The sequence below is a fragment of the Modestobacter sp. VKM Ac-2979 genome, assembly GCF_026967995.1.
In the GTDB taxonomy this organism is placed as follows: domain Bacteria; phylum Actinomycetota; class Actinomycetes; order Mycobacteriales; family Geodermatophilaceae; genus Modestobacter.
On record NZ_JAPVBO010000007.1, the window covers coordinates 1 to 56541 of the forward strand.

Below are 56541 nucleotides of genomic sequence, written 5' to 3' on the forward strand. Positions count from 1 at the left end.
GGTGGGAGAGTAGGACGCCGCCGGACATAACTCCCAGGACGGGGTCACAGCTACGGCTGTGGCCCCGTTCCTGCATTCCCGGGCCGGCATCGCGGGCGCCGTTTCATGCGCTGTACGAACGGTCCTCACCGGGCCGGTCCCGGTGTCGGTGGAGCAATGGGACGGCGTCATGGGCCCGGCATCGACCGGCGGGCCGCCCACCGTGGGCGCCACGTCACGTGACGCAACCGGTCAACGACGGCGATCGGCCGGTGTGCTGGTGGCCCCGACGTTCTCGTCGAGCCACCGGTTCAGCGGGGAGAAGGCGCGCCACGCGTCGCGGACCCGCTCGAGCGCCGCGCGGGTGTGCAGCCAGTCCGCCGGCGCCCACTGCTGGGCGCCGTGCAAGGACTTGTGCCGGAGCAACTCGATCCGCGGGTGGTCCGCCGGCCAGCCCCGTGGAGTCCGGATCAGCGTGTCCCCGTCGACCTCGTAGCCCGCGTGGCGCAGCAGGCGCACCACGTCCGCCAGCCGGGCGCCCTGCACGTCGTCGCCGACGGCCCGGCGGTACCGCTCCACCTGGTCGGGCTGCAGACGCCAGGAGCCACCCGCGACGCGCAGACCGTCTGCGGACACCTGCACGTAGACCGAGCCCAGCCCCGCGCCGTCCGGGTGGAACACCGCCCCCTGGTGGGTCTTGTAGGGCGTCTTGTCCTTGCTGAAGCGCACGTCCCGGTACGGCCGGAAGAGCTTGGGCGTACCGAACTCCGGCGCGAGCTCGTCGGCCAGCGCCTGGAGCGGCGCCCGGACGTGTTCGTCGTAGCTCGCCCGGTGCTGGGTCCAGTAGGTCTTGCTGTTGTCCGCCTCGAGGCCCTCGTAGAAGACCAGGGCTTCGTCGGGGAAGCCGGAGAACGTCACGGTGCTGCTCGCTCCTCGTCGTGCTCGTCGTCGTCCAGCCGCGTCGTCCAGCGGAGCTGGGACAGCGGGGCGGCGCCGGTGTCCAGCGTCCGTGTCCACCCGTCCGTTGCCCAGCCCGCCGAGCCGAGGAACCGTCCGGTCACCAGGTCGTCCTCGGGGACCCATGTGTGCAGGGAGCGGACCCTGCGCTCGGTGGCCAGGTCGGCGACCGCAGCGAGCAGTCGGCTCCCGTGACCACGCCGGCCCCAGCGGGGCTCGACGAGCAGAGTGGCGAGGTCGACGACGTCGGGGTCGTCCGTGGGGCCGTAGGCGGCGAACCCGACCACGGTCCCCGACTCCACGGCGACCAGCACGCCGTGTTCGGACGTCGGGGGCGCGGCCACCGCCGTCCGCCAGGTCGTCGTGGCGGCGTCGTCGTCCCACTCGTCGAGCACCTGTGCCGGGAGGAGGGAGCGGTAGGCGGTCCGCCAGGTGACCACCTGGACGCGGGCGATCGCCTCCGCGTCCGCGGCGGCCGCCGGTCGTACGGACACGTCGGCGCGGCCGGTCAGTCCGCGTCCCTTCGGCAGCTCCATCGGGGCAGCGTAGGCGGTGGGTCGGGTGACCGGCCTCGGCGTCCGCGGGGGCCGACTGCCTGGGTCTGCTTGGATCCCGGGCCATGGAGCACGAGGTCGTCCAGCCACCGAAGGCCCGGGCGGGAGACCGGATCGCCGTCCTGTCGCCGTCGTTCGCCGCGCCGGGGGTGTACCCGGCAGTGCACGAGCAGGGGATGCGGCGGCTCGCCGAGGTGACCGGTCTCGTCCCGGTGGAGTACCCGACCACGCGGCAGGTCGGCGCCTCGGCCCAGGCGCGGGCGGCCGACATCAACGCGGCCTTCGCCGATCCCTCGATCCGCGGCATCCTGGCCTCCATCGGCGGCGAGGACCAGATCACGGTCATCTCGCACCTGGACAGCCGGCTGCCGTGCGCCGATCCCAAGCCGTTCCTCGGCACCAGCGACAACACCAACCTCCACCAGTGGTTGTGGGCGAACGGCGTCGCGAGCTTCTACGGCGGGTCCTCCCAGGTGCACCTGGGACCCGGTCCCGGCGTCGACGACGTGCACGCGCGCTCGCTGCGCGCCGCGCTGACGACCGGCGGGTCGCTGGAGGTCACCGACCCGGGGGAGTCGGAGGACGTGGGCGTCGACTGGGACGACCCCCGTGCGCTGGAGTCGTTCGGCGAGCGGGAGGCGACCGAGCCCTGGGCCTGGGACGGCCCCGCTCGCACGGTCACCGGGGGCACCTGGGGTGGCTGTCTGGAGGTCCTCCAGTGGGTCCTCACCGCGGGCAGGTTCCCCTTCGACGCCGCTGTGCTCGAGGGCGGGGTGCTGCTCCTGGAGACCTCGGAGGAGCTGCTGCCGGCGCGCGAGGTCGGCTGGATCGTCCGATCGCTCGGGGGGCGCGGCATCCTCGGTGCGGTCGCTGCCGTCCTGCTCGCCCGACCACCGGTCTCGGACCTCAGCCGTCGCCCGGCTCCGGAGGAGCGCACCCGCCTGCGTGCGGAGCAACGGGACGTCGTCGTCGAACTCGTCGCGCGCTACAACCCGGAGGCGGTGGTCTGCACCGGGGTCCCGTTCGGGCACACCCGGCCGCAGTGGGTCCTGCCGCACGGCGGCAGCGTCACCGTGGACGGCGTCCAGCGGCGGGTCCACGCGGACTACTCCTGAGCCGTCCGGGCGCTGGCCGACCGGAGCGTCGGACCGGCAGGGCAGGATCGGCGGGGTGACGTCCTCCGTCGAGCGGCTGCCCGCCGGGCTGGCCCGCCGCATCGCCCTGGCCGCCCAGGGTTTCGCCGAGCCGCGGCCCACCGGCAGCGTCGGCACCCGGCAGCTGCGCCGGACCGCCGAGCGGCTGGCCGTGGTGCAGATCGACTCGGTCAACGTGCTGTCCCGGTCGCACTACCTCCCCTTCTTCAGTCGGCTGGGTCCCTACCCGCGCAGCGACCTCGACGCCGTCTCCAACCGGCGGCACGACGTCTTCGAGTACTGGGCGCACGAGGCGTCGTTCCTGCCGGCCCGGCTCCACCCGCACCTGCGCTGGCGGATGGCCGCGGCCGACCGGGAGGCGTGGGGCTCGATGACCCGGGTGCAGCAGGAGCGCCCGGAGTACGTGGCGGCACTGCTGGCGCGGGTGCGCACCGACGGGCCGATCCGGGCCAGCCAGCTGCAGGAGGAACGGCCCAACCGGCCGGGCAGCATGTGGAACTGGCACGCCGGCAAGGCCGCGCTGGAGTACCTGTTCTTCACCGGTGCGCTCACCGCGCGCGGGCGCACGGCCGGCTTCGAGCGGGTCTACGACCTCCCGGAGCGGGTCCTGCCGCGCGCCGTGTACCAGGCGCCGACCCCGGAGCGGCCGGACGCCGTCCGGGAGCTGGTCCGCACGGCGGCCCGGGCGCTGGGGGTGGCCACCGAGTTCGACCTGCGCGACTACTTCCGGCTCGCCCCGGTCGACGCCCGGACGGCCATCGCCGAGCTGGCCGACGCCGGCGAGCTGCAACCGGTCGAGGTGGTGGGCTGGAACCGGCCGGCCTGGCTGGACCCGCAGGCACGACGGCCACGCTGGGTCCGGGCCCGTGCGCTGCTCTCCCCGTTCGACTCCCTGGTGTGGGAGCGGCCGCGGGTCGAGCGCATCTTCGGGTTCCGCTACCGGCTGGAGATCTACACGCCGGCCGCGAAGCGGGTGCACGGCTACTACGTGCTGCCGTTCCTGCTCGGCGACCGGCTCGTCGCCCGCGTCGACCTGAAGGCCGACCGGCAGGCCGGCGTGCTGCGGGTGCAGGGCGCTTTCGCCGAGCCGGGTGTCGACACCGCCGAGGTCGCCGCCGCACTGGCCGACGAGCTACGGCTGATGGCCGACTGGATGGCCCTGGACGAGGTGGTGGTGGCCGGCCCGGGTGACCTGGCCCCCGTCCTGGGCTCCGCCCTCGCCGGCGGCGCCGTCCCCAGCTGAACGGCTCCTGGATCAGCGCCCCGGGGCAGCAGCGGCGCGGCGCAGGCGCAGGTCGCCGGAGACCGAGGTGAGCAGGAGGGAGAGAGGTTCTCCCTGCGTCGCGTCCGAGCCGGGGGTGTCGGCGTCGAGGTCGGAGGTCAACCGGCCGGAGATGCTCTGCACGTCGAGCCACACCCGCAGGCCGGGCTCGACGGCGATCGTCGTGTCGCCGGAGACCGTGGTGACCCGGACCGTGCCCGAGACGGCCCGCTCCACCCGGACGTCCCCCGACGCCGTCTTCGCGGACACGTCGGTCGCCACCCGGCCGAGCACCACGTCGCCGGAGGCGGTGCGCACGTCGACCGGGCCACGGACGTCGTCCAGGTGCAGGTCGCTGGAGGCGGTCGTGATCGTGAGCGGACCGTCGACCCGGTTGGTCCGCACGTCCCCGCTGGCCGAGCGGACCCGGAGCTCGGCGGCGTGTTCGACCGTGACGTCACCGCTGGCGGTGGTGACGGTGACGCGGCCGTGAGACCCGCTCAGTTCCGCACCGCCGGACGCGGTCGCGATGGTGACGTCCGCGTCCGGCGGGGTGGTCACCTCGACCCCGTACCGCGGGGTCCGGGCCATGCGTCGTTCGGGCACCGCGACACGCAGCGCGGTGCCGGTGGCCGACACATCGATGCGGTCGAGCAGCTGCGCGCCGGCTCCGTCGAGCGCCTGGACGGTGACCACCACCTCGGTGGCGCCCTCCACCGCGCGGACCGCGACCTGACCGGCAGGGTTGCGCACCTCGATCGTGCGGGGTGGGTCCGCCGGCGGGAAGCGGTGGGTTCGGACGGTCACGGGGACTCCAGGTCTGTCAGCTCCGGGCGAAGCCGGAGTAGCGGCGAGGGCCGCGCGCGGAGCGCGGCGGGTCGGTCGGTTCCCGCAGGCCGTCGGCGACGGAGCGGACGAGCCAGGCGTTGAGCGAGAGGCCGGCCGCGGCGGCGGCCGTCTCGGCGCGGGACTTCAGTGCCTCGGGGAGCCGGAGGCTGATCCGGGCGACGGCCCCGTCGTCGTCGGCCTCGGGCTCGTCGAGCGGAGGACTCGGGGCCGGCTCCGGCTCGTGGCCGGGATCGGGGGCGTGGACGACGACGACCTCGGGGTCGCGGCCGCGGACCCGGATGTCGACCAGCCCGCCGTCCCAGGCGGCGGTGACCTCTGCGGCCATCGCCGAGAGGGCCTCGGTGAGGGTGAGCCGGACGGCGGGTTCCAGCGCATCGGCGAGCAGTCGGGCGGTCTCCTGCGCCTGCTCGGTGCCGGCTGCCGCGGCCGCGGTCAGTGAGCTGCGGAGGGCGTCGACGTAGTCGGTCAGGTCCATGGCCGCCATCGTGACGTCAGCTGCGGCCGTGCGATCGGCGGGGTCGGCTGCGTCGGCGCTGGCTCGGGGGAGGGGTGGCTCACTGCGACCCGCCGCCGAGCCAGCGTGGACGGCGACCGTGGCGGTGCCGGGTGCGCGGCTGTGCGTCGGGCGGCGTCTTCGGCGAACGTGGTGCGACGGCCTTCTGCAGGTCCTCGAGGTGTGTCCAGTTCTCCATGATGTCAGTATGGCACCACTGTGACGTCACATCAAGCGGCACCGTGACGTCGGCGAAGGTCGTGGCCGGGGTGAGGCGGGTGGTGCTGCTGTCGTCCTCCGGGTCCAGCGGCTCCCTGCTGCTGCAGGGGACAGCGGCCTCCCCCCGTACGCTCGACAGGTGCCCGCCATCGCCCCCCTGAAGGTGCAGGTCGTCGCGCAGACGCAGTTCACCCCGCCGGCGGACGTGCCCTGGGAGACCGACGCCGACGGCGGGCAGGCGCTCGCGGAGTTCGCCGGGCGGGCCTGCTACCAGTCCTGGACCAAGCCGAACCCGACCACGGCGACCAACGAGGGTTACCTGCGGCACATCCTCGAGGTCGGCCACCTGTCGGTGCTCGAGCACGGCACCGTGACCATGTACCTCTCCGGCGTCTCGCGGTCGCTGACCCACGAGCTGATCCGGCACCGGCACTTCTCCTACAGCCAGCTGTCCCAGCGCTACGTGCCCGAGCAGGACGCCGCCGTCGTCGAGCCGGCGGTCATCGCCGAGGACCCCGAGCTGCACGAGAAGTTCCTCGCCGCCACCGATGCCGCACTGGCCGCCTACGCCGAGCTGCTCGAGGGGCTGGAGAAGCGCTTCGCCGACGTCCCGAACGCGACGCTGCGCCGCAAGCAGGCCCGGCAGGCAGCCCGTTCGGTGCTGCCGAACGCCACCGAGACCCGCATCGTCGTCACCGGCAACTACCGGGCCTGGCGGCACTTCGTGGCCATGCGGGCCAGCGAGCACGCCGACGTCGAGATCCGCGAGCTGGCCATCGCCTGCCTGCGCGAGCTGCAGGACGCCGCCCCGCACGTCTTCGGTGACTTCCGGATCAGCGAGCTCTCCGACGGCACCGCCGTCGCCGCGAGCCCGCTGGTCGCCGAGGGCTGACCCGCCACCGTTCCATCCCCACCCACGATCGCGACGAGGAGTCGACATGCCCGACGTGGCCGTCCAGCCGGAGGTCGACACGCAGTACGAGGACCTGCTCCGCCGGGTCCTGGAGACCGGGACGCCGAAAGACGACCGCACCGGCACCGGCACGCTGAGCCTGTTCGGGGAGCGGCTGCGCTACGACCTGTCCAGCTCCTTCCCGCTGGTGACGACGAAGTCGGTGCACTTCAAGTCGATCGCCTACGAGCTGCTGTGGTTCCTGCGCGGCGAGGGCAACGTCGGCTGGCTGAAGGAGCACGGCGTCTCGATCTGGGACGAGTGGGCGGCCGAGGACGGCAGCCTGGGCCCGGTCTACGGCGTCCAGTGGCGGTCCTGGCCCACGCCGGACGGCGGGTCGATCGACCAGCTCTCCGCCGTCCTGGACACGCTGCGCACCGATCCGGACTCCCGGCGGATGGTGGTCTCGGCGTGGAACGTGGCCGCTCTGCCGGAGATGGCGCTGGCTCCCTGCCACGCGCTGTTCCAGTTCCACGTCGCCGACGGCAAGCTCTCCTGCCAGCTCTACCAGCGCAGCGCCGACCTGTTCCTCGGCGTCCCGTTCAACATCGCCAGCTACGCGCTGCTGACCCGGATGGTCGCCCAGCAGGTCGGCCTCGAGCCGGGTGACTTCATCTGGGTCGGCGGGGACTGCCACATCTACCGCAACCACCTGCCCCAGGTGCGCGAGCAGCTCTCCCGGGAGGTGCTGCCCTTCCCGCAGCTGGAGATCGACCCGGCGCCGTCGCTGTTCGACCACCGCTACGAGGACTTCCGCGTCGTCGACTACCGGCACCACCCGGCCATCCGGGGTGCGGTGGCGGTGTGACCGAACCGGCGACCCCGCGGCGCTCGGTGCGGATGGTCTGGGCCCAGACCACCGACGGCGTCATCGGCGCGGACGGCGCGCTGCCCTGGCACCTGCCCGAGGACCTGCGGTTGTTCAAGGCGCTGACCGTGGGCGACACCGTGGTCATGGGCCGCCGTACCTGGGAGTCGCTCCCGGCCCGGTTCCGGCCGCTGCCGGGCCGCCGCAACGTGGTGCTCAGCTCGACGCTGGACCCGGCCGAGCCGGGGGCCGAGGTGGTCCGGTCGGTGACCGAGGCGCTCGCGCTGGACGGCGACCTGTGGGTGATCGGCGGCGGGGCGGTCTACGGCGCGTTCCTCCCGTACGCCGACGAGCTGGTGGTGACCGAGGTCGACGTGCAGCTGCCGGGTGACACCTGGGCACCCCGCCCGGGCCCGGACTGGGCGCCGGGTACGCGGGTGCCCGACCGCGGTTGGTCCGAGTCGACGACCGGGCTCCGCTTCCGGGTCACCCAGTGGGGACGGGGGACGGCCGCCGCGGACCCCGTGGCCCGCGTCCTCGCCGAGCACGAACAGGCCTGGGCCGCCGCAGGGCGGTCCGGCGGTGTCGGGGCGGGCCGGTAGATTCCAGGCCATGACCACGGCCACGACCACGGACCCCGCCCGACCGTTCGGGCGCGTGCTCACGGCGATGGTCACCCCGCTCGCCGAGGACGGCACGATCGACCTCGCCGGCGCCCAGGAGCTCGCCTCGCACCTCGTCGACCGGCAGTCGCACGACGGCCTGGTCGTCTTCGGGACCACGGGTGAGTCGCCGACCATCAGCGACGGCGAGCAGCACGCCGTGCTCGAGGCCGTGCTGGACGCCGTCGGTGACCGGGCCATGGTGGTCGCCGGCGTCGGCACGAACGACACCGCGCACTCCATCGAGAAGGCCCAGTCGGCGGCCCGGCTCGGTGTGCACGGCCTGCTCGTCGTCACCCCGTACTACAACAAGCCCCCGCAGGCCGGGCTGCTGCGGCACTTCACCGCGGTCGCCGACTCCACGGACCTGCCGGTGATGCTCTACGACATCCCGCCGCGCTCGGTGGTCCCCATCGAGGTGGAGACGCTGGTCCGCGCCGCGGAGCACCCGAACATCGTCGCGGTCAAGGACGCCAAGGGCGACTTCGGCGCCCTCATGCAGACCCTGGCCCGCACCGACCTCGCCTACTACTCCGGCGAGGACATGCTGAACCTGCCGCTGCTCGCCGTCGGCGCCGTCGGCGTGGTGAGCGTCGTCGGGCACCTGGTCGGCACCCGGCTGGCCGAGCTGATCGCCGCCGTCGAGGCCGGCGACCTGGCCCGGGCGCGGGAGGTCAACGACGAGCTGCTGCCGGTGTACACCGGCATCTTCCGCACCCAGGGCACGATCATGGTCAAGGCGGCGCTGCGCGAGCTCGGGCTCCCGTCCGGCCCGGTGCGCCCGCCGCTCGTGGACGCCACCGAGGAACAGGTGGCGCAGCTGCGCGTGGACCTCGCCGCCGGAGGTGTCGTGCTGTGACGACGTCGAACTCCCCGCAGCCCCACCTGGACCTGAAGGCCCCGCCGCCCCTCCCGGCCGGCGGCCTGCGGGTGATGGCGCTGGGCGGGCTGGGGGAGATCGGCCGGAACATGGCCGTGCTCGAGTTCGACGGCCAGCTGCTGATCATCGACTGCGGGGTGCTCTTCCCCGAGGCGGAGCAGCCCGGCGTCGACCTGATCCTGCCCGACTTCGGGGTCATCGAGCACCGGATGGACGACATCGCCGCCGTCGTCCTCACCCACGGGCACGAGGACCACATCGGCGCCGTCCCCTACCTGCTCCGGCTGCGCGCCGACATCCCCCTGGTCGGCTCCCGGTTCACCCTCGCGCTGGTCAAGGCCAAGCTGCGCGAGCACCGGATCGACCCGGTGCTGGTCGAGGTGGCGGCCGGGGACGACCACCTGGCCGGGCCGTTCCACTGCGAGTACATCAGCGTCAACCACTCCATCCCCGACGCACTCGCCGTCGCGGTGCACACCCCGGCGGGCACCCTCGTGCACACCGGCGACTTCAAGATGGACCAGCTGCCCCTCGACGGCGTGCTGACCGACCTCGGCGCCTTCGCCCGGCTCGGGGTCGAGGGCATCGACCTGCTGCTGAGTGACTCCACCAACGCCGAGGTGCCCGGGTTCGTCACCTCCGAGCGCAGCATCGGCCCGGTGCTGGGCTCGGTGTTCGAGCGCGCCTCCCAGCGGCTGATCGTCTCCAGCTTCGCCAGCCACGTGCACCGCATCCAGCAGGTGCTCGACTGCGCGGCCGAGCACGGGCGCAAGGTCGCGCTGGTGGGCCGTTCGATGGTCCGCAACATGGGGGTCGCCCAGGACCTCGGCCTGCTCCGGGTGCCTCCCGGGCTGATGGTCAAGCTCGACGAGGCCACCGCGATGCCCCCGGAGCAGGTGGTGCTGGTCAGCACCGGCTCGCAGGGGGAGCCGCTGTCCGCGCTCGGCCGGATGGCCCGCGGTGACCACCACCAGGTCACCATCGAGGCCGGCGACACGATCATCCTGGCGTCCTCGCTGGTGCCCGGGAACGAGACCGCCGTCTACAAGGTGATCAACGGCCTGGCCCGGCTCGGCGCCACCGTCGTGCACAAGGAGACGGCCCGGGTGCACGTCTCCGGGCACGCCCCGGCCGGGGAGCTGCGCACCCTGCTCAACGTGGCCAAGCCGAAGTACCTGATGCCGGTGCACGGGGAGTGGCGGCACCTGCGGGCGCACGCCGCGCTGGCTCAGGAGACCGGGATGAGCCGCGACCGCATCCTGCTGGCCGAGGACGGCGTCGTCGTCGACCTGGTCGACGGCAAGGCGTCGATCGTGGGCAGCGTGCCGATCGGCAACGTCTACGTCGACGGGCTCAACGTCGGCGACGTCGGCGAGGAGTCCCTGCAGGCGCGGCGGATCCTCGGGGACGAGGGCTTCGTCGCGCTGACCGTGGTCATCGAGCCCTCGACCCGCACCATCGTCCGGCCGGTGCACCTGTCGACCCGGGGCTTCTCCGACGACCCGGCCGCCTTCACCGAGGTGCTCGCCCTGGTGGAGGAGGAGCTGAAGCGGGCCCTGGCGGCCGACGAGCAGGTCGACGCCCACCGGCTGTCCCAGGTGATCCGCCGGACGGTCGGCAAGTGGGTGTCGGACGCCTACCGCCGCCGCCCGATGATCATCCCGACCGTCCTCGAGGTCTAGCCGGGAGCGGATCGGGACGACGACGTCGCCGGGTCAGCTGACGCGCTCGGCGGTGACCACCAGGTTGTCGACGTAGCTGCGCGCGCCGCGGTCGAAGTCGCCGGTGCAGGTGACCAGCCTCAGCACGTCCTCCGTCGTCGCGCCGAACACCGCCGCCGTCGGGAACTCGTCCTTGGCCACCTGCTCGCTGCCGGTCACCTCGTACCGGGCGACGGCGCCGCCGGCGACGGTCACCTCGACGACGTCGCCCGGCACGAGGTCCCGCAGGTCGGCGAAGACCGCCGGACCGGCCGTGGAGTCGACGTGACCGAGGAGGACGGTCGGGCCCCGTGACCCCGGCCGGCCTCCGCCGGTGAACCACCCCACGTCGTCGAAGTCCGCCGGCGCCTCGGCCGTGCCGTCAGCGGCCAGGCCCAGGTCGACCAGGTCGCGCCGGACCCCGATGGCCGGGATCGAGAGCGACTCCGGTCCCGGCACCGCGGCCGGGTCGAGCACCGTGGCGCCGACCGCCGCCGGTGCGGATGCCGCCGGCGGCGAGCTGGTCACCGGCGCGACGGCACCGGCCGGTGCCCCGGCCGCGGGACCGCTCACCGGGCCGCCGCACCCGCTGAGGGCGAGGGCCGCGCAGCCGGCCAGCAGGGTCCCGCGTCCGGGGCGCACGGGTCAGCCCCGGACCGCGCGGCGGTGCAGCCCGAACGCCGCTGCCCCGACCAGGGCGAGGGAGCCGCCGAGCGCGGCCAGCGGTGCGCCGGACGTCCCGTCCTCCGCCGTCCCGCCGGCGCCGGTCTCGATGCCGCCGATCGGCACCTGGGCCAGCTGCCCGCGCACCGCGCCCGCGACGAAGGCCGCGGTGTGGTTGTCGGTGGCGAACGCCGACGGGTCGGCCTCGATCTCGGCGAGGGAGAACCCGCTGCCGGTGTCGGTGCCGTCGGGGGCGACGCCGGTGGTGAACGGGCCCTGCAGGCAGCCGCTGCTCACCAGCTCGCCGCTGCCGTCGTCGACCGGGTCCGGCAGCGCGATCCGCGGCGGACCGGACTCGCCGGCCGCTGCCTCGTGGATGTGCGTCGAGGTCTTCGCCGCGCTCTGGTACGGCGGGGTCACCCCGCTGAGGGTGATGTCGTAGCAGAGGACCTCGAGGTCGGAGTTGATCCGGTACATGAAGGTGCCGGAGGCGCCGGGCTCGCCCGGGGTGGGCACCCCGTCGGTGTCGACGACCGCGTCGGGCGTGGCCATCGCGGTGAAGGCACTGGTGAACGTCGACGGCTCGGCCACCTCCGTCTCGGCGGAGGCGGTGCCGGTTCCGGTGAGGACGACGACGCCCATCGCTCCGACGACGACGGCGGCGCGGGCTGTGCGGGTGCGGGTCATGGCTGGCTCCTGGTCTCGGGATCGGACAACGGGGTCTACGGACCCCGGGGCCGTCCCGTTCACCGGCTCAGGAACTCGTCCTCAGAAGGTCGAGCGGAGCACGACCGCGCCGCTGGCGTCGACCACCTGGAAGCCCTCGGCGTCGGCGCGCAGGACCGCGGAGTTGAGGTTGCAGAACAGCTCCGCCGGGCCGGTGCCGAGGAAGGCCCCGGCGGGGGCCGCGTCCCCGTCGTCCTCGAGGACGGCGACCCGGTAGACCTCCCCGGCGGTGAAGCCGGCTCCGGCGAGCTTCACCTCCACCCCCCAGGTGTGCGGCACCACGTCGGCGGTCGCGGTGATGTCCGGGTCGGTGACCTCGACGGCCACGTTCTCCAGCGGCGGTGGGGGCGGGACCGGCCGGACCAGCCAGCCGACGGCGAAGGCCGCGGCAGCCGTGGCCAGCACCAGCGAACCGGCGGCGAGCCGGGTCCGTCGGCGGCGCCGGGCCGGATCGGCCCGGGGGAGTGCGCCCTCGGCGGCGATCCGGGCCAGGACGGCGTCGGCCAGCCCGGGCGGGGGCGCCGGGTCCTCGTCGAGTCGGTCCGGGTCGGCGTCGGCGAGCCGGGCGGCGATCGGGGCCAGCTCGGCCAGCTCGGCGCGGCAGGCCGCACACCCTTCCAGGTGTGCCCGCACCACGGCGCGCTCGTCGGGGCTGCCCGCACCCAGGGCGTACACGCCGAGCTCCTCGCGCAGTGCACGGTGCGCCTGTTCCTCGTTCACGGTTCCACCCCCATCTCCTCCATCGCCAGCCGCAGTGCCTTCAGGCCGTAGAACACCCTGCTGCGCAGTGTGCCCACCGGTACGCCGAGCTCCGCCGCGACCTCGGCGTGCGGCCGGCCACGCAGGTGGGTCTCCACGATCGCGGCCCGGTGTTCGACCCCGATCCGACGCAGCGCCTCCTCGACCACCCAGGCGTCGACCAGCCGCTCGTCCAGGGCAGGCCCGGGTGGGCCGGGGTCGTCGTGCCGGGTGCCGTCGGTGAGCTGGCGCTGCCACGGGCGGGCCGCGCCGCGTCGCGCCTCGTCGACCAGCAGGTTGCGGGCGATGGCGAACAGCCAGGTGCGCAAGCTGGCCAGCCCGGGGTCGAAGGACCCCGCGGACCGCCAGGCCCGCAGGAACACCTCCTGCACGACGTCCTGGGCAGCACCCTGGTCACCGAGGTGACGCAGGGCGAAGCGGTAGAGCTCCGGCCCGTGCGCGGCGTAGGCGGCCGGGACGTCGAGGTGGCCGGTCCCGGCCGGTCGCAGCTGCCGCACCATGTCCCACCTCCCGATCGCCGGATGCCCTACCGGTGTGTACGGCGCTGGGACCGGATCGGTTCACCGGGCGTCGTGCCCGCGTTACGGACGCACGACCTCGATCGGGGTGATCCCCTCTGCCTCGGGCAGGCCGAAGCCGAGCACCTGGGCGTAGAAGGACAGCTCGCCGTCCAGGGCGGTGCGGATGTTCTCCGCCTTGCGGAAGCCGTGCTGCTCGCCGGCGAAGAGCACGTAGGCGTGCGGCACGCCCTTCGCGCGGAGGGCCGCGACCATCAACTCCGCCTGCTCGGGCGGCACCACCCGGTCCTCGTCGCCCTGGAACACCGCCAGCGGGGTGTCCAGTGCGTCGGTCGCGTTGATCGGCGAGCGCGCGGCGTAGACGTCGGCGCCGGCGGGCCACGGTGCGATCAGCCCGTCGAGATAGCGGGACTCGAACTTGTGCGTGTCGGCGGCCAGCGCGGCCAGGTCGGCGACGCCGTAGTGGCTGGCTCCGGCGGCGAAGACGCCCGGGCGGAAGGTCAGCGCGGCCAGCGTGGTGTACCCGCCGGCGGAGCCGCCGCGGATCGCCAGCCGCGCCTGGTCGACGCGCAGCCCGGCGGGGCCGTCGCCGGAGGAGAGGTACCGGGCGCAGGCGACGACGTCGTCCAGGTCGGCGACGCCCCACTGCCCCTTCAACGCCTCGCGGTAGCGCCGGCCGTAGCCGGTGGAGCCGCGGTAGTCGACGTCGGCGACGGCGAACCCGCGGGAGGTCCAGTACTGGACGCCGAGGTCCAGCACCGACCGGGCGGCGGCGGTGGGCCCGCCGTGCACGAGGACCAGGAGTGGCGGCAGCTCGTCGTCCGGGCCGGTGACCTGCGGGTTGGTCGGCGGGTACACCAGCGCGTGGGCCTCGGCGACCCCGCTGGGCCCGGGCTCGGTGGGGAAGGTGACGTGCTGGGGGCGGGAGAACCAGGCCGGGTCCAGGCCGAGGTCGCGGGCCGGGCGGAGCACCTCGGGTGCACCGTCGACGCCGACCCGGAGGACGACCGCCTCGGACGCCGGGCCGCCGGCGACGCAGACCAGGCCGTCGGAGGCGCCGTGATCCTGGCCGGAGGCACGGCGCACCTGACCGAAGGCCGAGTACGGCAGGTCGAACTCGCGCGCCGTGCCGTCGGTGTCGAGCACGGCGAGCCGGTCGGCGCCGTCCCGGCCGTAGGCGAGCACCACCCGGCCGTCGTCCAGCAGGTCGAACCGGCTCTGCCCGAAGACCCACTGCGGCCCGGCGATGTCGCTGCCGGCGTCGAACACCAGCTCGACCTCGCCGTGCGGCCGGCGCCGGTACAGCGACCAGACGTCGGTGCGGTCGGAGAGCCACCACAGCGCGGCGTCCGTTCCCCAGACCGGCTGGACGACCGACTCGCCGTTCCCGCCGGCGATGACGTGCTCATCGCCCGCGCCATCCCGGACCACCAGCTGGGCACCGTCCCACGGCATGTCCGGGTGGTCCCACCGCAGGAAGGCCAGCGCGGGGCCGTCGGGTTCCCGGCGCGGGTCGGAGACGAAGTCCGGCCCGCTGACCAGCACCTCCACGGTGCCGTCGGCGGCGACCCGGACCACCTCGTTGACGACCTCGGTGGCCAGGCCGGAGGCGGTGTGGGTCTCCCGGACCGCCAGGACGCCGTCGCCGTCGGCGTGCAGGTCGGCGAACCGGACGCCGGCGGGGACCTCGGGCTCGGGGGTGACCGCCACTGGTTCGCTGCTGCCCGGCGCCACCCGGTACAGCCGCTGGTCGGCGAAGTCGGTGAACCACACGGTGCCGGCGGCCACGGTCCAGGCGCCACCGCCGTACTCGTGCACCCGGGTGCGGGCGTTCCAGGGGGAGGGGAGCAGGTCGGTCGTCGTCCCGTCCGGCGCGCGGCGGACCAGCACGGTGCGGCCGCCCTCGCTGGGCCGGCCCTCGGCCCACCAGACGTCCTCGCCGTCCACGACGACCTCGCCGAGCCTGGCCGAGGCGCGCACCACCAGCTCGGAGGTGATCGGCGTCGGCCAGCTGCCGTGGGGGAGGGTCTGCTCGGGGGCGGTCACCCGGTCACGCTAGCCAGCCGGGCGGCTGGGTGTCAGCTGAGCCCGAGCCGGACACGCGGCGCTGAATGGACCCCGGCCACCGGCATCCCGATTACCGTCTGACGCATGCCTGCTCGCGCGTCGACGTCGAACCGGGCGCCTGCACGCGGCAGCGCCCCCGCACGCCCGCGCTCGGGCAGCACCGCAGCCAAGAAGCGCCCCCCGGCCAAGCGCGGGTCCACCGCGGCCCGCCGGCCGCCGCCGAAGAAGAAGCAGGGCACGCTCGCCGGCAGTCTCTGGCGCGGCGCGTCGGGCGCCTGGGGCCTGCTGGCCCGCGGCGCCGGCGGCGTGGCCCGCTCGGTCGCCCGGCCGGAGGAGGCCGAGCCGCTGGGCCCCGAGCACCGCCGGGACGGCGTCGGCCTCGCCGTGCTGGGCCTGGCGATCGTGCTGGGCGCGGCGGTCTGGACCGGCGGGATCGGTCCGGTCGGCGCCGGCCTGGCCACCGGTGTCGAGTGGACGATCGGCGCGCTCACCGTCGCACTGCCGGTGGTGCTGTTGCTGGTCGCGCTGCGGCTGCTGCGGCACCCCCCGCACCCGGAGTCGCGCGGGCGGCTGATGATCGGCTGGCTCAGCGTGATCGCCGCCGTCGTCGGCGTCGCCCACGTCGTCGGACCGGACGCCGACCCGGCGGACCGGACCGGCGCCGGCGGCCTGCTCGGCTGGGCGGTCGGCATGCCGCTGACCGCGGGCGTCGGCCCGATCGTCACCGTGCTGCTGCTGGTCCTGCTCGCGTTCTTCGGCGTGCTCGTCGTCACCGCCACGCCGGTGCACCAGGTGCCCGAACGCCTGCGGGAGTGGGCCGACCGGCAGCTGGGCCGGGACGGCGACGAGGAGTACGACGACTACGACGAGTACCAGGACGAGGAGCCGGCGACCGAGCCGGTCCCGCGGGTCCGCAGAGGGCGCAAGGCCGCGGCCCCGGCGGTCGAGGACACCCTGGACACCGGGATCATCGACACCGCCGCGCTGGACGACGCCCCGGAGGCGGTCGTCCACGAGCCGGCCCCCGAGCCCGTGCCGGTCCGCCGTCCGGCGATCATCGACCGCACGGCCCCGCCGGAGGACCTGCCGCCGATCGAGGAGCCCGAGCAGCTCCGGATCCAGCCGGTCGAGGGCGCCTACACGCTGCCCTCGGTCAGCGTGCTGCGCCCGGGCACCCCGCCGCGGGCGAAGTCCAAGGCCAACGACGTCGCCATCGAGGCGATCACCGGGGTGCTCGAGCAGTTCAACATCGACGCCGCCGTCACCAGCTACACCCGCGGTCCGACGGTGACCCGCTACGAGATCGAGCTGGGCAACGCGGTCAAGGTCGAGAAGATCACCGCGCTGACCAAGAACCTCGCCTACGCCGTCGCCAACGACAACATCCGGATCCTGGCGCCCATCCCGGGCAAGTCCGCGGTGGGCGTCGAGGTGCCCAACACCGACCGCGAGACCGTCAGCCTCGGCGACGTCATGCGCTCGCAGGTGGCCAAGCAGGACCCGCACCCGATGCTGGTCGGCCTGGGCAAGGACATCGAGGGCGGCTTCGTCTGCGCGAACCTCGCGAAGATGCCGCACCTGCTGGTGGCCGGCGCCACCGGCGCCGGCAAGTCCAGCTGCATCAACTCGCTGCTGACCTCGCTGCTGCTGCGGGCCACCCCGGACCAGCTGCGGATGATCCTGGTCGACCCGAAGATGGTCGAGCTCACGCCCTACGACGGCATCCCGCACCTGATCACGCCGATCATCACCGACCCCAAGAAGGCCGCGACCGCGCTGGCCTGGCTGGTCGAGGAGATGGAGCAGCGCTACCAGGACATGCGGTCCACCGGCGTCCGGCACATCGACGACTTCAACAAGAAGGTCGAGCGCGGGGAGATCACCACCCCGCCCGGCAGCGAGCGGGTCTACCAGCCCTACCCCTACATCCTCACGATCGTCGACGAGCTCGCCGACCTGATGATGGTGGCCCCGCGGGACGTCGAGGAGTCGATCGTCCGGATCACCCAGAAGGCCCGCGCCGCCGGCATCCACCTGGTGCTGGCCACCCAGCGCCCCTCGGTCGACGTCGTCACCGGCCTGATCAAGGCCAACGTGCCCTCCCGGCTGGCCTTCTCCACCTCCAGCCTCACCGACAGTCGGGTCATCCTCGACCAGCCCGGCGCGGAGAAGCTGATCGGCATGGGCGACGCCCTCTTCCTGCCGATCGGCGCCGGCAAGCCGATCCGCGTCCAGGGCGCCTACGTCTCGGACGCCGAGATCGAGGCGGTCGTCGAGTTCACCAAGCGGCAGGCCGAGCCGGAGTACCGCGAGGAGGTCTTCACCGCCGCGGCGGGGGAGAAGAAGGAGATCGACGAGGACATCGGCAGCGACCTGGAGCTGCTGGTCCAGGCGGTCGAGCTGGTGGTCACCAGCCAGTTCGGGTCCACCTCGATGCTGCAGCGCAAGCTGCGGGTGGGCTTCGCCAAGGCGGGCCGGCTGATGGACCTGATGGAGAGCCGCGGCATCGTCGGGCCGTCGGAGGGCTCCAAGGCCCGGGACGTGCTCATCAAGCCCGACGAGCTGGAGTCGGTCATGTTCACGCTGCGCGGGAGCGAGTAGCTGGGGGATCCGGTGGCGCCGGGCGGGATGTGGGACGGCGCCTACGATGGTGCGGTGCCAGCCCTGCCCAGACCCATGACATCCCCCGAAGGGCAGCCCGCCGGTCCCGCTCCCCGGCGCGTCGCCGTCGTCACCCTCGGCTGCGCCCGCAACGAGGTCGACTCCGAGGAGCTCGCCGGCCGGCTGGCCGGCGACGGGTACGAGCTGGTCGCCGACGGCGAGGCCGCCGACGCCGTGCTGGTGAACACCTGCGGCTTCATCGAGAGCGCGAAGAAGGACTCGGTCGACGCGATCCTGGCCGCCACCGACTCCGGCGCCGAGGTGATCGCCGTCGGCTGCATGGCCGAGCGGTACGGCGCCGAGCTGGCCGGGGCGCTGCCGGAGGCCACCGTGCTGGGCTTCGACGACTACGGCGCCATCGGCGACCGGCTGGACGACGTCCTCACCGGCCGGCCGCTGGTCCCGCACACGCCGCAGGACCGGCGCACCCTGCTGCCGATCAGCCCGGTGCAGCGCAGCGCGGCGGTGCAGGCCCCGGACGCCCCGGCCATCCCCGGCCACGACTGGCTGCGGCGCAAGCGGCTGGCCAGCGGCCCGTCCGCGGCGTTGAAGATCGCCTCCGGCTGCGACCGGCGCTGCTCCTTCTGCGCGATCCCCACCTTCCGCGGGTCGTTCGTCTCCCGGCCGGCCGGTGAGGTGCTCGGCGAGGCGCAGTGGCTGGCCTCCCAGGGCGTCACCGAGATCGTCCTGGTCAGCGAGAACTCGACCTCCTACGGCAAGGACACCGGCGACCTCCGCTCGCTGGAGAAGCTGCTGCCCCAGCTGGCCGCGATCGACGGCGTCGTCCGGGTGCGGGTGGCCTACTTGCAGCCGGCGGAGCTGCGGCCGGGCCTGCTCGAGGTGATCGCCGCGACCCCGGGCATCGCCCCCTACTTCGACCTGTCGTTCCAGCACTCCTCACCGACGCTGCTGCGCCGGATGCGGCGCTTCGGCGGCACCGAGGACTTCCTCGGCATCATCGAGCGGGCCCGGGCGCTGGCGCCCGGGGCGGGCTTCCGGACCAACGTCATCCTCGGGTTCCCGGGGGAGACCGAGGACGACGTCGTCGAGCTCGAGCGGTTCCTGACCGAGGGGCGGCTGGACGCCGTCGGCGTGTTCGGCTACTCCGACGAGGACGGCACGGAGGCGCTCGGCCTGCCCGGCAAGCTGGACCAGGACGAGATCGACGCCCGGGTGCGGCGGATCACCGACCTGGTCGAGGAGCTCACCGCCCAGCGTGCGGAGGAGCGGATCGGCAGCACCGTGGAGGTGCTGCTGACCGAGGACCTGTCGGTCGACGACGAGCCCGGCACCTGGGCCGGCCACGCCGCCCACCAGGACCCGGACGCCGACGGCACGACGACGGTCTCCGGGGTGCCCGCCGATGCGGTCGCCGGACAGGTGGTGCGGGCCGAGGTGGTCGACACCGAGGGCGTCGACCTGGTCGCCCGCGCGCTGCTGCCCGTGCCTGCCGCGTCAGCTGTCGCCGAGACGGCCGGGGTCTGACCGGATGAGCACGGGTGTACCGGCCGACCCGGCGGCGACGCCGCCGGAGAGCACCCGCCTGCTCAACCTGCCCAATGCGCTGACCATGCTGCGGCTGGCGGTCGTGCCGCTGTTCGCGGTGCTGCTGCTGTCCGACGGCGGGGCGGACGACGGGCGCCGTGCCTGGGCCACCCTCTTCTTCGTCGTCGCGATCATCACCGACCAGCTGGACGGCATGATCGCCCGCCGCACCAACCAGGTGACCGAGTTCGGGAAGCTCGCCGACCCGATCGCCGACAAGGCGCTCACCGGGACGGCGCTCATCGGCCTGTCGGTGCTGGACCTGCTGCCGTGGTGGGTGACGCTCATCATCCTGGCCCGCGAGCTGGGGGTCACCCTGCTGCGGTTCTGGGTCATCCGGCACGGGGTGATCGCCGCCAGCCGCGGCGGCAAGGCCAAGACCGTGCTCCAGTCGCTGGCCATCGGGATGTACATCCTGCCGATCGACGGGCTGTTCGGGTCGGCCCGCTGGTGGGTGATGGCGGCGGCCTTCGTGCTGACCGTCGTCACCGGCATCGACTACGTCTACCGGGCGGTGAAGCTGCGCCGCACCAGCGCCCGGGCCATGCGGGCCGCCGCGACCAGGCGGGCAGGCGCAGGCGACGAGCCCGGCGCCGGTGGGGGCCGCCGGGGCACCGTGGCGTGAGCTCGCCCGACGCTGCCGAGACCGCGCAGCGGGTGCACGCAGCCCTGCTGGCCCGCGGTGAGACGGTCGCGGCCGCCGAGTCGCTGACCGCCGGCCTGTTCTGCGCGACCCTCGCCGCGGTGCCCGGCGCCAGCGCCACCCTCCGCGGGGGAGCCGTCGTGTACGCCACCGACCTGAAGACGACGCTGGCCGGGGTCGCCCCGGAGCTGCTGGCCGCCTCCGGCCCGGTGAGCGAGCCCACCGCGGCCGCGCTCGCCGAGGGCATCCGCAGCCGCTGTGCCGCCACCTGGGGCGTCGGGATCACCGGGGTGGCCGGCCCCGACCCGGTCGACCAGCACGGGCCGGGGCGGGTCTACCTCGGTCTCAGCGACGGGCTGGTCACCGTCGTCCACGAGCTGGACCTCCCCGGGGACCGGGCCGCGGTGCGCGCCGGGGCGGTGCAGGAGGCGATGGCGCGGCTGCTGGGCCGGCTCGCCGAGCACGCGCTCCCCGGGAAGGCGGAGGACGACGGGGGTGTTACGCCATGAGCGGACGGACCTCCACCGGCACGGTGACCCGGGTCATGGCCGCGTACGGTGAGCACACGGCGTCTCCCGGTCGACCCGGTCGGTGGCGCTGCTCGTTCGACCTGCTCGTCAGAGTGGACAGGAGACGGCCATGACGCTGCTGCGCACCCAGCTGGGGAACACACTGCGGGGTCACCGGCTGCGCCAGCGGCGGACGCTGCGCGACGTCTCCGGCGTGGCCCGGGTGAGCCTCGGGTACCTCTCGGAGGTCGAGCGTGGCCAGAAGGAGGCGTCCTCGGAGCTGCTGGCCTCCATCTGTGACGCCCTGGACGTGGAGCTGGCCGACCTGCTGGCCGAGGTGAGCCTGGAGATGCGGCTCGCCGACCCGGCCGGGCACCCGGTCCGCCCGGTCGCGGTCGCCCGTCCGGGAGCCGGCGACGACGACGCTGCCGCGGCGGCTGCAGCGGACGGGCCCGCCGAGCAGGAGGCTGCCGCGGCGCCGGTCGCCGAGCCGGCCCTGGCCCTCGTGGGCAGTGGCCAGTCGGCCCGTTCGGCCGCCCGGGCCCGTGGGGCCGTCTCGCTCGCTGCCTGAGGAAGGACCCCGCTGCCCCCCGCCCTTCGCGAGCTCAGGGCGGGCCCCTGCACCGGGGCCGGGGTCGCGGCCCCGTGCACCGGGCCAGTCGGTCTGGGCCGGGTTCGTCCAGCGCGGGCGGGTGGGCGCGACACGAACTGCGCTCAGGGTCCACCTCCTTGACCCAGTGCGACGGAACGGGCACAAAGTGTCCATGTCTTCCCCAGGATCCCGCCCCCCGCTGTCGCAGCACCCCTCGCTCCCGGTGCCGACCGTCACCGGTCGTGGCGGGGTCACCGTGCTGGAGGCCGACGCCGCCGAGTCCGCGGCCGCCGAGGCCGCGGCTGCGGGCGGGCAGCACCTGACGACCCCGGTGCCGGTCGGCGCCGCGTTCCTGCAGCCGCCGGCACCCGGCCACCACGTGACCGCGCCGGTGCCCTCGCTGACCGTCGCCGTCCCGGCCCCGCGGCCCACCGCCCCGCGTCCGGACGCCCGACGTCCCGGGCGGGCCGGTGTGCCGATGAGCCGCACCCGGCGCGGCCTGCTCACCGGGGCCCGCACGGCCTTCGCCGAGCGCGGGGTCCGCAAGACCACGATGCAGCACGTCGCCGCCGCCGCCGGCGTCGCCAAGGCCACCCTGTACAACCACTTCCGGACCAAGGACGACGTGGCGCACGCGCTGATCGCCTTCGAGCTGGACCGGCTGGCCGCGCTCGCCGCCGAGCTGCCGCTGACCGTCGCCGTCCCCGCGCTGGCCGAGGAGGTCGGCGGCCACCCGGTGCTGCGTCGGCTGGCCGAGACCGAGCCGGAGACCCTCGTGCAGATGATGGGGCTGGACGCCGACCGCTGGGGCGACGTCGTCGTCACCCTCGGCTCGGCGCTGCGGATCTCCCGCCCGGAGGCCGAGCTGGTGTGCCGCTGGCTGCTCGGCCTGGTGCTGCAGCCGGGCACGGTGCAGGAGCGGGCCGCGCAGGCCGCCGTCGTCACCGGGCAGCTCGTCGGCTGACCCACCCGCGCCGCACCCCGGGCCGTCCCGGTCCCCGCGGACCGGGACGGCCGCGCGCCGTCCAGCCGGCACAGCGGTCCGTCGACCCGGCGACGTGACATCGTGTCGGGCGGCGCCCAGAGCCGGACCCCGTGCCAGACCACGAGCGGAGCGCGTGATGCGGTACCTGTTCCGGCCCCCGGCCACCGAGGCCGCCGGGCTGCTGTCCCTGCCGTGGCACCAGCCGCTGGAGGAGTGGGACGAGGACCTGCTGCTCGAGGTGCCGCAGCGGGGCATCTCGCGGCACGTCGTCCGCTTCACCGCCGCCGAGGGGCGGGTCTTCGCGCTCAAGGAGATCGCCGAGCCGCTGGCCCGGCACGAGTACGCACTGCTGGCCGAGTTCGAGGGCGAGGGGCTGCCCTCGGTGTCGGTGCTGGGGATCTGCATCGACCGGCCCGACGACCAGCAGGCCATCCTGGTCACCCGGTACCTCGAGTACTCGATGTCCTACCGGTACCTGTTCTCCGGTCCGCGCGCCGCGGACGACCCGATGAAGCTGCTGGACACGCTGGTGGAGCTGCTGGTGCGGCTCCACCTGGCCGGCGTCTACTGGGGTGACTGCTCCCTGTCGAACACGCTCTTCCGGCTGGACGCCGGCACCTTCACCGCCTACATGGTCGACGCGGAGACCGCGGAGCGGCACCCCACGCTGTCGGCCCGCAAGCGCGCCTACGACGTCGACCTGGCGCGGGAGCGGGTCGGGGCCGAGCTGATGGACCTGCAGGCCGGCGAGCTGCTGGCACCGGAGATCGACCCGATCGAGATCGCCGAGAACCTGCCGATCCGGTACGACGCGCTGTGGGAGGAGGTGACCCGGGAGGAGGTCTTCCGCGCCGACGAGCAGGCGATCCGGGTCGCCGAGCGACTCCAGCGGATCAACGACCTGGGCTTCGACGTCGGCGAGATCGAGCTGGTGACCTCGGGGGACGGCGCGCGGCTGCGGGTGGAGACCCGGGTCGCCGAGCCCGGACAGCACCGGCGTGAGCTGCTCCGGCTGACCGGCCTGGAGGTGCAGGAGAACCAGGCGCAGCGGCTGCTCAACGACCTGCGGTCCTACCGGGCCTACCTGGAGCAGCGCGGCGGCAGCCCGGTGCCGGAGACCGTCGCCGGCCACCGCTGGCTGACCGAGGTGTACCTGCCGGTGGTGGGCGCGGTCCCCGATGAGCTGGCCGGCCGGCTGGAGCCCGCGGAGGTGTTCCACGAGGTGCTGGAGCACCGCTGGTTCCTCTCCGAGCAGGCCGGGTTCGACGTCGGCACCTGGGTCGCGGTGCGCTCCTACGTCCAGAACGTGCTGCCCCGGATGCCCGCTCAGCTCACCACGCCGTCGGTGATCGCGCACCGCTCCGAAGCCCGCTGAGGGCATTCGCCGAGGCCGCTCGGCGAGAGGAGACGACTGGGTCTCGCTCCGGTTGACAGCCGATGTGAGCCAGGCCACTCTCCGAGTTCCACGGTGACACGAGGTCACGTGGCGCCAACGGAGGCGGTGGTTCGGTGCCGGACGTCAGCAAGGTCGGAAGCGACAGCGTGCAGACCGGTCGGGCCGGTCCGTTCCACTCCCGCAGGTGGCGCAGGGCGTTGTCCGGTGCCGCGGCAGCTGGTCTCCTGAGCTCCGCGCTCGCGGCCTGTGGCAGCGACGAGGGGGGTGTGCCGACCCTCACCTGGTACACCAACCCCGACTCCGGGGGGCAGGCCGAGATCGCCGCCCGGTGCACGGAAGCTGCGGACGGCCAGTACGCGATCGAGACCGCCGTGCTGCCCCGGGAGGCCTCCCAGCAGCGGGAGCAGCTGATCCGGCGGCTGGCCGCGAACGACGCGTCGATCGACATCATGAGCCTCGACCCGCCGTTCATCCCGGAGTTCGCGGAGGCGGGCTTCCTCGCGCCGGTGCCCTCCGACGTCGCCGAGCGGGTCACCGAGGACGTGGTGGAGAGCGCGATCGAGGGGTCGACCTGGAACGAGGAACTGGTCGCCGTCCCGTTCTGGGCGAACACCCAGCTGCTCTGGTACCGCGAGTCGGTCGCGGAGGCGGCCGGGCTGGACATGAGCCAGCCGGTCACCTGGGACCAGATCGTGGAGGCAGCCCAGGCGCAGGACGTCCAGGTCGGTGTGCAGGGCATCCGGGCGGAGGCGCTGACCGTCTGGTTCAACGCGCTGATCGAGTCCGCCGGCGGGTCGATCATCGAGCAGAACTCCACGGACCCGTCGGAGATCGAGCTGGGGCTCACGTCCGAGGCCGGCATCCGTGCCGCTGAGGTGATGAGGATGATCGCCACCAGCGGGACGGCCGGCCCGGCGCTGTCGACGGCGAACGAGGACTCGACCGCCACGGCCTTCGAGGGCCCCAACGGCGGGTTCAACGTGAACTACCCGTTCGTCTACCCCCGGGCGCTGTCCGCCGTGGAGGCCGGGACCATGGACGCCGCGGTGCCCGAGGACTACGGCTGGGCGATCTACCCGCGGGTGGACGCCGACACCCCGGCCGCACCGCCGTACGGCGGGATCAACCTCGGCGTCGGCGCCTTCAGCCAGTACCCCGACCTCGCCTACGCGGCGACCGAGTGCATCACCTCGACGGAGAACCAGGCCTACTACTTCGTGACCAACGGCAACCCGGCCTCCGACACCGCGGTCTACGACGACCCGGAGGTGCTCGAGCAGTTCCCGATGGCGCCCACCATCCGGGACTCCCTGGAGCTGGCGGCGCCCCGGCCGCAGACCCCGTACTACAGCGAGGTCTCCGGGGGGATCCAGCGGGTCTACCACCCGCCGTCGTCCGTCGAGCCGGAGCAGACGCCCGAGGCGGCCACCGAGCTGATCAACGCCGTGCTGCGGAAGGAGCAGTTGCTGTGACCGAGCGCGCGACGCGGGTGCCCGCGTCTTCCTCGACCTCCGGAGGGGTGATCCGGTGAGCACCACGACGCTCCCCCCGGCGGAGAAGACCCAGCCGGTCTCCGCCCCGGACGCGAAGACCAGCGACCGGGCCAAGAGCGAGCGGAAGCTGGGCTGGCTGCTGGCCGGCCCCGCCCTGTTCGTCATGCTGATGGTGACCGCCTACCCGATCGCCCAGGCGATCTACGACTCGCTGTTCGACTTCCGGCTGACCGACCCGGACAACCGGTCGTTCACCGGGTTGTCGAACTACGCGGTGATCCTCACCGACTGGCTGTGGTGGCGGTCCCTGCTGGTCACCGGGTTCATCACCCTGGTGACCGTGGCCGTGGAGCTGGTCCTGGGCTTCGCCCTCGCGATGGTGATGGCGAAGGCGTTGAGCACGATCCGGCCGGTGCTGCGGGCCGCGATCCTCATCCCGTACGCGGTCATCACCGTGGTGTCGGCGTTCGCCTGGCAGTTCGCGTTCGACATCCAGACCGGCTTCGTCAACAGCTGGTTCGGCTGGGTGCCGGGCATCGGCGCGGACACCGACTGGTTCGGTGGCACCTGGACCTCGCTGCTGGTCATCTGTCTCGCCGAGATCTGGAAGACCACGCCGTTCATCTCGCTGCTCCTGCTGGCCGGGCTCGCCCAGGTGCCGGAGGTGCTGCAGGAGGCGGCGAAGGTCGACGGTGCGAGTTGGTGGCAGCGGATGCGCAAGGTCACCCTGCCGAACATGAAGGCCGCGATCATGGTGGCCCTGCTGTTCCGCACCCTGGACGCGTTCCGGGTCTTCGACAGCATCTTCATCATGACCGGCGGGGCGAACGCGACCGAGTCGGTCTCCTTCCTCGCCTACCGGCAGACCATCTCGCGGCTGGAGATCGGGCTGGGGTCGGCGGTCTCGGTGCTGCTGTTCCTGGCGGTCGTGTTCATCGCGATGAGCTTCATCAAGGGCTTCAAGGTCGACCTGTCCCAGTCGAGGGGGGAGGGCTGATGTCCACCAAGGAGAAGACCTGGTGGGGCGTCGCCGGGGTGGCGATCGTCATCTACGCGTTGTTCCCGATCGCCTGGATCGTGTCGCTGTCGTTCAAGGCGCCCAGCGCCCTGAACAACGGCAACTTCCTCCCCGGCGCCCCGACGTGGGAGAACTACTCCCTGATCCTCACCGGTGGGGCCAGCGACCTGTTCCTGCCGGCGCTGCGCAACTCGTTCGGCATCTGCCTGATCGCCACGGCGATCTCGTGCCTGCTGGCCATGTTCGCCGCCTACGCGATCGCCCGGCTGGACTTCCCGGGGAAGAAGTTCATCCTCGGGACGGCGCTGGCCGTGGCGATCTTCCCGGTGATCTCGATCGTCACGCCGCTGTTCAACCTGTGGCGCAACATCGGGCTGTACGACACCTGGCCCGGCCTGATCATCCCGTACCTGTCCCTCACGCTGCCGATCTCGATCTGGACGATGTCGGCGTTCTTCCGGGAGATCCCCTGGGAGATGGAGCAGGCCGCGCAGGTCGACGGCGCGACCACCTGGCAGGCGTTCCGCAAGGTGATCGTCCCGCTGGCCGCGCCGGGTGTGTTCACCACGGCGATCATCGCCTTCTTCATCGCCTGGAACGACTTCGTCTACGGCATCTCGCTCACCTCCACCGAGGCGGCGCGACCCGTGCCCGCGGCGCTGGGCCTGTTCTCCGGCGCCTCCCAGTTCGAGGACCCGACCGGTGCGATCGCGGCTGCCGCGGTCATCGTCACCATCCCGGTCATCGTCCTGGTCCTGCTGTTCCAGCGGCGCATCGTCGCCGGTCTCACCAACGGCGCCGTCAAGGGCTGACGCCCTCCCGCCGACCCATGCTGATCGTGAAAGGGACGAACTGATGGCCTCGATCGAGATGAAGAACATCGTCAAGAAGTACGGCGACGGCTTCCCGGCGGTGAACGACGTGAGCCTGGACATCGACGAGGGGGAGTTCATGATCCTCGTCGGCCCGTCCGGCTGCGGGAAGTCCACGCTGCTGCGGATGATCGTCGGGCTGGAGGACATCACCAGCGGCGACATGGTGATCGGCGGCACCCGGGTCAACGACAAGGCACCGCGGGAGCGCAACCTGTCGATGGTCTTCCAGAACTACGCGCTGTACCCGCACCTGAGCGTGTTCGAGAACATCGCCTTCCCGTTGCGGCTGGCCAAGGTGGACGACGCGGAGGTGACACGCCGGGTGAACGAGGCTGCCGACGTCCTGGAGCTGCACGAGCACCTGGAGCGCAAGCCGGCCAACCTCTCCGGTGGTCAGCGGCAACGGGTGGCGATGGGCCGGGCGATCGTGCGCCAGGCCGAGGCGTTCCTCTTCGACGAGCCGCTGTCGAACCTGGACGCCAAGCTCCGCGGGCAGATGCGCACCGAGATCTCCCGGCTGCAGCGCCGGCTGGGCATCACCACCGTCTACGTCACCCACGACCAGACGGAGGCGATGACGCTCGGCGACCGGGTCTGCGTCCTGCGCAAGGGGAAGATCCAGCAGGTGGCCTCCCCGCGGGAGCTGTACGAGCAGCCGGTCAACCTCTTCGTCGCCGGGTTCATCGGCTCACCGCCGATGAACTTCCTCCCCGCCCAGCTCGAGGGCTCCCGGCTGACCACGCCCTTCGGGGACATCGAGCTCGACGAGCGCCGGGCGGCCGCGGTCGCCGGCCGCGACCTGCTGCTGGTCGGCATCCGGCCGGAGTACTTCGAGGACGCCTCCCTGGTCGACGAGGCGAAGCGGCCGCTCGGGTCGGTCTTCACCGCTCGCGTGGACGTCACCGAGTGGCTCGGTGACTCCCAGTTCGCGTACATCCCCTACGAGGCGCCCGACGAGATCCGCACCCAGCTGCGCGAGCTGTCCAAGGAGCTGGACTCCGAGGAGCTGCGCACCCAGGCGATCGTGTCCATCGATGCCACGAGCCGGATCCGGGAGGGCCGGGACGCGGAGTTCTGGCTGGACAGCCGCAAGGTGCACGTCTTCGACCCGACCACGGGGGACAACCTGACCCGGGACGCCGATGCTGGTGCCGAGCTGACCCGGCTGGCGGCCGAGGACCGGGTCGAGCAGGTCCAGTCGGCGGAGGGCGAGGGGATCAGCGCCGCCTGACGGCGTCCCGGGGGTGGGCCACGGGTGGCTGCCACCCACGCTGCCCGGTGCAGGAGGGCCTGCGCCGGGCAGCGGTCCGGCGCAGGCATGATCATGCCCGGGGTTTGTGCTGCGGCGTCGCTGCGCACCTGTCCCCGCAGAGACCCTGGCCGGACACTGGAGGCACCGCAGCATGGACATCACCGCGACCGACGAGTGGGCAGCCCTTGCCGAACACCACCGCGCGGTCGGCGCCCGGACGCTGCGCGAGCTGTTCGCCGAGGACCCCGAGCGCGGCACCCGGCTGACCGGCACCGCCGGCGACCTCCACGTCGACCTCGCCAAGCACCGGGTCACCGACGAGACGCTGCAGCTGCTGGTGGCGCTGGCCGAGCGGGCCGGCGTGCCGGAGCGGATCGCGGCGATGTTCCGCGGCGAGCACATCAACACCACCGAGGACCGCGCCGTCCTGCACGTGGCTCTGCGCGCACCGGAGTCGGTGCCGCTCACCGTCGACGGTCAGGACGTCAGCGCCGATGTGCACGCGGTGCTGGCCAAGATGCGGGCCTTCGCCGACCGGGTGCGGTCGGGGGAGTGGACGGGGCACACGGGCGAGCGCATCCGGGCCGTGGTGAACATCGGCATCGGCGGCTCCGACCTCGGCCCGGCGATGGCCTACACCGCCCTGGCCGACTACAGCGACCGCGACCTCACCGCTCGGTTCGTCTCCAACATCGACCCGACCGACTTCGCCGAGAAGACCCGCGACCTCGACCCGGCGACCACCCTCTTCGTCGTCTGCTCCAAGACCTTCACCACCCTGGAGACGCTGACCAACGCGACCGTCGCCCGGGACTGGCTGCTGGCGTCGGGCGCCGACGAGTCGGCGGTGGCCGAGCACTTCGTCGCGGTCTCCACCAACACCGACGCGGTGGCCGAGTTCGGCATCGACACCGCCAACATGTTCGAGTTCTGGGACTGGGTGGGCGGCCGCTACTCCTTCACCTCCGCGATCGGGCTCTCGCTCATGGTCGCGATCGGGCCGGACGCCTACGACGAGATGCTCGCCGGCTTCCACGCCGTCGACGAGCACTTCCGCACCGCGCCCCTCGCGGAGAACATGCCGTTGGTCCAGGGCCTGCTGAACGTCTGGTACACCGACTTCTTCGGTGCCCAGAGCCACGCCGTCCTGCCCTACAGCCAGTACCTGTCCCGGCTGCCGGCCTACCTGCAGCAGCTGACGATGGAGAGCAACGGCAAGTCCGTGCAGGCCGACGGGCAGCCGGTGACGACGGCGACCGGCGAGGTCTACTGGGGTGAGCCGGGCACCAACGGCCAGCACGCCTTCCACCAGCTGCTGCACCAGGGCACCTCGCTCATCCCGGCCGACTTCATCGGGTTCGGGGAGCCCAACCACGACATCGGCGAGATGCACGACCTGCTGATGGCCAACATGTTCGCGCAGAGCGCCGCGCTCGCGTTCGGCAAGACCGCGGAGGAGGTCGCCGCCGACGGCACGCCGGCCGACGTCGTCCCGCACAAGGTGATGCCGGGCAACCGGCCCTCGACCACGATCCTGGCGCCGAAGCTGACCCCGGGCACGCTCGGGCAGCTGATCGCCTTCTACGAGCACACCGTCTTCACCCAGGGCGCGATCTGGCAGATCGACTCCTTCGACCAGTGGGGGGTCGAGCTCGGCAAGGTGATGGCCCGGCAGCTGGCCCCGGCGCTGACCAGCGAGACCGCGCCGGACATGGACAGCCCCGAGATCGCCGCGGACGCCTCCACCGCCGCCCTCGTCGCGCACTACCGGCGGCTGCGCGGTCGCCCGGTCTGACGAAGGCCCCTGCCCCCACCGCTCGCCGGCTCGCGGCGGGTCCCTCCAGGGGGCCGCCGCGAGTCCGGGAGGGGGAGGGGGACGTGCGGTGGCTGGCCGGGGGCGCCGCCTGGGACGATGATCGGGACAGTGTCATCCGTGTCGCACCGCCCGCCGCCCGGCGGGGCTGGAGCACCGGACCAGGAGGAGCCATGCCGAACCCGTTCGTGAAGCTGTGGAAGTACCTGACGGCCTCGGCCAACAACCAGATCGACCAGCGGGCTGACCCGAAGATCCAGATCCAGCAGGCGATCGAGGCGGAGCAGCAGCGGCACCAGGCCCTGGCCAACCAGGCCGCCGCGGTGCTGGGCAACCAGCGGCAGCTGGAGATGCGGCTCAGCCGGCAGCTGGGTGAGATCGAGAAGCTCCAGGCCTCGGCCCGGCAGGCGCTGACCCTCGCCGACCAGACCCGCGCCGCCGGCGACGCCGCCAAGGCCGCTGACTACGAGCAGGCTGCGCAGGCCTTCGCCACCCAGCTGGTCGGCGCCGAGCAGTCGGTCGAGGACCTCAAGCGCAGCCACGACGAGGCGCTGCAGGCCGCCGAGCAGGCCAAGGGCGCGGTCGAGACGAGCCGGATGCGGCTGCAGTCGACGCTGGCCGAGCGCACCAAGCTGATGTCCCAGCTGGAGCAGGCCAAGATGCAGGAGCAGGTCTCGGCCTCGCTGCGGTCGGTCAACGAGCTGTCCGCGCCGGGCAACACCCCGAACCTCGGTGAGGTGCGGGACAAGATCGAGGCCCGCTACGCCACCGCACTGGGCCAGGCCGAGCTCGCGCAGGACTCGGTCGAGGGCCGGATGCTCGAGGTGGAGAAGGCGACCATCGACGTCGCCGGCGCCTCCCGGCTGGCCGAGCTCCGCGCGTCGATGGGCGGTGGCACCCAGGCCATCAGCGGCACCCAGGCGGCCGGCGCGATCGAGCAGGGCACCCCGCCGGTGACCGGGCTCGGCGCCGAGACCCCGGCTGCCCAGCCGGCGGAGCGGCCCGAGCAGTAGGAGCACTGCTGCCTCGCTCGTCTGAGGCGAGCCCCCGGAGCCCCGTCGTCCTGCTGGACGGCGGGGCTCCGTCGGTCAGGTGGCGGCGATCGACGCCGGATGGCCGGGCTCCCCGGTGCGGGCCAGCGGGTCGATGGGGCTGCGTGCGGCCTGGCACGCCGGGCACCAGTAGGTCACCCGCTCCTGGGTGTCCGGCCCTTGGTCGCCCAGCAGGATCGCGGTGCGGCAGCGGCGGCACGGCCGGCCGCGGCGGCCGAACACCCAGTGGTCCTCCCCGCGCCGGGTGGAGCCGGTGGTGCTCTGCTCGGGGTGGTCGCGATTGGCGAGCATCAACGTGCGGGCCCGTTCGACCAGCCCGGGCAGGTCGGGGACGTCGGCGACCCGCGTCCACGGGTGGGTGCGGGTCATGAACAGCGTCTCGACCTTGTAGAGGTTGCCGATGCCGGCGAGGTTGCGCTGGTCCAGGATCGCGACGCCGATCTGCTCGTCCGGGTGGGAGCGGAGCCGGCGCAGCGCCTCGTCGAGGTCCCAGTCGGGGCCGAGCACGTCGGGGCCGAGATGGCCGACCAGCTCGCCCTCACCGCTGGTCGGCACGATCCGCAGGTCGTGCAGCCGGTAGCCGACGCAGTCCCACTCGTCGGTGGCCAGGATCGCCCGGATGCTGTGCGCGGGCCCGCCCTTCCACGGGGTGCCCTTCCGGTAGATGCGCCAGCTGCCGTCCATCCGGTAGTGCGTGCGCAGCGTGCGGCCGTCGGCGAAACGGGTGAGCATGTGCTTCCCGCGGGGGACGACCTCGGTGACGGTGGCGCCGGCGAGGTCGACGGTGGCCAGCTGGGGCACGCGCAGCTCGCCCTTCGTGAGCGTGGCCCCGGCCAGCGCGGTGTTCATCCGCTGGGCGGCCAGCCAGACTGTGTCTCCCTCGGGCATCCCGCCATGATCCCCGCCCGCACGCGCTCCCGCCGGACCTGGCAGCCGCCGAGTCGGGCGTTGCTGGCGGCTCCGGCGTGGCTAGTAGCGGGCGCGACGCGCCTCGGTGCCGGGCTCCCCGGTGCGCGCCCGCGGATCCACCGGTGCGGGCGTGGCCTGGCACTGCGGGCACCACCAGGTGACCCGCTCCTGCAGGTCGGGGCCCTGGTCGCCGAGCAGGATCGGCGTCCGGCAGCGGCGGCAGGGCCGGCCCTTGCGACCGGCGACCCAGTGGTCCTGCCCGCGGCGGGTCTCGCCGGTGGTGCTCTGCTCGGGGTGGTGCCGGTTGGCCAGCATCAGCGTGCGGGCCCGTTCGACCAGCCCGCGGAGGTCGGGGACGTCGGCGACCCGGGCCCAGGGGTGCACGCCGGTCAGGAACAGGGACTCGACCTTGTAGAGGTTGCCGATGCCGGCGAGGTTGCGCTGGTCCAGGATCGCCACGCCGATCTGCTCGTCCGGCTGCGAGCGGAGCCGGCGCAGGACCTCCCCGACGTCCCAGTCCGGGCCCAGCACGTCGGGTCCCAGGTGCCCGACCAGCTCGGCCTCCTGGCTGGTGGGGACGATCCGCATGTCGTGCAGCCGGTACCCGACGCACTCCCACTCGTCGGTGGCGAGCACCGCGCGGATGCTGTGCCCGGGGCCGCCCCGCCACCGGGAGCCCGGCCGGTAGATGTGCCAGCTGCCGTCCATCCGGTAGTGCGTGCGCAGCGTGCGGCCGTCGGCCAGCCGGGTGAGCATGTGCTTGCCGCGGGGGACGACCTCGGTGACGGTCGCACCGGCGAGGTCGACCGCAGCCAGCTGCGGCACCCGGAGCTCGCCGCGGCGGAGCGTGGCGCCGGCCAGCGCCGTGTCCATCCGCTGGGCAGCCAGCCAGACGGTGTCTCCCTCGGGCACGCTGCCCATGGTCCCCGGCGGACGGGTCTGGTGCTCGGTATCGCTGGGGGTGCCGGCGCGGGCGCCGGACCGCACGGGTGGACCCCGTCGCCGCTGACGGTGTGCACCCTCCCTCGGTCGGGTGGCCTCGTGTGAGGGGGGCGACAGGCGGGAACAGCCTGCGTTCCTTCAGCGCTGAGAGATCCTGTGACCGTGTCGACCCGCCTGCGCAGCCTGCCGGACCGCCTGACCGGCGGCATCGCGACCCGGCAGCCGACCCCGGCGCCGGAGCCGGTCACCGTCACCGTCGCCCGGGTGGTGCGCCCGGACCAGCAGAACGCCTTCGAGCGCTGGGCGGCCGAGGTGCAGGAGCTGGCGGCGACCTTCCCCGGTCACCTGGGTTCCTCCCTGCTGCGCCCCGGTGCGGGCAGCGACGAGTACCACCTGGTCTACCGCTTCAGGGACGACGAGTCCCTCGCCGCCTGGGAGCGCTCGCCGGAGCGGCGCGAGGCGCTGGACCGGGTGCACCAGCTGGTGGAGGACGAGCGGGTGGCCCGGGCCGTGGGCCTGCAGACCTTCTTCGCGGTGCCGGCCCGGCCGGGGCCGGCGTGGCGCAGCTGGCTGCTCACCGTCGCCGTCGTGCTGCTGTTCACCTCGACGTTCCAGCTCCTCGCCGTGCCCTTCGTCGGCGACTGGCCCTGGCCGGCGCGGCTGCTGCTGTCGGCGGCCTACGTGGTGACGGCGCTGCGGTGGTCCATGCCGCGGCTCAGCCGCTGGCTCGGCCCCTGGCTGCAGGGCTCCCGCCGCCGCTGACCCCCTGCGTGCGCCCGGCGCGCTCAGGGGCGCCCCGCGCGCCCGTTGTGCGCTCAGCGGCGCTCCGCGCGGCAGAGAACGCCAGTGAGCGCACAACGGTGGGGTCGCGGGGCTAGTTGCGCAGGCGCAGGCCGCGCGGGGTGGCGGCGAAGCCGGCTGCCTGCAGCGCCGCGGTGAGCGGGCCGGACTCGTGCACCGACGCGCCATCGGCCTTCTGCACGATCATCCGGCCCAGTGCCCCGGAGGCGACCGCGCCGGACAGCGCGGTGGCGGCCTCCTTGAGCACGGTCTCCTCCTCGGTCCAGGACAGCAGCGTCTTCCCGCCGCGCTCGACGTAGAGCACCAGCTCGCCGTCGACCAGCACGACCAGGGCACCTGCCTTCCGCCCGGCCCGGTGTCCGGTCTTCCGGCTGCCGGTGCCCTCACCGAGGTCGACGGCGGGGCCGTCGACCTGGCCGTCGGCGGAGGCGACCGCGCGCTCCGGCCAGGGGAGTGCGGCGCCGTAGACGTTGGCCGGGTCGGTGGCGGCGAGCACGACCGGACCGGCGGGTGTGCGGTCGGGGCTGGCGAAGCTGCGCAGCCGGTCGACCGAACCGGGGGTGCCGAACTGGGCCGCGCCGAGGGTCTCGACGAAGTAGCCCCGGCGGGCTCGGCCGTTCTCCTCGAACGCCCGCAGAACCGGGTAGACGGCGGAGAAGCCCCCGGTCACCTGCTCGGCCTGCACCGCGCCGCGGGTCAGCACGCCGTGCCGCTCCAGCAGTGCCTCCGCCCGCGCGGTGGTGCGCTTGGTGGCGTTGCCCTCCAGCTCGGGCAGGCGCGACCAGCGCCCGGCCATCGACGGGGGACCGGTGCGGCTGGGCATCGCCGGGCGGCCGAGCCTCGTGCGGCCGTACCGGCTGCGGTCCAGCCGGGCGCGGGGAGCGGCCGCCTGCTTCTTGTGCGTCCCGCCGCCGGACAACCGGGTGCGGAGCGGGGCCAGGGTGTCGTTGGTGAGGGCCCCGGCCCAGACCAGGTCCCAGACCTCCTCGGCCAGCGCGGTGTCGTCGGTGGCGCCCACCCGGTCGGACAGCGCCCGGAAGAAGAGCGCCTGGCCACCGGCGAGCTCGTCGAGCAGGAGCTGCCCGACGCCGCCCTCGGTCGCCGCACCCCCGGGCGGCTCGGGCAGCAGCAGCGGGGCCAGGTCGGCCGGCACCAGGGTCACCCAGCCGTCACCACCGGAGAGCCCGCCCGCGCCGGCCCACAGCACCTCGCCGGCGCTGGTCAGCTCGTCGAGCATCGCGGGCGAGTAGTCATGCACCCGAGACGGCAGCACCAGCGACTCCAGCGCCGAGGCGGGCACCAGCGCGCCGGCCAGCTGCTCGACCACCGCCAGGACGCCGTCGACCCCGCGCATCCGGCCGCCGACCGACTGCCAGGACGGCGTGAACCGGGCCAGCGTGTCGATCGGGACCGGCTCGACCTCCTGGCGCAGCTTGGCCAGCGACCGGCGCCGGATCGAGCGCAGCACCTCGGCGTCGCACCACTCCTGGCCGATGCCGCCCGGGCGGAACTCGCCGGTGACCAGCCGGCCGGTGCCGACCAGCCGTTGCACCGTGGCAGTGACGACGGCGACGCCGAGGCCCAGCCGGGCCGCGACCTCCGGCGGGGCGAAGGGGCCGTGGGTGCGGGCGTAGCGGCCGATCAGGTCACCGAGCGGATCGGCCACCGGTTCGGTGAACACCTCCGGCACCCCGACCGGCAGTGCGGTGCCCAGGGCGTCGCGGAGCCGGCCGGCGTCCTCGATGGCGACGTACCGCTCCTCCCCGGCGATCCGCACCACGAGCGCCCGCCGGGCGACGACGAGCTCCGAGAGCCAGTCGGCCGGCACGCCGCGGGCCCCCGCCTCGGCCACGGTGAGGTCGCCGACGCCGCGGAGGAGGTCGCTGGCGCCGTCGACGTCGCGCGGGTGCCGCTGCTCGGGCAGTCGCTGCAGCTCCGCCTCGACCTCGGCCATCGCGTCGCCGTCGAGTAGTTCGCGCAGCTCGGAGCGGCCCAGCAGCTCGGCCAGCAGCCCGGTGTCCAGGGCGAGCGCCTGGGCGCGGCGCTCGGCCAGCGGGGCGTCGCCCTCGTAGATGAACTGGCCGACGTAGCCGAACAGCAGCGACTGGGCGAACGGCGAGGCCGTCTGGGTCTGCACGTCGACCAGCCGCACCCGGCGGGCGCGGACGTCGCTCATCAGCTCGACCAGCCCGGGCACGTCGTAGACGTCCTGCAGCACCTCCCGGACCGCCTCCAGGGTGATCGGGAACGAGGAGAACTCGCTGGCCACCGAGAGCAGCTGGGCCGCTCGCTGCCGCTGCTGCCACAGCGGGGTGCGCCGCCGCGGGTCGCGGCGGGGGAGCAGCAGTGCCCGGGCGGCGCACTCGCGGAACCGGCTGGCGAACAGCGCGGAGTTGCCGACCTCGGCGGTGACCTCCCGCTCGACGTCGTCCGGGTCCAGCAGGGCGAGGTCGGCCTCCGGTGCCTCGCCGGTGGTGTCCGGGAGCCGCAGCACGATGCCGTCGTCGGAGTGCATGGACGCGACGTCGACGCCGTAGCGCTCGCGGAGCCGGGCGGCGAGCACCAACGCCCAGGGGGCGTTGACCTGGGCGCCGAAGGGGGAGTGGACGACCAGCCGCCAGTCGCCGAGCTCGTCGCGGAACCGCTCGACCAGCAGCGTGCGGTCGTCGGGGAGGTGGCCGGTGGCCGCCTTCTGCTCGGCCAGGTAGGCGAACAGGTTGCTCGCACCCCAGGCGTCCAGGCCGGCGGCGCGGGCCCGGTCCATGCCCGCCTCCGGCGTGGCCGAGCCGACCTCGCGCAGGAACGCGCCGAGCGCCCGACCCAGCTCCAGCGGGCGGCCCAGGGTGTCGCCGTGCCAGAACGGCATCTTGCCGGGCTGGCCGGGCGCCGGGCTGACCAGGACCCGGTCGTGGGTGATCTCCTCGATCCGCCACGAGGAGGACCCGAGCAGGAAGACGTCGCCCACGCGGGACTCGTAGACCATCTCCTCGTCCAGCTCACCGACCCGGCGACCACCGTTCGCACCCGCACCGGAGACGAGGAAGACGCCGAACAGCCCGCGGTCGGGGATGGTGCCGCCGCTGGTGACCGCCAGCCGCTGGGCGCCGGCGCGGGCGGTGAGCGTGTCGGTGACCCGGTCCCAGGTCAGCCGGGGCCGCAGCTCGGCGAAGGCGTCGGAGGGGTAGCGGCCGGCCAGCATGTCCAGCACCGCGTGCAGGGCGGAGTCGGGCAGCGAGGCGAAGGCGGCCGAGCGGCGGAGCACGGCGGCGACCTCGTCGACGGTGCGCGGCCGCTCGGAGACCATCGCGACGATCTGCTGGGCCAGCACGTCGAGCGGGTTGCGCAGGTAGCGGGTCGACTCGATGGCGCCGGCCCGCATCCGCTCGGCGACGACGGCGCTCTGCACCAGGTCGCCGCGGAACTTCGGGAAGATGACGCCCTCGCTGACGGCGCCCACCTGGTGGCCGGCCCGGCCCACCCGCTGCAGCCCGGCCGCCACGTTCGGCGGCGACTCGACCTGGACGACCAGGTCGACCGCGCCCATGTCGATGCCGAGCTCCAGGGAAGAGGTGGCGACGACGGCCGGCAGCTGCCCGGACTTGAGCGCCTCCTCGACCACCGCGCGCTGTTCCCGGGAGACCGAGCCGTGGTGTGCGGAGGCGACCGGCTTCACGTCCGCGGGCAGCCCCCCGCCGGCGCCGGCCTGGGCCATCAGCTCGGCGGGGTTGGCGCCGTGCGGCATCGGCTCACCGGTGGCGCGCTCGTAGGCCAGCTCGTTCAGCCGGCTGGTCAGCCGCTCGGCCAGGCGGCGGGAGTTGGCGAACACGATGGTGCTGCGATGGCTCTCGATCAGGTCGAGCACCCGTTCCTCGACCGCCGGCCAGATCGACGTCCGCGGCTGGTTGCCGGCGGCGGACCCCTCGAGCTCCCCGGTGGGCTGCCCGAGCTGGCTCATGTCCTCGACCGGGACGACGACCGACAGGTCCCACTGCTTGGTCGACGGCGGGGCGACCACCTGGACCGGGCGGCCGCCGGCGAGGAAGGTCGACACCTCCTCGATCGGGCGGACCGTCGCCGACAACCCGATCCGCTGGGCCGGCCGCTCCAGCAGCTCGTCGAGCCGGTCGAGGGAGACCGCCAGGTGCGCGCCGCGCTTACTGCCGCAGACGGCGTGCACCTCGTCGAGGATCACCGTCTCCACCCCGCGCAGCGACTCCCGGGCCTGGCTGGTGAGCAGCAGGAACAGCGACTCCGGGGTGGTGATCAGGATGTCCGGCGGGCGCTTGGCGAACAGCCGTCGCTCGTCGGCCGGGGTGTCACCGGAGCGGATGCCGACGCTGATCTCCGGTCGTTCCTGACCCAGCCGGGCGGCGGCCTGACCGATCCCGGTCAGCGGTGCGCGCAGGTTGCGCTCGACGTCGACGGCCAGCGCCTTGAGCGGGGAGACGTAGAGGACCCGGCAGCGGGCCAGCGGGTCCTCCGGCGGGGGCGTGGCGGCCAGCCGGTCGAGCGACCAGAGGAAGGCCGCCAGCGTCTTGCCCGACCCGGTGGGGGCGACGACCAGGGCGTGCTCGCCGCTGCTGATCGCCGTCCAGGCGCCCTCCTGTGCTGCGGTCGGCTGCTCGAACGCACCGGTGAACCACGCCTGGGTGGGCGCCGAGAAACGCTCGAGAGCGGACACGCGACCAGTGTCCACGCGGGTACGACAGTTCGCCCTGGGCAGCCGGTGCCACTGGCCAGCGGTTCACCGCGGGCGGCGGGCCTCGATCAGGTAGCGCTGCGACCACGACACGAAGGCGCCGTCCCGCTCGATCCGGCGGTGCACCTCGGCGAGCTGCGGGCGGTACCGCTCCACCGAGAAGTCCGGCACCGTCCAGACCACCTTGCGCAGGAAGTGCACGACCGCGCCGACGTCGCGGAACTCCACCCGGCAGCGCCAGGCCCGCAGGTCGACCACCTGCAGGCCGGCCGCCCGGGCGGCCTCGGCGGCCAGGTCGCCGGTGGGCTCGTCGGCGCCGGGCAGGGCCCCCAGCAGCGCTTCGGCCAGCACCCGGTGGGTGCCCGCCCCGACGCCCTGGCAGAGGTACGTCCCGCCGGGGGAGAGGACCCGGGTGATCTCGTCCCAGCGCTGGACGGTGGGGTGCCGGCTGCTCACCAGGTCGAAAGCGGCGTCGGGGAACGGGAGCGGGCCGTCGTCCGCCACCTCGGCCACCTCGCCGCCCCACTCCGCCAGGCGCCGCCGGGCGAGGGCGAGGTTCGGCGGCCACGACTCGGTGGCGGCCACCCGCCCGGGCCGCCGCGCGGCCCGGGCCAGTGCCTCGGCGTACACCTCGCCGCCGCCGGTCTGCAGGTCCAGCGACCCGAGGGCACTCCCGAGCCGGTCGGCCAGCAGCCCGCGCCAGCCCCAGGGAGGCCGTTCCTCGGTCGCCCGGCCGACGAACCAGGAGAAGTCCCAGCCCTCGGTCGGCACGGCTGCGCCCTCGGCGACGAGCTCCTCGAACGTGCGCACCGCGGCAGCCTGTCGATCCGCCGCCCAGTCGACAAGCGGATTCGTCGACATGCGGACCCGGGCGGATCACACTGGTGTCATTCAGCCGTCGTCCCCCAGGGGGCAGCCATGCAGCGAGCAGCGGTGCAGTCCTCCAGCATCGCGACCGTCGGCTACGACGAGGAGCAGCAGGTCCTCGAGATCGTGTTCACCGACGGACGCGTCTACCACTTCCTCGAGGTGCCGGCGGAGCGCGTGCTGTCCCTGCTCCGCGCGGAGAGCAAGGGCCGCTTCCTCAACACCGAGATCAAGCCCGACTTCGGCTACCGGGCTGTCGGCCGGCGCTGGGGCTGAGCCACACTTCGTGGCATGCGTCACAGCCTGTACGAGGCCGACCACGAGGACTTCCGGAGCAGCGTCCGGGCCTTCTGCGAGAAGGAGGTCGCGCCGTTCCACGACGACTGGGAACGCGCCGGCATCGTGCCGCGGGAGCTGTGGACGGCGGCCGGTGCGCAGGGGCTGCTGGGCATCGGGGTGGACGAGCGGTACGGCGGCGGCGGGGTGCGGGACTTCCGCTGGTCCTGCGTGCTGAGCGAGGAGCTCGTCCGGATCGGCGCCAGCGGCGTGGGCTTCGGGCTGCACAACGACGTCGTCGGGCCCTACCTGCAGGACCTCGCCACCGAGGAGCAGAAGCAGCGCTGGCTGCCCGGCTTCTGCGCCGGTGAGCTGATCACCGCGATCGCGATGACCGAGCCGGCCGCAGGCAGCGACCTGCAGGGCATCGGCACCACCGCCCGCCGGGACGGTGAGCACTGGGTGCTCAACGGCTCGAAGACCTTCATCACCAACGGCATCAACGCCGACCTGGTCATCGTCGTGGCGCGCACCGACCCCGACGCGCCGGGGTCCAAGGGCCTCAGCCTGCTCGTCGTCGAGCGCGACATGGCCGGCTTCTCCCGGGGCCGGAACCTGGACAAGGTCGGGCTGAAGGCGCAGGACACCGCCGAGCTGTTCTTCGACGACGTCCACGTGCCCGCCGCCAACCTGCTGGGCACCGAGGGGCGCGGCTTCGCCCACCTGATGCAGAACCTGCCGCAGGAGCGGCTGCACATCGCGGTCTCCGCGGTGGCCGCCGCCGAGACCGTGCTCGCGCTGACCGTCGAGTACGTCACCACCCGGACGGCGTTCGGCCGGCCCGTCGGGTCCTTCCAGAACTCCCGCTTTGTCCTCGCCGAGCTGCAGACCGAGGTGACGATCGCGCGGACCTTCGTCGACGAGTGCGTGCGCCAGCTCGACAGCGGCGACCTCACCGCGACCGATGCCGCGATGGCCAAGTGGTGGACGACGGAGCTGCAGAACAAGGTCGCCGACCGGTGCCTGCAGCTGCACGGCGGCTACGGCTACATGAGCGAGTACCGGGTCTCCAAGGCCTGGCGGGACGCCCGGGTGCAGTCGATCTACGGCGGGACCAACGAGATCATGAAGGAGATCGTGGGGCGTTCGATGGGTCTCTGACGACGTTGCCACCCACCGGAACCCTGGTTGTGTGGCGGCTCAGCCGGTCCCTAGGTTCGGCCCCGTCTCGGGGGACATCGGGGTCACCCCGGGCGCGACACAGGAGTCGCACATGAGACCGCACCGCACTCGACGCTTGCGTGCCGGCGTCGCCCTCGTCGCCGCGGCGGCGGTCGTCACCGGCGGGGCCACCCCGGCGCTCGCCTCGCCGGGCACCGACCGGCACGCCGACGGCAACGGACACCGCAACGGCAACGGGCACGGCCACGATCGTGGCCACCACGACCGGATCGCGCGGCAGGTGGCCGCCCTGGTGGCCCAGCTGACCGTCCCGGAGAAGTTCGGGCTGCTCGGGGGGACCACCGGCAGCAACGGTGCCGCCGGCGCCCTGGGCGGGGTCCCGCGACTGGGCATCCCGACCCTCGACATGGCCGACGGGCCCTCGGGCGTCCGCGCCGCGGAGCCGGCCACCGCGCTGCCGGCCCCGGTCGCGCTTGGGGCGACGTTCTCCCCGGAGCTGGCCGCCGCGTACGGCGGGGTGCTCGGTCAGGAGGCCGATGCGCTGGGCATGGAGGTGCTGCTCGGCCCGATGATGAACCTGGTCCGCACCCCCTACGCCGGCCGGAACTTCGAGACGCTGAGCGAGGACCCGCTCCTCACCGCCTCCCTCGCGGCCCCGCAGGTCTCCGGCATCCAGGACCACGGCGTCATCGCCACGGCCAAGCACTTCGCGGCGAACAACCAGGAACTGGGCCGCGCCGGCCTGGACGTCCTGGTCGACGAGAAGACCCTGCACGAGACGGAGCTGGCCGGCTTCGAGGCGGTCGTCGACGCCGGGATCGGCGCGGTCATGTGCGCCTACAACCAGGTCGAGTCCGTCCAGGCGTGCCAGAACTCCGAGCTCCTCACCGACGTGCTGCGCGAGCAGTGGGGCTTCGACGGCTTCGTCATGACCGACTGGTTCGCCATCCACGGGCCCGAGGCCCTGGTGGCCGGGCTGGACGTGGAGATGCCCCGGCCGATGGCCTTCCCCGAGCTGGCCCAGGACGTCGACGGCGACGGGCGGGTGACCGAGCGCGACCTGTCCGAGCCGGTCGCGGCCGCGCTGGACCGGGCGGTCACCGGCGTGCTGACCGCGATGGCCGAGGTCGGGCTGCTCGACGGCGTGGGGGAGGACCCCGAGCGTGCGGTCGAGGAGAACGCCGCGGTGGCCCGGCAGGTGGCGACGGAGGGCGCCGTCCTGCTGCGCAACGAGCAGGGCGCGCTCCCGTTGTCCGACGAGGCGCTGGGCGGTCTCGCGGTGGTCGGGCCCACGGCGGCCACCCCGTTGATCGGCGGCGGTGGCAGCGCCCGGGTCAACCCCGATGCCGGCGCGGTCGACAGCACCGTCGAGGTGCTCGAGGCCGGCGGCGCCAACGTCACCTGGGCGACCGGTGAGGACCTGGAGGGCGAGCTGGTGCCCGGCGCGGTGCTGGGCAGTGGCAGCCCGCTGGAACTCACCGGCGAGGCCGCTCTCACCGGGGAGTTCAGCGAGGACGTCACCGTCACCGCCCCCGAGGCCGGCACGTACACGTTCCACCTGCAGACCACCGGGCCGGGCGCCGAGGTGACCCTGGGCGAGGAGCAGGTGGCCTCCACCCAGAACCGGTTCGGTGCGCTGGGCGGCAGCCTCATCCCCACCGCTGACGGCTTCATCAACGACAGCTGGACCGTCGAGCTGGCGGCCGGCGAGCAGGTCGCCTTCACAGTGAGCGGCACCGGGACGGTCGAGGCGCCGGTGCAGCTCCGCCTGCACTGGACGACCCCGCAGCTGCGTCAGCAGCGGATCGACGAGGCCGTCTCCGCGGCGGAGGCGGCGCACACCGCGGTGGTCTTCGGCTACAACGAGGGCACCGAGGGGGAGGACCGGGCGTCGCTGGCGCTGCCCGGGTTCCAGGACGAGGTCATCGCCGCCGTGGCGGCGGCGAACCCGCGCACGGTGGTCGTGCTGAACACCGGCGACCCGGTGCTCATGCCGTGGCTGGACGACGTCTCGGCGGTGCTGCAGATGTGGTACCCGGGTCAGGAGGGCGCCGAGGCGACCGTCGACCTGCTCACCGGTGTGGCCGGTCCGGCCGGCAAGCTCCCGCAGACGTACCCGGCCGACCCGGCCCGGACGCCGGTCAGCGACCCGGCGAACTACCCGGGCGTCGACCTCGACGGGGACGGGGTGCCCGACCAGCAGACCTACACCGAGGGCACGGACGTCGGGTACCGCTGGTACGCCGCCACCGGGACCGACCCGTTGTTCGCCTTCGGGCACGGGCTGTCGTACACGTCGTTCGACTACTCCCGGCTGCGCACCCGCACCGGCCGGGACGGCGTGGAGGTGTCCTTCGTGCTCACCAACACCGGGTCGCGGACCGGCACCGAGGTGCCGCAGGTCTACCTGGGCGCCGGCACCGCGGCCGGCACGCCGACGCTCCAGCTGGCCGGCTTCGACCGGGTGACGCTGGAGCCGGGCGAGCGGCAGCGGGTGACGATCGAGGTCGACGAACGCCAGCTCTCGGTGTGGGACGCCGAGGACGACCGGTGGGAGCGCGCCTGCGGCGTTCGTCCGGTGCTCGTCGGCTCGGCCTCGGACGACGTGCGCCTGACGGACTCGGTGCGCGTCCGCTGAGCCGATCGGCCCGCCGGTGACCCCACACCGGCGGGCCGTCGACCGGTCGATCAGCGGCGACGGTCGGGCACACTCACCCGGTGACCCGACCGTCGCTGTCCCTCCCCGACCAGGCCGTCGTCCAGCGCCGCACGCTGGGGGTGCTCTCGGCGGGGGTGGCCCTCGGCGGGCTCGGCGTGACGATCGGCATCACGGTCGGGGGGCTGCTCGCCCGGGACGTCGCCGGGAGCGACGCCGCCGCCGGGCTGGGGCAGACGGCGAGCGTCCTGGGTGCTGCGCTGATCGCCGTCCCGCTGGCCCAGGTCAGCGACCGGTACGGCCGGCGCGTCGGGCTGTCCCTGGGCTACGGGGTCGCGGGCGTCGGCTCCCTGGTCGTCGTCGCGGCCGCGGCGTGGTCCTCCCTGCTCCTCCTGCTCGTCGGCCTCTTCCTGTTCGGGGCCGCCACCACCAGCGGGCTGCAGGCCCGCTACGCCGCGGCCGACCTGGCTGAGCCGGAACACCGTGGCCGCTCGCTGTCCCTGGTCGTGTGGGCCACCACGATCGGCTCGGTGCTCGGGCCGAACCTCGCCGGCCCGGCCGACGACCTGGGACGCGCGCTCGGGCTGCCGGCGCTGGGTGGGGCGTTCGTGCTGTCCATCGCGGTGTTCGCGGTCGTCGTCCTCGGGGTGCTCGCGCTGCTCCGCCCCGACCCGCTGCTGCTGGCCCGGGAGCTCACCGCAGCCACCCGCCCGGCCGGGCCGCCGGCCCTGCGGTCGGGTTCGGCAGCGGCGCTGCGCGCGGTGTGGGCGACCCCCGGTGGGCGGCTCGGGCTGACCGCCGTCGTCGTTTCGCACGCGGTGATGGTCGGGCTGATGGTGATGACCCCGGTGCACATGGGCGCCGGACACTCCGGGGCCGACGGGACGACGCTGCGGGTGATCGGCCTGGTCATCAGCGTGCACGTGGCCGGGATGTACCTGTTCTCCCCGGTGGTCGGCTGGCTCGCCGACCGAGCCGGGCGGGCGGCGACGGTCGCGCTGGGTGGGGTGCTGCTCCTGCTGGCCGCCGTGGTCGCGGGCACGGCGCCCCCGGGGGCCGCCCTCCAGCTCGGCGTCGGGTTGTTCCTGCTCGGGCTGGGCTGGTCCTGCGGGCTGGTGGCCGGGTCGACCCTGGTCACCGAGTCCGTGTCCGCCGAGGTCCGCCCGTCGGCGCAGGGCGCGACCGACCTGCTCATGGGCCTGGGGGCAGCCGTGGCCGGCGCGGTGGGTGGCCCGTTGCTCGCGCTCGGCGGCTTCGGACTGGTGGCGGCGGTGTCCGCAGCGCTCATCGGCCCGCTGCTGGTGGTCTGGGTGCGGGCCCGCCCTCGGCTCAGCGCCGGTTGAGGTAGTCGCGGCCCAGCAGGACCAGGAGCGCGACCAAGGCGCCGACGATGGCGATCTGCAGGATCACGTCCCAGGTGGGGGAGCCGGTGCTGGGGACCATGCGACGAGGGTAGAGGCCACGGCCCGGGGCCGGTGGTGCCCGGCGCACGGGCTCCCGGCGGGTGGGTACCGTCGTGGCGTGCGGCTGCAGGAGTTCCGGTCCCGGATGGAGCGCCAGTTCGGTGCGATCCGTGCGCAGAGCGTCGCCAGCGACCACGTCTTCGGTCCGCTGGGCGGGCGCACCGCCGCTGAGGCGATCGAGGCGGGCGTGCCGGTGCGCACGGTCTGGCTGGAGATCTGCAAGGAGTACGACGTCCCGCCGAAGGAACGCTGAGCCGTCCCGTCGGAGGGAGGTGGGGCCTCCGGCGGGACGAGCCCTCAGTCCGCGAGGACCGAGCGGACGTGCTCGGCGAGCGAGGTGGTCGGCCGGCCGATGAGCGCCGACAGTGCGGTGCTCCCGGTCTCCAGGGCGCCCTGGGCGATCGACTGGTCGAGGTCGACGACGAACTCGGCGGTCTCCTGCGACAGACCCTGCCCGAGCAGGAACTGCACGTGCTCCTCGGCGGACAGGTCGCGGTAGGTGACCTCCCGGCCCGTCTCGGCGGCGACGGCGTCGGCCAGGTCGGCGAGCGTGAACGGCTGGTCCCCGCCCAGCTCCACGACGCCCGGCTCCGGCTCCGCCGCGGTCAGGACGGCGACCGCGCCGGCTGCGAAGTCGGCGCGCGTCGCCGCGGCGATCCGACCCGCCCCCGAGCTGCCGACGACCTCGCCGGTCGCAGCGGCCGTCGTGATCGGCTGGTCGTAGTTCTCCAGGTACCAGTTGTTGCGCAACACCACCGCCGGGAGCCCGGCCTCGGCGATCAGCTGCTCGGTGGCGGCGTGCTCGGGGGCCAGGGGGAGCGGGGTGTCGTCGACCTTCGGCGCGCTGGTGTAGACCACCAGCGCGACGCCCGCGGCCCGGGCCGCCTGCAGCACGTTGCCGTGCTGGGTCACCCGCTGGCCCACCTCGCTGCCGGAGACCAGCAGCAGCCGGTCGGTGCCCTGCAGGGCGGTCTGCAGGCTCGCCGGGTCGCCGTACTCGGCCTGGCGGACCTGCACGCCACGGGCGGCCAGGTCGCTGGCCTTCCCGGGGGTGCGGACGACGGCGACGACCTCGCCGGCGGGCACCCCGGCGTCGAGCAGTCCGGTGACGACGAGCCGGCCGAGGTGGCCGCTGGCTCCGGTGACGGTGATCAAGGGGACTCCTCCGAGTGCTTCCTGCGCGGTAGGCACTTACGAAAAGTGAGTGCCAGCCCGTCGGACGGTACTCTGGCGGCGTGCGCGAGGTGGCTGGGGGTGCGGTGGAGCAGACGGTCGAGCAGCTGGTGGCCGACGTCTTTCGGCGCGCCTGCACCTCCCGCGAGGCGCTGGAGCACGTGACCGGCAAGTGGTCGTTGCTGGCACTGTCGGCCCTGGCCGAGTCCCCGCACCGGTTCGGCGAGCTGCGCCGCCGGGTCGAGGGGGTGAGCGAGCGGATGCTGGCGCAGAGCCTGCAGACCCTCGAGCGGGACGGCTGGGTGCACCGCGAGGTGCGGTCGACGATCCCCCCGCACGTGGAGTACCGGCTGACCGAGGACGGCGTCGCCCTCGTGCCCCACCTGCTGGCGGTCATCTCCTTCGTCGAGGGGCGGATGCCGGCCGTGCACGCGGCCCGGGCCCTCGCCGACGAGGTCCGTCCGCCGCGCTGACCGGGCTGTCCCGGTGGACGCCGAGGGTGCTGGACGGCACGACGCGCCGATCTGGCGTGTCACTGGATTCGAACAGGTGTTCGGCCTACGGTGGCGTCCACAGGTCCGGTGTCCGTCCACAGATGCACCCGGTCCGCGGAAAGTGTCAGACCCCCGCCCTAGCGTCGGCGACGACCCGCTACAGCGACATCCGAAGGTGGCCACCATGGCAACGCTCGACCGCGACAAGGCCCTCGACATGGCCCTCGCCCAGATCGACAAGCAGTTCGGCAAGGGCTCCGTCATGCGCCTGGGCGACTCGCCCGAGGTCGCCATGAAGGTCATCCCGACCGGCTCGATCGCCCTCGACATCGCCCTCGGCGTCGGTGGCCTGCCCCGTGGCCGTGTGGTCGAGGTGTACGGCCCCGAGGCGTCCGGCAAGACGACGGTCGCCCTGCACGCGGTGGCCAACGCCCAGGCGGCGGGCGGCATCGTCGCCTTCATCGATGCCGAGCACGCCCTCGACCCCGACTACGCCCGGGCGATCGGCGTCGACACCGACGCACTGCTGATCAGCCAGCCCGACACCGGTGAGCAGGCGCTGGAGATCGCCGACATGCTGATCCGCTCCGGCGCGCTCGACCTGATCGTCGTCGACTCGGTGGCGGCGCTGGTGCCCCGGGCCGAGATCGAGGGCGAGATGGGCGACAGCCACGTCGGCCTGCAGGCCCGGCTGATGAGCCAGGCGCTGCGCAAGATCACCGGCGCGCTCAGCAACTCCGGCACCACCTGCATCTTCATCAACCAGCTGCGGGAGAAGGTCGGCGTCGTCTACGGCTCGCCCGAGGTGACCACCGGTGGCCGTGCGCTGAAGTTCTACGCCTCGGTCCGTCTCGACATCCGCCGGATCGAGACCCTGAAGCAGGGCACCGACGCGGTCGGCAGCCGGGTCCGCGTGAAGGTGGTCAAGAACAAGGTGGCGGCCCCCTTCAAGCAGGCCGAGCTCGACCTGATCTGGGGCACCGGCTTCAGCCGCGAGGGCGGGCTCATCGACATCGGTGTGGAGCAGGGCTTCGTCCGCAAGTCCGGCGCTTGGTACACCTACGAGGGCGACCAGCTCGGTCAGGGCAAGGAGAACGCCCGCACCTTCCTGCGGGACAACCCCGACCTCGCCGACGAGATCGAGAAGAAGATCAAGGAGAAGCTCGGCATCGGGGTCGTCGCCGTCGAGGCCCCGGCGGCCGCTCCGGCCGACTTCTGATCCCGCCGGTGTCGGACGCCCCGTTCGACGACGGGCCGGGCGGCGAGGGCTCCGGGGACGACGTCGTACCGGCCGGTGACAGAGGTCGCCGGTCCGGTCGGCGTCGGCCCGGGGCCGGCAGTGCCCGCCGCGGTCCCGACTCCTCCGATCCGACCGGGTCGGGCGGGCGCCGGGAGCGCAGCGGTCGCAGCTCGGGGCCCCAGTGGAGTCGCCGTTCGGCTGACCCGGAAGAGTCCGGTGACCCGGCCGAGATGGAGGACCCCGAGGCGGTCGCCCGGGGGATCTGTCTGCGGGCGCTGACCGGCACGCCGAAGACCCGCAAGCAACTGGCCGACCTGCTGGCCAAGAAGGACGTGCCCGACGAGGCCGCGGCCGCGGTGCTCGACCGGTTCACCGAGGTCGGCCTCATCGACGACGCCGCCTTCGCAGCCGCCTGGGTCTCCACCCGGCAGTCCGGTCGTGGGCTGGCCCGGCGGGCACTCAGCGCCGAGCTGCGGGCCAAGGGGGTCGACGGGGAGGTGGCCGCGGCTGCCGTCGCGGAGGTCGACCCGCAGGACGAGTGGGACTCCGCCCGGCGGCTGGTCGAGCGGAAGCTCCCCTCGATGCGCCGGCTCGACCGGGTCACCGCGGAGCGGCGTCTGATCGGCATGCTCGCCCGCAAGGGCTACGGCGGCGGGCTGGCCGGCTACGTGGTGCGCGAGGCCCTCGACGGCCGCGACGACGACGAGCTGTCCGACGGCCCGGCCGGTACAGCGGCGTCAGCGCCCGCTGGGCCGGGAGACCGGTCCGAGTTCATCGAGGCGTCCAGTGACCCGGACCCGGACCTCGCCGCACCGGTGCCGTGGTCACGCGAGCGCTCGGCGGCCCGTGCTGCTGCCCGCGCTCGCGCCGCCGGTGGCGAGGAAGCGGACATGGGCGGCGAGGTGGGGGAGGGGCTGGCCCGGCCGATCGGCCGGTTGCGACCGCCACCCGGCTCCGTGCCGGTCGACGATCTGCCCTGAGGGGCTGGGCGGGGCGTCCACCCGCCCGCTCTCCCGAACGCAGATCAGCCGATGCGAGGAGCCTCGCATCGGCTGATCTGCGTTCTTCGACCCTCGGTCCCGCCGGGGCCGGGGTGGACCGGCCGGCGACCCGCGTGCAGGGCAGCCGGACGATCAGTGGCCCGGGCGGCCGCTCAGCGGTTCAACCAGGCGGAGATGTCGATGGCCACGCCGTCGGCGGCCTCCTCGTCCGGCATCAGCCAACGCCGGCTGCGCTCCTGCCCGGCCCGCAGCCACAGCTCGATCGCGGTGTCGAACTGGGACATGGTGACCTCCTTGCCCGCCACCGAGCTGGACGGCCCCAGGAAGGTCACGTCGGACTCCTGGCCACCGGCGTACAGCAGCACCACCCGGCAGCGAGAGCGACGGTGCCGGGCCGGTGGCACGGCCTCTCGGACGATCGCCGAGTCCGCTCCGGAGGCGGCGGCGAACCGGCGTGCGCTGGCACGCAGCTTGCTCACGAAGATCTGGGTGGTGGTGGCCAGGTCGTCGTCCTCGTCGAGGTCCAGGTGCATGTGGCGCGGAGCGGCGGCAGTCGAGGTCACACCCCCACTCTCGGCAGTGAGCGACGGCACCGTCACCGGCTGAAAGTGCCAAGACGCGCCCCGGACTCCGGCAGTCGGCCAGCCAGCCGGGGGCGATGGGTCGGATGTGACGGCTTGGGGCGGGCGGGGTCTCGCCCGCCCCACAGGACCGAGGTCCCGGGCACACGCGGACCGGCTGCAGCGGGTGCCCTCAGCACTCGGCCCCGGCGTCCAGGGTGGACGCCGGGGCCGAGTGCGGACCATCGGGCTGCGCGGTCACTCGTCGTGCCGCCTCGGTCAGGTCGCGCCGCCTCCGCCGCCCATCTGGTCGGCGGGCGCAGCGGTCACCGCCTTGCGGCCGGCGCGGTTGGTACGGCGCTCGGTGTACCGGGCCAGCATGGAGAGGAGCACGTTGATCAGGATGTAGATCAGCCCGGCCGCCACGTAGAGCTGGAAGGTGTACCGGTCGCCGAAGAGGGAGTTGAAGTACTCGACGAGCCCACGCGCCTGCCGGAGCAGCTCCAGGTAGCTGATGATGAAGCCCAGCGACGTGTCCTTCAGCAGCACCACGAGCTGGGCGACCAGCACGGGGAGCATCCGCCGGGTCGCCTGCGGCAAGAGGATCAGGGTCATGACCTGCGACTTGCGCAGCCCGAGGCCGAACCCGGCCTCGCGCTGGCCCCTGTCGATGGACAGGATGCCGGCCCGGAAGATCTCGGCCAGCACGGCCATGTTGTAGAGGACGAGGCCGCCGGTCAGTGCGGTGAACGTGCTCAGCCGCACGCCGTACTTCGGGAGGACGAAGTACAGCGCGAAGATCACGACCAGCAGCGGGATCGCGCGGAAGAACTCGATGACCGCGGACACCGGGACGCGGATGAAGCGGTGGTCGGACAACCGCCCCACCGCCAGCAGCAGCCCCAGCAGCGTGGCGAGGACCATGGCGACCGCCGCGACCTGCAGGGTGCGCAGCAGGGCGCGGCCCAGCGCTTGCGGGACCCCGCTGGAGGGGTCGAACAGGATCGCCCAGCGCTCGGGCTCCAGCTGGCCGTTCCCACCCAGCCGGAGCAGGACGAAGCCGATGATCGCGAGGACGAGCACTGCGCCGATCGCGGTGCCGACCCGTGCGCGGGCGCGGGCGCGGGGCCCCTGGACGTCGAAGAGCACTGGTGTGGTCATCGGAGGATCGCCACCCGTCGTTCGATGCGGTGCACGGCCAGCGCCGACGGCAGCGTGATCAGCATGTAGCCCACCACGACCCCGACGAGGATGGCAGTCAGGTCACCGGCGCTGGCGTTCACGAGCCGTGGGAGCAGGGAGCTCAGTTCGCTCACCGAGAAGCCGGCCGCGATCGAGGTGTTCTTCACCATCGCGATCAGCACGTTGCCCAACGGCGGGACGACGGTGCGGAACGCCTGCGGGAGGACCACCTCGCGCAGTGACTGACCGAAGGTCAGGCCCAGGGCGCGGGCCGCCTCGGCCTGGCCGGGCGAGACGGAGTTGATCCCCGAGCGCAGCGCCTCGCAGACGAAGGCAGCGGTGTAGAGCCCGACCGAGAGCACCGCGCCCGTGAAGAAGTCGATCACGAAGTCGATCTGCGGCAGCCCGAAGATCATGAAGAAGAAGACCACCGTGAGCGGGGTGTTGCGGAAGGTCTCCACGTAGAACGTGGCCAGCCCGCGCAGCGGAGCGATCGGGCTGACCCGCATCGCGGCCAGCACCGTGCCGAGGACCAGGGCCACCAGGCAGGCGAGCAAGGACAGGCTCAGCGTCGTGAGGAAGGCGTCCCAGAACAGGTCGAAGTTGTCGATCAGGAACTGCACCACGCCTCCTCTCAGGGCGAGCGGCGGCGAGGCGCCGGCGAGCGGGGTCGACCCGCCGCCGGCGCCTCGCCGGGGTCAACAGGGTCAGTAGCGGTCGACCGAGGGCGGCTCGGGAGCGTCCGTGCCGGTGATGGCGCCGGCGGTGCGGTCCCAGGCCTCGGCCCACGAGCCGTCCTCGAAGGACGCCTCGAGGGTGTCGTTGATGAAGCTCCGGAACTCGTCGTCGCCCTTGGTGATGCCGATGCCGTAGGGCTCCTCGGTGAACGGGTTGCCCACCAGCTCGAACGCGTCGGGCGCGCCGGCGACCAGGCCGGTGAGGATGACGTTGTCGGTGGTGACCGCGTCGACCTGACCGTTGCGCAGCGCGTCGGCGCACTTGGAGTACACGTCGAACAGCGTCAGCGTCGCCTCGGGGTAGTTGGTGCGGATCTCCTCCGCGGGCGTCGAGCCCTCGACCGAGCAGACGTTCTGTCCGGCGAGGTCGTCCGGGCCCTCGATGCCGAGCGGGTTGCCGGCGGCGACCATGATGTCCTGGCCGGCCTCGTAGTACGGGCCGGCGAAGTCGATGAGCTCCTTGCGCGAGTCGTTGATCGTGTAGGTGGCCACGACCATGTCGACGTCCTCGTTCTGGATGAACGACTCGCGGTTGGCCGAGACCGTCTCCACCCACTCGATGTCGTCGGTGGCGATGCCCAGCTCGGCGGCGATCAGCTCGGCGATCTCGACGTCGAAGCCCTCAGGGACGCCGTCGGGCCCGGCCAGTCCGAACCCGGGCTGGTCGAACTTCGTGCCGACGGTGATCGTCCCGGACTCCGCGAGCTCGGCCATCGTCGTGCCCTCGTCGAAGGAGACGTCGTCGGCGACCTCGGCGTTGCCGCCGGCGGCGCCTTCGGTGGTCTCGCCGGCGTCGCTGGAGCAGCCGGCGAGGACGACGCCGGTGGCCGCGAGGGCGGCGGCGTAGCGGGTGATGCGCATGGAGGGTCCTCTCGTGGATGTGCGGGTGGTCAGTGGTTCAAGATCTTGGAGAGGAAGTCCTTGGCCCGGTCGGAGCTCGGGTTGGTGAAGAACTCCTCCGGCGTCGCGGACTCGACGATGCGGCCGCCGTCCATGAAGACGACACGGTTGGCCGCCCGGCGGGCGAAGCCCATCTCGTGGGTGACCACGATCATGGTCATCCCGTCCTGGGCGAGCCCGACCATCACCTCGAGGACCTCGTTGATCATCTCCGGGTCCAGGGCCGAGGTCGGCTCGTCGAAGAGCATCACCTTCGGGTCCATCGCCAGCGCCCGGGCGATCGCCACGCGCTGCTGCTGGCCGCCGGAGAGCTGAGCGGGCACCTTGTCGGCCTGGGCTCCGACGCCGACCCGGTCGAGCAGCTCGCGGGCCCGCTTCTCGGCGTCGGCCTTGGACTGCTTGCGGACCTTGATCGGCCCCAGCGTCACGTTCTCCAGCACCGACTTGTGCGCGAAGAGGTTGAAGCTCTGGAACACCATGCCGACGTCGGCGCGCAGCCGGGCCAGCTCCTTGCCCTCCTCGGGCAGGCGCTCGCCGTCGATGGTGATCTCACCGTTCTCGATGGACTCGAGGCGGTTGATCGTGCGGCACAGCGTCGACTTGCCCGAACCCGACGGTCCGATGACGACGACCACCTCGCCGCGGTCGACCGTCAGGTCGATGTCCTGCAGGACGTGCAGTTCGCCGAACCACTTGTCGACGCCGGACATGCGGACGAGAGGGTCTCCGGTCGGGCGTTCGGTCACAGCGGGTGACCCTAGGTGGCTTGCACCCCAGGAACGTCGCGAAGGCATCACGAAGCTGTAACGAAGCTCCGGAGGAGCCCGGAGTTCACCCGGTCGTGGTCCTGCCGGTCACCAACCGGAGTCGTCGACGTGCACCGGGTACCCCTCGCACCCCCGTACGATCCCGGTGGTGAACGGCAAGACCTACCTCGTGCGCACCTACGGCTGCCAGATGAACGTGCACGACTCCGAGCGCCTCTCCGGCCTGCTCGAGTCGGCCGGGTACTCGGCGGCCCCCGACGGCACCGACGCCGACGTCGTCGTGCTCAACACCTGCGCGGTCCGGGAGAACGCCGACAACCGGCTCTACGGCAACCTCGGGCACCTGCGCCCGGTCAAGGACGCCCACCCCGGCATGCAGATCGCCGTCGGTGGCTGCCTGGCGCAGAAGGACCGCGGCGAGATCGTCAAGCGCGCGCCCTGGGTCGACGTCGTCTTCGGCACCCACAACGTCGGCTCGCTGCCGGTGCTGCTGGAGCGGGCCCGGCACAACGCCGAGGCCCAGGTGGAGATCGTCGAGTCGCTGGAGGTCTTCCCCTCCACGCTGCCGGCCAAGCGGGACTCCGCGTACTCCGGCTGGGTGTCGATCAGCGTGGGGTGCAACAACACCTGCACGTTCTGCATCGTCCCGGCGCTGCGCGGCAAGGAGAAGGACCGCCGTCCGGGCGAGATCCTGGCCGAGGTGCAGGCGCTGGTCGACCAGGGCGTGCTCGAGGTGACCCTGCTCGGGCAGAACGTGAACGCCTACGGCGTCGAGTTCCGCGAGCGCGGCGCCTTCGCCGACCTGCTGCGCGCGACGGGGCGGATCGAGGGCCTCGAGCGGGTCCGTTTCACCAGTCCGCACCCGCGGGAGTTCACCGACGACGTCATCGCGGCGATGGCCGAGACGCCGGTGGTCTGCCACCAGCTGCACATGCCGCTGCAGAGCGGGTCGGACGACGTGCTGCGCCGGATGCGCCGCGGCTACCGGCAGGACCGCTACCTCGGGATCATCGACCGGGTGCGGGCTGCCATGCCCGACGCCGCGATCACCACGGACATCATCGTCGGGTTCCCGGGTGAGACCGAGGCGGACTTCTCCCAGACCCTCGACGTCGTCCGGCAGGCCCGCTTCTCCAGCGCCTTCACCTTCCAGTACTCCAAGCGGCCGGGCACCCCGGCCGCGGAGATGGACGGGCAGCTGCCCAAGGAGGTCGTCCAGGAGCGCTACCTGCGACTGACCGCCCTGCAGGAGGAGATCAGCTGGGCGGAGAACCGGGCGCTCGTCGGCCGGCCGGTCGAGCTGCTCGTCGCCGCAGGCGAGGGGAGCAAGGACGCCGCCCGCGGCCGGCTCTCCGGCCGGGCCCGTGACGGCCGGCTGGTCCACTTCACCGCCGCCGACGGCGTCCGGGCCGGGGACGTCGTGGAGACGGTCGTGACCGCCGCGAAGCCGCACTTCCTGGTCGCCGACGGTGCGCTGGTCTCCCACCGGCGCACCCGGGCCGGCGACGCGAGCGAGGCCGGCACCCGCCCGACCACGCCCGGCGTCACGCTCGGCATGCCCGGGATCGGCGTCCCGGCGCCGCTGCCGGCCGCGGTCCCCGCCTGCAGCTGACCTCACCGGGCCCCGGGAGGTCCCGGACGGACGAAGGACCGTTCCCCTGCACCGGGGGGCGGTGCAGGGGACGGTCTTCGATCAGGTCACCGGGTGGGACGTCCCGGTGGAGGTCAGCTGCCCGGGTGCAGCAGCACCTTGGTCCAGCCCTGGTCCCGGTCGTCGAAGCGCCGGTAGCCCTCCACGGCCTGGTCCAGGCCCAGCTCGTGGCTGGTGATCAGGCCCGGGTTGGCCTTGCCGTCGATGATCAGGTCCCGCAGCTGCCGGTTGTAGCGCTTGACCGGCGCCTGCCCGGTGCCCATCGACTGGCCCTTGGTGAAGAAGGTGCCGAACTGCCAGGGGATGCGCCCTTCCTTGGCCAGGTCGCTGGTCGCGCCCGGGTCCTGCGGCACGTAGACGCCGACGACGCCGATCCCGCCGGTGGAGCGGACCACCTGGACGAGGTTGTCCAGCACCAGCTCCGGGTGCTCCTCGCCACCGGAGTCGTGCGCCTGGTAGCCGACCGCCTCCACGCCGCGGTCGACCCCGCGCCCGCCGGTGGCCTGCATCAGCTGCTCCACCGGGTCACCGGCGCTGAAGTCGATCGGGGTGGCCCCGAACTTCTCCGCCAGTGCCAGCCGGTCGGTCTCCTTGTCCACGACGAAGACCTCGGAGGCGCCGCGGATCATGGCGCTGTGCGCGGCCATCAGCCCCACGGGGCCGCCGCCGAACACCGCCACCCGGTCGCCGACCTGGAAGCCGGACAGCTCCACGCCGTGCCAGCCGGTCGGGAAGATGTCCGAGAGCATCGTGAAGTCGTTCTCGTGCTCGGTGCCCTCGGGCAGGTGCAGCAGGTTGAAGTCCGCCCACGGCACCCGCAGGTACTCGGCCTGCCCGCCGTCGTAGGGACCCATGTTCGCGTAGCCGTACGCCGCTCCGTCCATCCCCTCGGTGGGGTTGGCGCGCAGGCAGAACGACGTCCAGCCGTCGGTGCAGTTGCGGCACGTGCCGCAGGCGATGTTGAAGGGGACCGACACCCGGTCGCCGACCTTGATCCGGTCGACGCCGTCGCCGACGGCCTCGACGACGCCCATGTTCTCGTGGCCGAGGACCTTGCCCTCCTCCACGGAGGTGCGGCCCTCGTACATGTGCAGGTCGGACCCGCAGATGTTGGTGGTGGTGATCCGGATGAGCGCGTCGGTGGGCGCCTGGATCGTGGCGTCCGGCACCTCCTCGACGGCGACGTTCTCGGGGCCTCGGTAGACGACTGCCTTCATGGCGGGCTCCTCTGTCTCGACAGTGGTGTGGATCCCAGACCGGGCCGGCGGGGCGCAGATGGCGGCCCCGGGGAGGGACGGCAGCTCGCGAGCAGGGTCGCGGGCGCCGTCGTCACGGGCAGGACCCGGTCGTGGACAGACCTACCCGACCGATCGGGCGCTACACGAATGCACGCAACGCGATACGAGACAGGGCCCGTCCGGAACGACCGGACGGGCCCTGTCTCATACCTGGCCCCGGCTGGGGCCCTCGCTCAGCGGCGGCCGGCGGACTTCTCGGCCTCGGCGAGCCACTCCCGGCGGGTGGCCACGGCGGCCTCGGCCTCGCTGATCCGCTTCGCGTTGCCGGCGGCCTGGGCCTTGGCCAGCTGGTCCTCGGCCTTGGTCACCGCCGCCCGCATCGAGGTCAGCAGCGGGTTCTCCGGCTGGACCCGGGGGCGTGCGGACTCGCTCGCGCCGCGGAACTTCTCCTCGACGGTGCGCATCCGGTCCTCGAGCTCGCGCATGGCGCCGCGGGGCACGTGCCCGATGGCGTCGTAGCGCTCCTGGATCTTGCGCAGCGCGTTCTGGTTGCCCTTGTTGGCCGGGTCGAGCTTCTCCGCCTCGGCGAGCAGCTCCTCCTTGGCCTTCTGGTTGGCCAGCTCGTCGCTGCTGCGCGCCTGGTCGTTGGCGGTGCGGGCGGCGAAGAACACGTCCTGGGCGGCGCGGAACTTCTTCCACAGGTCGTCGTCGGTGTCCCGGCCGACCCGCGGCACGGCCTTCCAGCGGTCCATCAGCCCGCGCATCGCC

At 73.4% G+C, this 56541-nt stretch carries 52 protein-coding genes (1 of these 52 only partly in view); 30 read left to right on the top strand and 22 right to left on the bottom strand.

All coding sequences use genetic code 11. The features are described 5' to 3' along the window. Positions 1-231: 231 nt before the first annotated feature. Together O2W15_RS19610 and O2W15_RS19615 are read right to left on the bottom strand one after the other, a co-directional pair. On the bottom strand, positions 232-897 hold the full coding sequence (locus tag O2W15_RS19610) for a DUF2461 domain-containing protein (RefSeq protein WP_269180611.1): 666 nt from the start codon (positions 895-897) through the stop codon (positions 232-234). Further along, positions 894-1472 (bottom strand): GNAT family N-acetyltransferase, encoded by a 579-nt coding sequence (locus tag O2W15_RS19615; protein ID WP_269180612.1) that lies wholly within the window; start codon positions 1470-1472, stop codon positions 894-896. The genes O2W15_RS19610 and O2W15_RS19615 overlap by 4 nt, the downstream gene beginning before the upstream one ends. Positions 1473-1555: 83 nt before the next feature. Here O2W15_RS19615 and O2W15_RS19620 point away from each other — a divergent pair, with 83 nt between their 5' ends. Together O2W15_RS19620 and O2W15_RS19625 are read left to right on the top strand one after the other, a co-directional pair. Beyond that, positions 1556-2605 carry an LD-carboxypeptidase gene (locus O2W15_RS19620; protein WP_269180613.1) on the top strand — a complete coding sequence of 350 codons (1050 nt, stop codon included), beginning with the start codon at positions 1556-1558 and terminating at the stop codon, positions 2603-2605. A gap of 55 nt (positions 2606-2660) precedes the next feature. Then, positions 2661-3887 carry a winged helix-turn-helix domain-containing protein gene (locus O2W15_RS19625; protein ID WP_269180614.1) on the top strand — a complete coding sequence of 409 codons (1227 nt, stop codon included), beginning with the start codon at positions 2661-2663 and terminating at the stop codon, positions 3885-3887. A gap of 12 nt (positions 3888-3899) precedes the next feature. Here O2W15_RS19625 and O2W15_RS19630 read toward each other — a convergent pair whose 3' ends face one another. From O2W15_RS19630 to O2W15_RS19640, 3 genes are all read right to left on the bottom strand, one after another. After that, entirely contained in the window at positions 3900-4712 is an 813-nt protein-coding gene (locus O2W15_RS19630; RefSeq protein ID WP_269180615.1) for a DUF4097 family beta strand repeat-containing protein, read from the bottom strand. 16 nt (positions 4713-4728) lie between these two features. Beyond that, positions 4729-5229 carry a toxin-antitoxin system HicB family antitoxin gene (locus O2W15_RS19635; RefSeq protein ID WP_269180616.1) on the bottom strand — a complete coding sequence of 167 codons (501 nt, stop codon included), beginning with the start codon at positions 5227-5229 and terminating at the stop codon, positions 4729-4731. Positions 5230-5308: 79 nt separating this feature from the next. Next, a complete protein-coding gene (locus O2W15_RS19640) occupies positions 5309-5446 on the bottom strand; it encodes a hypothetical protein (RefSeq protein ID WP_269167890.1) in 138 nt (45 codons plus the stop codon). A gap of 159 nt (positions 5447-5605) precedes the next feature. On the opposite strand from O2W15_RS19640, the gene thyX reads away from it, so the two are divergent. From thyX to O2W15_RS19665, 5 genes are read left to right on the top strand one after another with little or no spacing between them, the layout of a single operon-like run. Continuing rightward, complete coding sequence (gene thyX / locus O2W15_RS19645) at positions 5606-6358, top strand: FAD-dependent thymidylate synthase (RefSeq protein WP_269163524.1); 753 nt, start codon at positions 5606-5608, stop codon at positions 6356-6358. A gap of 46 nt (positions 6359-6404) precedes the next feature. Next, positions 6405-7226, top strand: a complete 822-nt coding sequence (locus tag O2W15_RS19650; protein WP_269180617.1) for a thymidylate synthase — start codon at positions 6405-6407, stop codon at positions 7224-7226. After that, positions 7223-7828 (top strand): dihydrofolate reductase, encoded by a 606-nt coding sequence (locus O2W15_RS19655; protein ID WP_269180618.1) that lies wholly within the window; start codon positions 7223-7225, stop codon positions 7826-7828. The genes O2W15_RS19650 and O2W15_RS19655 overlap by 4 nt, the downstream gene beginning before the upstream one ends. A gap of 10 nt (positions 7829-7838) precedes the next feature. Continuing rightward, positions 7839-8747, top strand: a complete 909-nt coding sequence (gene dapA, locus O2W15_RS19660) for a 4-hydroxy-tetrahydrodipicolinate synthase (RefSeq protein ID WP_269180619.1) — start codon at positions 7839-7841, stop codon at positions 8745-8747. After that, the gene (locus tag O2W15_RS19665; protein ID WP_269180620.1) at positions 8744-10450 is read left to right on the top strand and encodes a ribonuclease J; all 1707 of its coding nucleotides are present in this window, start codon (positions 8744-8746) and stop codon (positions 10448-10450) included. The genes dapA and O2W15_RS19665 overlap by 4 nt, the downstream gene beginning before the upstream one ends. Before the next feature lie 33 nt (positions 10451-10483). Here O2W15_RS19665 and O2W15_RS19670 read toward each other — a convergent pair whose 3' ends face one another. From O2W15_RS19670 to O2W15_RS19690, 5 genes are all read right to left on the bottom strand, one after another. After that, on the bottom strand, positions 10484-11041 hold the full coding sequence (locus tag O2W15_RS19670) for a class F sortase (protein WP_269180621.1): 558 nt from the start codon (positions 11039-11041) through the stop codon (positions 10484-10486). A 72-nt stretch (positions 11042-11113) separates the two neighbouring features. Continuing rightward, positions 11114-11818 carry a CHRD domain-containing protein gene (locus tag O2W15_RS19675; protein WP_269180622.1) on the bottom strand — a complete coding sequence of 235 codons (705 nt, stop codon included), beginning with the start codon at positions 11816-11818 and terminating at the stop codon, positions 11114-11116. An 81-nt stretch (positions 11819-11899) separates the two neighbouring features. Further along, positions 11900-12577: an anti-sigma factor family protein gene (locus O2W15_RS19680; RefSeq protein ID WP_269180623.1), complete on the bottom strand. Its 678-nt coding sequence runs from the start codon at positions 12575-12577 to the stop codon at positions 11900-11902. Next, positions 12574-13116, bottom strand: coding sequence for a sigma-70 family RNA polymerase sigma factor (locus O2W15_RS19685; protein WP_269180624.1), 543 nt, complete (start codon positions 13114-13116; stop codon positions 12574-12576). The genes O2W15_RS19680 and O2W15_RS19685 overlap by 4 nt, the downstream gene beginning before the upstream one ends. A gap of 81 nt (positions 13117-13197) precedes the next feature. Beyond that, positions 13198-15180, bottom strand: coding sequence for a S9 family peptidase (locus O2W15_RS19690; protein ID WP_269180625.1), 1983 nt, complete (start codon positions 15178-15180; stop codon positions 13198-13200). A 105-nt stretch (positions 15181-15285) separates the two neighbouring features. On the opposite strand from O2W15_RS19690, the gene O2W15_RS19695 reads away from it, so the two are divergent. From O2W15_RS19695 to O2W15_RS19755, 13 genes are all read left to right on the top strand, one after another. Continuing rightward, positions 15286-17802 (top strand): DNA translocase FtsK, encoded by a 2517-nt coding sequence (locus O2W15_RS19695; RefSeq protein WP_269180626.1) that lies wholly within the window; start codon positions 15286-15288, stop codon positions 17800-17802. A 75-nt stretch (positions 17803-17877) separates the two neighbouring features. Then, complete coding sequence (gene rimO / locus O2W15_RS19700) at positions 17878-19347, top strand: 30S ribosomal protein S12 methylthiotransferase RimO (protein ID WP_269180627.1); 1470 nt, start codon at positions 17878-17880, stop codon at positions 19345-19347. Positions 19348-19351: 4 nt separating this feature from the next. Continuing rightward, entirely contained in the window at positions 19352-20032 is a 681-nt protein-coding gene (gene pgsA, locus O2W15_RS19705; RefSeq protein WP_269180628.1) for a CDP-diacylglycerol--glycerol-3-phosphate 3-phosphatidyltransferase, read from the top strand. Further along, complete coding sequence (locus O2W15_RS19710) at positions 20029-20559, top strand: CinA family protein (RefSeq protein WP_269180629.1); 531 nt, start codon at positions 20029-20031, stop codon at positions 20557-20559. Before pgsA ends, O2W15_RS19710 begins: the two co-directional genes overlap by 4 nt. Before the next feature lie 130 nt (positions 20560-20689). Next, entirely contained in the window at positions 20690-21130 is a 441-nt protein-coding gene (locus O2W15_RS19715) for a helix-turn-helix domain-containing protein (protein WP_269180630.1), read from the top strand. Positions 21131-21323: 193 nt separating this feature from the next. Continuing rightward, positions 21324-22115 carry a TetR/AcrR family transcriptional regulator gene (locus tag O2W15_RS19720; protein ID WP_269180631.1) on the top strand — a complete coding sequence of 264 codons (792 nt, stop codon included), beginning with the start codon at positions 21324-21326 and terminating at the stop codon, positions 22113-22115. 157 nt (positions 22116-22272) lie between these two features. Next, on the top strand, positions 22273-23511 hold the full coding sequence (locus O2W15_RS19725; protein ID WP_269163540.1) for a DUF4032 domain-containing protein: 1239 nt from the start codon (positions 22273-22275) through the stop codon (positions 23509-23511). 287 nt (positions 23512-23798) lie between these two features. Next, positions 23799-25004 carry an extracellular solute-binding protein gene (locus O2W15_RS19730; RefSeq protein ID WP_269163541.1) on the top strand — a complete coding sequence of 402 codons (1206 nt, stop codon included), beginning with the start codon at positions 23799-23801 and terminating at the stop codon, positions 25002-25004. A 55-nt stretch (positions 25005-25059) separates the two neighbouring features. Beyond that, entirely contained in the window at positions 25060-26022 is a 963-nt protein-coding gene (locus O2W15_RS19735) for a carbohydrate ABC transporter permease (RefSeq protein ID WP_269163542.1), read from the top strand. Beyond that, positions 26022-26855: a carbohydrate ABC transporter permease gene (locus tag O2W15_RS19740; RefSeq protein ID WP_036334056.1), complete on the top strand. Its 834-nt coding sequence runs from the start codon at positions 26022-26024 to the stop codon at positions 26853-26855. The genes O2W15_RS19735 and O2W15_RS19740 overlap by 1 nt, the downstream gene beginning before the upstream one ends. Positions 26856-26898: 43 nt before the next feature. Next, positions 26899-28149, top strand: coding sequence for an ABC transporter ATP-binding protein (locus O2W15_RS19745; RefSeq protein WP_269163543.1), 1251 nt, complete (start codon positions 26899-26901; stop codon positions 28147-28149). Between the two features lie 172 nt (positions 28150-28321). Next, positions 28322-29965 (top strand): glucose-6-phosphate isomerase, encoded by a 1644-nt coding sequence (pgi, locus tag O2W15_RS19750; protein WP_269180632.1) that lies wholly within the window; start codon positions 28322-28324, stop codon positions 29963-29965. Between the two features lie 191 nt (positions 29966-30156). Then, positions 30157-30996, top strand: a complete 840-nt coding sequence (locus O2W15_RS19755) for a PspA/IM30 family protein (RefSeq protein WP_269163545.1) — start codon at positions 30157-30159, stop codon at positions 30994-30996. 75 nt (positions 30997-31071) lie between these two features. Here the strand turns inward: O2W15_RS19755 and O2W15_RS19760 are convergent, their stop codons facing one another. After that, positions 31072-31923, bottom strand: a complete 852-nt coding sequence (locus O2W15_RS19760) for a DNA-formamidopyrimidine glycosylase family protein (protein ID WP_269180633.1) — start codon at positions 31921-31923, stop codon at positions 31072-31074. A gap of 81 nt (positions 31924-32004) precedes the next feature. Next, positions 32005-32865, bottom strand: coding sequence for a DNA-formamidopyrimidine glycosylase family protein (locus O2W15_RS19765; protein ID WP_442929955.1), 861 nt, complete (start codon positions 32863-32865; stop codon positions 32005-32007). Positions 32866-33048: 183 nt separating this feature from the next. Between O2W15_RS19765 and O2W15_RS19770 the strand changes: the two genes are divergently transcribed. Further along, the gene (locus tag O2W15_RS19770; protein ID WP_269180635.1) at positions 33049-33648 is read left to right on the top strand and encodes an antibiotic biosynthesis monooxygenase; all 600 of its coding nucleotides are present in this window, start codon (positions 33049-33051) and stop codon (positions 33646-33648) included. Between the two features lie 112 nt (positions 33649-33760). On the opposite strand, the gene O2W15_RS19775 is transcribed toward O2W15_RS19770, so the two are convergent. Together O2W15_RS19775 and O2W15_RS19780 are read right to left on the bottom strand one after the other, a co-directional pair. Further along, the gene (locus tag O2W15_RS19775) at positions 33761-38368 is read right to left on the bottom strand and encodes an ATP-dependent helicase (protein ID WP_269180636.1); all 4608 of its coding nucleotides are present in this window, start codon (positions 38366-38368) and stop codon (positions 33761-33763) included. Positions 38369-38431: 63 nt separating this feature from the next. Continuing rightward, positions 38432-39196, bottom strand: coding sequence for a class I SAM-dependent methyltransferase (locus O2W15_RS19780; protein WP_269180637.1), 765 nt, complete (start codon positions 39194-39196; stop codon positions 38432-38434). Between the two features lie 108 nt (positions 39197-39304). On the opposite strand from O2W15_RS19780, the gene O2W15_RS19785 reads away from it, so the two are divergent. The 5 genes from O2W15_RS19785 to O2W15_RS19805 all read left to right on the top strand — a co-directional run bounded on the left by O2W15_RS19785 (position 39305) and on the right by O2W15_RS19805 (position 45083). Further along, complete coding sequence (locus O2W15_RS19785) at positions 39305-39529, top strand: KTSC domain-containing protein (RefSeq protein ID WP_269163551.1); 225 nt, start codon at positions 39305-39307, stop codon at positions 39527-39529. A 15-nt stretch (positions 39530-39544) separates the two neighbouring features. Next, positions 39545-40690: an acyl-CoA dehydrogenase family protein gene (locus O2W15_RS19790; RefSeq protein WP_269180638.1), complete on the top strand. Its 1146-nt coding sequence runs from the start codon at positions 39545-39547 to the stop codon at positions 40688-40690. Positions 40691-40802: 112 nt separating this feature from the next. Further along, complete coding sequence (locus O2W15_RS19795) at positions 40803-43349, top strand: beta-glucosidase family protein (RefSeq protein WP_269180639.1); 2547 nt, start codon at positions 40803-40805, stop codon at positions 43347-43349. A gap of 80 nt (positions 43350-43429) precedes the next feature. Continuing rightward, complete coding sequence (locus O2W15_RS19800) at positions 43430-44710, top strand: MFS transporter (protein ID WP_269180640.1); 1281 nt, start codon at positions 43430-43432, stop codon at positions 44708-44710. A 178-nt stretch (positions 44711-44888) separates the two neighbouring features. Further along, entirely contained in the window at positions 44889-45083 is a 195-nt protein-coding gene (locus tag O2W15_RS19805; protein ID WP_036334075.1) for a DUF3046 domain-containing protein, read from the top strand. A 44-nt stretch (positions 45084-45127) separates the two neighbouring features. On the opposite strand, the gene O2W15_RS19810 is transcribed toward O2W15_RS19805, so the two are convergent. Then, the gene (locus O2W15_RS19810) at positions 45128-45985 is read right to left on the bottom strand and encodes an NAD(P)H-binding protein (protein WP_269180641.1); all 858 of its coding nucleotides are present in this window, start codon (positions 45983-45985) and stop codon (positions 45128-45130) included. Between the two features lie 80 nt (positions 45986-46065). On the opposite strand from O2W15_RS19810, the gene O2W15_RS19815 reads away from it, so the two are divergent. The 3 genes from O2W15_RS19815 (at position 46066) to O2W15_RS19825 (ending at position 48717) form a co-directional block, all read left to right on the top strand. Continuing rightward, on the top strand, positions 46066-46476 hold the full coding sequence (locus O2W15_RS19815; RefSeq protein ID WP_269163556.1) for a winged helix-turn-helix transcriptional regulator: 411 nt from the start codon (positions 46066-46068) through the stop codon (positions 46474-46476). Between the two features lie 205 nt (positions 46477-46681). Further along, positions 46682-47716 (top strand): recombinase RecA, encoded by a 1035-nt coding sequence (gene recA, locus O2W15_RS19820; protein ID WP_269163557.1) that lies wholly within the window; start codon positions 46682-46684, stop codon positions 47714-47716. Positions 47717-47967: 251 nt separating this feature from the next. After that, positions 47968-48717, top strand: a complete 750-nt coding sequence (locus O2W15_RS19825; protein ID WP_269180642.1) for a regulatory protein RecX — start codon at positions 47968-47970, stop codon at positions 48715-48717. Between the two features lie 173 nt (positions 48718-48890). Here the strand turns inward: O2W15_RS19825 and O2W15_RS19830 are convergent, their stop codons facing one another. The 5 genes from O2W15_RS19830 to O2W15_RS19850 form a co-directional block, all read right to left on the bottom strand. Further along, positions 48891-49301, bottom strand: coding sequence for a hypothetical protein (locus O2W15_RS19830; protein ID WP_269180643.1), 411 nt, complete (start codon positions 49299-49301; stop codon positions 48891-48893). Positions 49302-49577: 276 nt separating this feature from the next. After that, on the bottom strand, positions 49578-50459 hold the full coding sequence (locus O2W15_RS19835) for an amino acid ABC transporter permease (protein ID WP_269163561.1): 882 nt from the start codon (positions 50457-50459) through the stop codon (positions 49578-49580). Continuing rightward, positions 50456-51103 carry an amino acid ABC transporter permease gene (locus tag O2W15_RS19840; protein WP_036334129.1) on the bottom strand — a complete coding sequence of 216 codons (648 nt, stop codon included), beginning with the start codon at positions 51101-51103 and terminating at the stop codon, positions 50456-50458. Before O2W15_RS19840 ends, O2W15_RS19835 begins: the two co-directional genes overlap by 4 nt. An 84-nt stretch (positions 51104-51187) precedes the next feature. Continuing rightward, complete coding sequence (locus O2W15_RS19845; protein ID WP_269180644.1) at positions 51188-52078, bottom strand: glutamate ABC transporter substrate-binding protein; 891 nt, start codon at positions 52076-52078, stop codon at positions 51188-51190. Between the two features lie 29 nt (positions 52079-52107). After that, entirely contained in the window at positions 52108-52827 is a 720-nt protein-coding gene (locus O2W15_RS19850; protein ID WP_269163563.1) for an amino acid ABC transporter ATP-binding protein, read from the bottom strand. A 205-nt stretch (positions 52828-53032) separates the two neighbouring features. Here O2W15_RS19850 and miaB point away from each other — a divergent pair, with 205 nt between their 5' ends. After that, on the top strand, positions 53033-54496 hold the full coding sequence (gene miaB, locus O2W15_RS19855; protein ID WP_269180645.1) for a tRNA (N6-isopentenyl adenosine(37)-C2)-methylthiotransferase MiaB: 1464 nt from the start codon (positions 53033-53035) through the stop codon (positions 54494-54496). A gap of 113 nt (positions 54497-54609) precedes the next feature. Here miaB and O2W15_RS19860 read toward each other — a convergent pair whose 3' ends face one another. Both O2W15_RS19860 and O2W15_RS19865 read right to left on the bottom strand, forming a co-directional pair. Beyond that, positions 54610-55752: a glutathione-independent formaldehyde dehydrogenase gene (locus O2W15_RS19860; protein WP_269180646.1), complete on the bottom strand. Its 1143-nt coding sequence runs from the start codon at positions 55750-55752 to the stop codon at positions 54610-54612. 254 nt (positions 55753-56006) lie between these two features. Beyond that, positions 56007-56541 carry the 3' end of a DUF349 domain-containing protein gene (locus O2W15_RS19865; RefSeq protein WP_269180647.1) on the bottom strand. It continues 1160 nt past the right edge of the window, so only the last 535 of its 1695 coding nucleotides appear in the window; its start codon lies off the right edge, out of view — the gene reads right to left on this strand; the stop codon is at positions 56007-56009.

Excerpts from the sequence above, each read along its gene's own strand:
- O2W15_RS19620 (WP_269180613.1), top strand. The coding sequence starts at position 1,556 with ATGGAGCACGAGGTCGTCCAGCCACCGAAGGCCCGGGCGGGAGACCGG.
- O2W15_RS19675 (WP_269180622.1), bottom strand. The coding sequence starts at position 11,818 with ATGACCCGCACCCGCACAGCCCGCGCCGCCGTCGTCGTCGGAGCGATG.
- O2W15_RS19650 (WP_269180617.1), top strand. The coding sequence starts at position 6,405 with ATGCCCGACGTGGCCGTCCAGCCGGAGGTCGACACGCAGTACGAGGAC.
- O2W15_RS19845 (WP_269180644.1), bottom strand. The coding sequence starts at position 52,078 with ATGCGCATCACCCGCTACGCCGCCGCCCTCGCGGCCACCGGCGTCGTC.
- O2W15_RS19725 (WP_269163540.1), top strand. The coding sequence starts at position 22,273 with ATGCGGTACCTGTTCCGGCCCCCGGCCACCGAGGCCGCCGGGCTGCTG.
- O2W15_RS19760 (WP_269180633.1), bottom strand. The coding sequence starts at position 31,923 with ATGCCCGAGGGAGACACAGTCTGGCTGGCCGCCCAGCGGATGAACACC.
- O2W15_RS19740 (WP_036334056.1), top strand. The coding sequence starts at position 26,022 with ATGTCCACCAAGGAGAAGACCTGGTGGGGCGTCGCCGGGGTGGCGATC.
- O2W15_RS19755 (WP_269163545.1), top strand. The coding sequence starts at position 30,157 with ATGCCGAACCCGTTCGTGAAGCTGTGGAAGTACCTGACGGCCTCGGCC.
- recA (WP_269163557.1), top strand. The coding sequence starts at position 46,682 with ATGGCAACGCTCGACCGCGACAAGGCCCTCGACATGGCCCTCGCCCAG.
- O2W15_RS19615 (WP_269180612.1), bottom strand. The coding sequence starts at position 1,472 with ATGGAGCTGCCGAAGGGACGCGGACTGACCGGCCGCGCCGACGTGTCC.
- O2W15_RS19640 (WP_269167890.1), bottom strand. The coding sequence starts at position 5,446 with ATGGAGAACTGGACACACCTCGAGGACCTGCAGAAGGCCGTCGCACCA.
- O2W15_RS19745 (WP_269163543.1), top strand. The coding sequence starts at position 26,899 with ATGGCCTCGATCGAGATGAAGAACATCGTCAAGAAGTACGGCGACGGC.
- O2W15_RS19765 (WP_442929955.1), bottom strand. The coding sequence starts at position 32,865 with ATGGGCAGCGTGCCCGAGGGAGACACCGTCTGGCTGGCTGCCCAGCGG.
- O2W15_RS19635 (WP_269180616.1), bottom strand. The coding sequence starts at position 5,229 with ATGGACCTGACCGACTACGTCGACGCCCTCCGCAGCTCACTGACCGCG.
- O2W15_RS19860 (WP_269180646.1), bottom strand. The coding sequence starts at position 55,752 with ATGAAGGCAGTCGTCTACCGAGGCCCCGAGAACGTCGCCGTCGAGGAG.
- O2W15_RS19785 (WP_269163551.1), top strand. The coding sequence starts at position 39,305 with ATGCAGCGAGCAGCGGTGCAGTCCTCCAGCATCGCGACCGTCGGCTAC.
- pgi (WP_269180632.1), top strand. The coding sequence starts at position 28,322 with ATGGACATCACCGCGACCGACGAGTGGGCAGCCCTTGCCGAACACCAC.
- O2W15_RS19715 (WP_269180630.1), top strand. The coding sequence starts at position 20,690 with ATGACGCTGCTGCGCACCCAGCTGGGGAACACACTGCGGGGTCACCGG.
- O2W15_RS19695 (WP_269180626.1), top strand. The coding sequence starts at position 15,286 with ATGCCTGCTCGCGCGTCGACGTCGAACCGGGCGCCTGCACGCGGCAGC.
- O2W15_RS19720 (WP_269180631.1), top strand. The coding sequence starts at position 21,324 with ATGTCTTCCCCAGGATCCCGCCCCCCGCTGTCGCAGCACCCCTCGCTC.
- O2W15_RS19790 (WP_269180638.1), top strand. The coding sequence starts at position 39,545 with ATGCGTCACAGCCTGTACGAGGCCGACCACGAGGACTTCCGGAGCAGC.
- rimO (WP_269180627.1), top strand. The coding sequence starts at position 17,878 with ATGACATCCCCCGAAGGGCAGCCCGCCGGTCCCGCTCCCCGGCGCGTC.
- O2W15_RS19850 (WP_269163563.1), bottom strand. The coding sequence starts at position 52,827 with ATGTCCGGCGTCGACAAGTGGTTCGGCGAACTGCACGTCCTGCAGGAC.
- pgsA (WP_269180628.1), top strand. The coding sequence starts at position 19,352 with ATGAGCACGGGTGTACCGGCCGACCCGGCGGCGACGCCGCCGGAGAGC.
- dapA (WP_269180619.1), top strand. The coding sequence starts at position 7,839 with ATGACCACGGCCACGACCACGGACCCCGCCCGACCGTTCGGGCGCGTG.
- O2W15_RS19825 (WP_269180642.1), top strand. The coding sequence starts at position 47,968 with ATGGAGGACCCCGAGGCGGTCGCCCGGGGGATCTGTCTGCGGGCGCTG.
- O2W15_RS19795 (WP_269180639.1), top strand. The coding sequence starts at position 40,803 with ATGAGACCGCACCGCACTCGACGCTTGCGTGCCGGCGTCGCCCTCGTC.
- O2W15_RS19835 (WP_269163561.1), bottom strand. The coding sequence starts at position 50,459 with ATGACCACACCAGTGCTCTTCGACGTCCAGGGGCCCCGCGCCCGCGCC.
- O2W15_RS19685 (WP_269180624.1), bottom strand. The coding sequence starts at position 13,116 with ATGGTGCGGCAGCTGCGACCGGCCGGGACCGGCCACCTCGACGTCCCG.